Origin of the sequence: Tenacibaculum bernardetii (assembly GCF_029125915.1) — a bacterium.
Classification (GTDB): Bacteria; Bacteroidota; Bacteroidia; order Flavobacteriales; family Flavobacteriaceae; genus Polaribacter; species Polaribacter bernardetii.
The window spans coordinates 57,672-115,342 of record NZ_JAQJCU010000009.1 but is presented as its reverse complement, the minus strand read 5'-3'; the positions used below and the strand labels follow the sequence as shown (position 1 = coordinate 115,342).

At 30.8% G+C, this 57,671-nt stretch carries 57 protein-coding genes (2 of these 57 cut by a window edge); 33 read left to right on the top strand and 24 right to left on the bottom strand.

Features of this window, described 5'->3' with window-relative positions; translation table 11 throughout:
* The 3 genes from P2G10_RS09345 to P2G10_RS09335 all read left to right on the top strand — a co-directional run.
* On the top strand, nucleotides 1–246 hold the final stretch of the coding sequence (locus P2G10_RS09345) for an AMP-dependent synthetase/ligase (RefSeq protein WP_275316262.1). 1,527 nt of this gene lie to the left of the window's left edge; the window shows 246 of its 1,773 coding nt (coding positions 1,528–1,773); its start codon lies beyond the left edge, outside the window; its stop codon occupies nucleotides 244–246.
* Nucleotides 247–319: 73 nt separating this feature from the next.
* Complete coding sequence (locus tag P2G10_RS09340; RefSeq protein WP_275316261.1) at nucleotides 320–2,092, top strand: AMP-dependent synthetase/ligase; 1,773 nt, start codon at nucleotides 320–322, stop codon at nucleotides 2,090–2,092.
* A gap of 42 nt (nucleotides 2,093–2,134) precedes the next feature.
* Nucleotides 2,135–3,757: an RluA family pseudouridine synthase gene (locus P2G10_RS09335; protein WP_275316260.1), complete on the top strand. Its 1,623-nt coding sequence runs from the start codon at nucleotides 2,135–2,137 to the stop codon at nucleotides 3,755–3,757.
* A gap of 2 nt (nucleotides 3,758–3,759) precedes the next feature.
* Here P2G10_RS09335 and P2G10_RS09330 read toward each other — a convergent pair whose 3' ends face one another.
* Together P2G10_RS09330 and P2G10_RS09325 are read right to left on the bottom strand one after the other, a co-directional pair.
* Nucleotides 3,760–5,055, bottom strand: coding sequence for an MFS transporter (locus P2G10_RS09330; RefSeq protein WP_275316259.1), 1,296 nt, complete (start codon nucleotides 5,053–5,055; stop codon nucleotides 3,760–3,762).
* 79 nt (nucleotides 5,056–5,134) lie between these two features.
* Entirely contained in the window at nucleotides 5,135–5,944 is an 810-nt protein-coding gene (locus P2G10_RS09325) for a M48 family metallopeptidase (protein ID WP_275316258.1), read from the bottom strand.
* A 127-nt stretch (nucleotides 5,945–6,071) separates the two neighbouring features.
* Between P2G10_RS09325 and P2G10_RS09320 the strand changes: the two genes are divergently transcribed.
* From P2G10_RS09320 to folD, 6 genes are all read left to right on the top strand, one after another.
* Nucleotides 6,072–6,938 (top strand): alpha/beta hydrolase, encoded by an 867-nt coding sequence (locus P2G10_RS09320; RefSeq protein WP_275316257.1) that lies wholly within the window; start codon nucleotides 6,072–6,074, stop codon nucleotides 6,936–6,938.
* A gap of 2 nt (nucleotides 6,939–6,940) precedes the next feature.
* Nucleotides 6,941–7,408 carry a peptide-methionine (R)-S-oxide reductase MsrB gene (gene msrB, locus P2G10_RS09315; RefSeq protein ID WP_275316256.1) on the top strand — a complete coding sequence of 156 codons (468 nt, stop codon included), beginning with the start codon at nucleotides 6,941–6,943 and terminating at the stop codon, nucleotides 7,406–7,408.
* A gap of 48 nt (nucleotides 7,409–7,456) precedes the next feature.
* Nucleotides 7,457–8,011, top strand: a complete 555-nt coding sequence (locus P2G10_RS09310; RefSeq protein ID WP_275316255.1) for a DUF1572 family protein — start codon at nucleotides 7,457–7,459, stop codon at nucleotides 8,009–8,011.
* Nucleotides 8,012–8,066: 55 nt separating this feature from the next.
* Nucleotides 8,067–8,591: a DinB family protein gene (locus tag P2G10_RS09305; RefSeq protein ID WP_218772369.1), complete on the top strand. Its 525-nt coding sequence runs from the start codon at nucleotides 8,067–8,069 to the stop codon at nucleotides 8,589–8,591.
* 144 nt (nucleotides 8,592–8,735) lie between these two features.
* Nucleotides 8,736–10,064, top strand: coding sequence for a signal recognition particle protein (gene ffh / locus P2G10_RS09300; protein ID WP_275316254.1), 1,329 nt, complete (start codon nucleotides 8,736–8,738; stop codon nucleotides 10,062–10,064).
* A gap of 75 nt (nucleotides 10,065–10,139) precedes the next feature.
* On the top strand, nucleotides 10,140–11,018 hold the full coding sequence (gene folD, locus P2G10_RS09295; protein WP_218772367.1) for a bifunctional methylenetetrahydrofolate dehydrogenase/methenyltetrahydrofolate cyclohydrolase FolD: 879 nt from the start codon (nucleotides 10,140–10,142) through the stop codon (nucleotides 11,016–11,018).
* Nucleotides 11,019–11,060: 42 nt separating this feature from the next.
* Here the strand turns inward: folD and pepE are convergent, their stop codons facing one another.
* On the bottom strand, nucleotides 11,061–11,762 hold the full coding sequence (gene pepE, locus P2G10_RS09290) for a dipeptidase PepE (protein WP_275316253.1): 702 nt from the start codon (nucleotides 11,760–11,762) through the stop codon (nucleotides 11,061–11,063).
* Nucleotides 11,763–11,832: 70 nt separating this feature from the next.
* Between pepE and P2G10_RS09285 the strand changes: the two genes are divergently transcribed.
* The 6 genes from P2G10_RS09285 to P2G10_RS09260 all read left to right on the top strand — a co-directional run bounded on the left by P2G10_RS09285 (nucleotide 11,833) and on the right by P2G10_RS09260 (nucleotide 19,323).
* Entirely contained in the window at nucleotides 11,833–12,612 is a 780-nt protein-coding gene (locus P2G10_RS09285) for a carboxypeptidase-like regulatory domain-containing protein (RefSeq protein ID WP_275316252.1), read from the top strand.
* A gap of 4 nt (nucleotides 12,613–12,616) precedes the next feature.
* The gene (locus P2G10_RS09280; protein WP_275316251.1) at nucleotides 12,617–13,438 is read left to right on the top strand and encodes a carboxypeptidase-like regulatory domain-containing protein; all 822 of its coding nucleotides are present in this window, start codon (nucleotides 12,617–12,619) and stop codon (nucleotides 13,436–13,438) included.
* Complete coding sequence (locus P2G10_RS09275) at nucleotides 13,435–14,226, top strand: carboxypeptidase-like regulatory domain-containing protein (protein ID WP_275316250.1); 792 nt, start codon at nucleotides 13,435–13,437, stop codon at nucleotides 14,224–14,226. The genes P2G10_RS09280 and P2G10_RS09275 overlap by 4 nt, the downstream gene beginning before the upstream one ends.
* 33 nt (nucleotides 14,227–14,259) lie before the next feature.
* Nucleotides 14,260–14,751: a DUF6702 family protein gene (locus P2G10_RS09270; RefSeq protein WP_275316249.1), complete on the top strand. Its 492-nt coding sequence runs from the start codon at nucleotides 14,260–14,262 to the stop codon at nucleotides 14,749–14,751.
* A gap of 65 nt (nucleotides 14,752–14,816) precedes the next feature.
* Nucleotides 14,817–16,937, top strand: a complete 2,121-nt coding sequence (locus tag P2G10_RS09265; RefSeq protein WP_275316247.1) for a M1 family metallopeptidase — start codon at nucleotides 14,817–14,819, stop codon at nucleotides 16,935–16,937.
* A 157-nt stretch (nucleotides 16,938–17,094) separates the two neighbouring features.
* Entirely contained in the window at nucleotides 17,095–19,323 is a 2,229-nt protein-coding gene (locus tag P2G10_RS09260) for a M1 family metallopeptidase (protein WP_275316245.1), read from the top strand.
* A 70-nt stretch (nucleotides 19,324–19,393) separates the two neighbouring features.
* Here P2G10_RS09260 and P2G10_RS09255 read toward each other — a convergent pair whose 3' ends face one another.
* Nucleotides 19,394–19,828: a protein kinase family protein gene (locus P2G10_RS09255; protein ID WP_275316244.1), complete on the bottom strand. Its 435-nt coding sequence runs from the start codon at nucleotides 19,826–19,828 to the stop codon at nucleotides 19,394–19,396.
* 150 nt (nucleotides 19,829–19,978) lie between these two features.
* On the opposite strand from P2G10_RS09255, the gene P2G10_RS09250 reads away from it, so the two are divergent.
* Together P2G10_RS09250 and P2G10_RS09245 are read left to right on the top strand one after the other, a co-directional pair.
* Nucleotides 19,979–21,190 carry a peroxiredoxin family protein gene (locus tag P2G10_RS09250; protein WP_275316243.1) on the top strand — a complete coding sequence of 404 codons (1,212 nt, stop codon included), beginning with the start codon at nucleotides 19,979–19,981 and terminating at the stop codon, nucleotides 21,188–21,190.
* Between the two features lie 71 nt (nucleotides 21,191–21,261).
* On the top strand, nucleotides 21,262–21,879 hold the full coding sequence (locus P2G10_RS09245) for an HPP family protein (protein ID WP_275316241.1): 618 nt from the start codon (nucleotides 21,262–21,264) through the stop codon (nucleotides 21,877–21,879).
* A gap of 22 nt (nucleotides 21,880–21,901) precedes the next feature.
* On the opposite strand, the gene P2G10_RS09240 is transcribed toward P2G10_RS09245, so the two are convergent.
* Nucleotides 21,902–24,430: a DEAD/DEAH box helicase gene (locus P2G10_RS09240; RefSeq protein ID WP_275316240.1), complete on the bottom strand. Its 2,529-nt coding sequence runs from the start codon at nucleotides 24,428–24,430 to the stop codon at nucleotides 21,902–21,904.
* 61 nt (nucleotides 24,431–24,491) lie between these two features.
* Here P2G10_RS09240 and P2G10_RS09235 point away from each other — a divergent pair, with 61 nt between their 5' ends.
* Nucleotides 24,492–25,703 carry an RsmB/NOP family class I SAM-dependent RNA methyltransferase gene (locus P2G10_RS09235; protein WP_218772356.1) on the top strand — a complete coding sequence of 404 codons (1,212 nt, stop codon included), beginning with the start codon at nucleotides 24,492–24,494 and terminating at the stop codon, nucleotides 25,701–25,703.
* A 303-nt stretch (nucleotides 25,704–26,006) separates the two neighbouring features.
* On the top strand, nucleotides 26,007–26,441 hold the full coding sequence (locus tag P2G10_RS09230; RefSeq protein ID WP_275316239.1) for a hypothetical protein: 435 nt from the start codon (nucleotides 26,007–26,009) through the stop codon (nucleotides 26,439–26,441).
* Nucleotides 26,442–26,481: 40 nt separating this feature from the next.
* Here P2G10_RS09230 and P2G10_RS09225 read toward each other — a convergent pair whose 3' ends face one another.
* From P2G10_RS09225 to P2G10_RS09210, 4 genes are read right to left on the bottom strand one after another with little or no spacing between them, the layout of a single operon-like run.
* Entirely contained in the window at nucleotides 26,482–26,943 is a 462-nt protein-coding gene (locus P2G10_RS09225) for a MaoC family dehydratase (protein ID WP_275316238.1), read from the bottom strand.
* A 14-nt stretch (nucleotides 26,944–26,957) separates the two neighbouring features.
* Nucleotides 26,958–27,578 carry a trimeric intracellular cation channel family protein gene (locus P2G10_RS09220; protein ID WP_275316236.1) on the bottom strand — a complete coding sequence of 207 codons (621 nt, stop codon included), beginning with the start codon at nucleotides 27,576–27,578 and terminating at the stop codon, nucleotides 26,958–26,960.
* Nucleotides 27,579–28,697 (bottom strand): DEAD/DEAH box helicase, encoded by a 1,119-nt coding sequence (locus P2G10_RS09215; RefSeq protein WP_218772352.1) that lies wholly within the window; start codon nucleotides 28,695–28,697, stop codon nucleotides 27,579–27,581.
* 34 nt (nucleotides 28,698–28,731) lie between these two features.
* The gene (locus tag P2G10_RS09210) at nucleotides 28,732–29,121 is read right to left on the bottom strand and encodes an acyl-CoA thioesterase (RefSeq protein ID WP_275316235.1); all 390 of its coding nucleotides are present in this window, start codon (nucleotides 29,119–29,121) and stop codon (nucleotides 28,732–28,734) included.
* Nucleotides 29,122–29,222: 101 nt separating this feature from the next.
* Between P2G10_RS09210 and P2G10_RS09205 the strand changes: the two genes are divergently transcribed.
* Nucleotides 29,223–30,560 carry an MATE family efflux transporter gene (locus P2G10_RS09205; protein WP_275316234.1) on the top strand — a complete coding sequence of 446 codons (1,338 nt, stop codon included), beginning with the start codon at nucleotides 29,223–29,225 and terminating at the stop codon, nucleotides 30,558–30,560.
* On the opposite strand, the gene P2G10_RS09200 is transcribed toward P2G10_RS09205, so the two are convergent.
* Together P2G10_RS09200 and ychF are read right to left on the bottom strand one after the other, a co-directional pair.
* A complete protein-coding gene (locus P2G10_RS09200) occupies nucleotides 30,552–31,223 on the bottom strand; it encodes a DUF2461 domain-containing protein (protein ID WP_275316233.1) in 672 nt (223 codons plus the stop codon). The two genes, P2G10_RS09205 and P2G10_RS09200, sit on opposite strands and share 9 nt — an antisense overlap.
* A gap of 218 nt (nucleotides 31,224–31,441) precedes the next feature.
* Complete coding sequence (ychF, locus tag P2G10_RS09195; protein WP_275316231.1) at nucleotides 31,442–32,533, bottom strand: redox-regulated ATPase YchF; 1,092 nt, start codon at nucleotides 32,531–32,533, stop codon at nucleotides 31,442–31,444.
* Nucleotides 32,534–32,772: 239 nt separating this feature from the next.
* On the opposite strand from ychF, the gene P2G10_RS09190 reads away from it, so the two are divergent.
* Complete coding sequence (locus P2G10_RS09190) at nucleotides 32,773–35,406, top strand: TonB-dependent receptor (protein WP_275316230.1); 2,634 nt, start codon at nucleotides 32,773–32,775, stop codon at nucleotides 35,404–35,406.
* A 74-nt stretch (nucleotides 35,407–35,480) separates the two neighbouring features.
* Here P2G10_RS09190 and P2G10_RS09185 read toward each other — a convergent pair whose 3' ends face one another.
* Nucleotides 35,481–35,831, bottom strand: a complete 351-nt coding sequence (locus tag P2G10_RS09185; protein WP_218772346.1) for a 4Fe-4S dicluster domain-containing protein — start codon at nucleotides 35,829–35,831, stop codon at nucleotides 35,481–35,483.
* A 72-nt stretch (nucleotides 35,832–35,903) separates the two neighbouring features.
* Between P2G10_RS09185 and P2G10_RS09180 the strand changes: the two genes are divergently transcribed.
* From P2G10_RS09180 to P2G10_RS09125, 12 genes are all read left to right on the top strand, one after another.
* On the top strand, nucleotides 35,904–36,965 hold the full coding sequence (locus tag P2G10_RS09180) for an acyl-CoA reductase (protein WP_275316228.1): 1,062 nt from the start codon (nucleotides 35,904–35,906) through the stop codon (nucleotides 36,963–36,965).
* 54 nt (nucleotides 36,966–37,019) lie between these two features.
* On the top strand, nucleotides 37,020–38,084 hold the full coding sequence (gene serC / locus P2G10_RS09175; protein ID WP_275316227.1) for a 3-phosphoserine/phosphohydroxythreonine transaminase: 1,065 nt from the start codon (nucleotides 37,020–37,022) through the stop codon (nucleotides 38,082–38,084).
* Between the two features lie 90 nt (nucleotides 38,085–38,174).
* On the top strand, nucleotides 38,175–39,128 hold the full coding sequence (locus P2G10_RS09170; protein ID WP_275316225.1) for an NAD(P)-dependent oxidoreductase: 954 nt from the start codon (nucleotides 38,175–38,177) through the stop codon (nucleotides 39,126–39,128).
* A 15-nt stretch (nucleotides 39,129–39,143) separates the two neighbouring features.
* Entirely contained in the window at nucleotides 39,144–40,382 is a 1,239-nt protein-coding gene (locus tag P2G10_RS09165; protein WP_275316224.1) for a DUF1015 domain-containing protein, read from the top strand.
* A gap of 4 nt (nucleotides 40,383–40,386) precedes the next feature.
* Nucleotides 40,387–41,052, top strand: a complete 666-nt coding sequence (locus P2G10_RS09160) for a YggS family pyridoxal phosphate-dependent enzyme (RefSeq protein WP_218773442.1) — start codon at nucleotides 40,387–40,389, stop codon at nucleotides 41,050–41,052.
* A 31-nt stretch (nucleotides 41,053–41,083) separates the two neighbouring features.
* Nucleotides 41,084–42,181: an exonuclease domain-containing protein gene (locus P2G10_RS09155; protein WP_275316223.1), complete on the top strand. Its 1,098-nt coding sequence runs from the start codon at nucleotides 41,084–41,086 to the stop codon at nucleotides 42,179–42,181.
* A gap of 31 nt (nucleotides 42,182–42,212) precedes the next feature.
* Nucleotides 42,213–43,025 carry an ion transporter gene (locus tag P2G10_RS09150; RefSeq protein WP_218772340.1) on the top strand — a complete coding sequence of 271 codons (813 nt, stop codon included), beginning with the start codon at nucleotides 42,213–42,215 and terminating at the stop codon, nucleotides 43,023–43,025.
* Nucleotides 43,026–43,934 (top strand): tRNA (adenosine(37)-N6)-dimethylallyltransferase MiaA, encoded by a 909-nt coding sequence (miaA, locus tag P2G10_RS09145; protein ID WP_275316221.1) that lies wholly within the window; start codon nucleotides 43,026–43,028, stop codon nucleotides 43,932–43,934. It abuts the gene before it with no gap.
* A 60-nt stretch (nucleotides 43,935–43,994) separates the two neighbouring features.
* Complete coding sequence (locus P2G10_RS09140) at nucleotides 43,995–44,498, top strand: OmpH/Skp family outer membrane protein (protein ID WP_218772338.1); 504 nt, start codon at nucleotides 43,995–43,997, stop codon at nucleotides 44,496–44,498.
* 21 nt (nucleotides 44,499–44,519) lie between these two features.
* On the top strand, nucleotides 44,520–44,684 hold the full coding sequence (locus P2G10_RS09135; protein WP_275316220.1) for a hypothetical protein: 165 nt from the start codon (nucleotides 44,520–44,522) through the stop codon (nucleotides 44,682–44,684).
* On the top strand, nucleotides 44,684–45,511 hold the full coding sequence (locus P2G10_RS09130; RefSeq protein ID WP_275316218.1) for a DUF1853 family protein: 828 nt from the start codon (nucleotides 44,684–44,686) through the stop codon (nucleotides 45,509–45,511). The genes P2G10_RS09135 and P2G10_RS09130 overlap by 1 nt, the downstream gene beginning before the upstream one ends.
* Before the next feature lie 21 nt (nucleotides 45,512–45,532).
* Nucleotides 45,533–45,937, top strand: coding sequence for a hypothetical protein (locus P2G10_RS09125; protein ID WP_275316217.1), 405 nt, complete (start codon nucleotides 45,533–45,535; stop codon nucleotides 45,935–45,937).
* On the opposite strand, the gene P2G10_RS09120 is transcribed toward P2G10_RS09125, so the two are convergent.
* From P2G10_RS09120 to typA, 12 genes are all read right to left on the bottom strand, one after another.
* A complete protein-coding gene (locus P2G10_RS09120) occupies nucleotides 45,938–46,852 on the bottom strand; it encodes an EamA family transporter (protein ID WP_275316215.1) in 915 nt (304 codons plus the stop codon).
* Nucleotides 46,853–47,241: 389 nt separating this feature from the next.
* Nucleotides 47,242–48,393: a class I SAM-dependent methyltransferase gene (locus tag P2G10_RS09115; protein WP_275316214.1), complete on the bottom strand. Its 1,152-nt coding sequence runs from the start codon at nucleotides 48,391–48,393 to the stop codon at nucleotides 47,242–47,244.
* 135 nt (nucleotides 48,394–48,528) lie between these two features.
* The gene (locus P2G10_RS09110) at nucleotides 48,529–49,494 is read right to left on the bottom strand and encodes a fasciclin domain-containing protein (RefSeq protein WP_275316212.1); all 966 of its coding nucleotides are present in this window, start codon (nucleotides 49,492–49,494) and stop codon (nucleotides 48,529–48,531) included.
* A 287-nt stretch (nucleotides 49,495–49,781) separates the two neighbouring features.
* A complete protein-coding gene (gene hisIE, locus P2G10_RS09105; protein ID WP_275316211.1) occupies nucleotides 49,782–50,366 on the bottom strand; it encodes a bifunctional phosphoribosyl-AMP cyclohydrolase/phosphoribosyl-ATP diphosphatase HisIE in 585 nt (194 codons plus the stop codon).
* Nucleotides 50,363–51,115 carry an imidazole glycerol phosphate synthase subunit HisF gene (gene hisF, locus P2G10_RS09100; RefSeq protein ID WP_275316210.1) on the bottom strand — a complete coding sequence of 251 codons (753 nt, stop codon included), beginning with the start codon at nucleotides 51,113–51,115 and terminating at the stop codon, nucleotides 50,363–50,365. Before hisF ends, hisIE begins: the two co-directional genes overlap by 4 nt.
* Before the next feature lie 80 nt (nucleotides 51,116–51,195).
* The gene (hisA, locus tag P2G10_RS09095; RefSeq protein ID WP_218772329.1) at nucleotides 51,196–51,915 is read right to left on the bottom strand and encodes a 1-(5-phosphoribosyl)-5-[(5-phosphoribosylamino)methylideneamino]imidazole-4-carboxamide isomerase; all 720 of its coding nucleotides are present in this window, start codon (nucleotides 51,913–51,915) and stop codon (nucleotides 51,196–51,198) included.
* Between the two features lie 10 nt (nucleotides 51,916–51,925).
* On the bottom strand, nucleotides 51,926–52,507 hold the full coding sequence (hisH, locus tag P2G10_RS09090) for an imidazole glycerol phosphate synthase subunit HisH (RefSeq protein WP_218772328.1): 582 nt from the start codon (nucleotides 52,505–52,507) through the stop codon (nucleotides 51,926–51,928).
* Between the two features lie 4 nt (nucleotides 52,508–52,511).
* Nucleotides 52,512–53,645 (bottom strand): bifunctional histidinol-phosphatase/imidazoleglycerol-phosphate dehydratase HisB, encoded by a 1,134-nt coding sequence (hisB, locus tag P2G10_RS09085; RefSeq protein WP_275316207.1) that lies wholly within the window; start codon nucleotides 53,643–53,645, stop codon nucleotides 52,512–52,514.
* 68 nt (nucleotides 53,646–53,713) lie between these two features.
* Nucleotides 53,714–54,742, bottom strand: a complete 1,029-nt coding sequence (gene hisC, locus P2G10_RS09080; RefSeq protein ID WP_275316205.1) for a histidinol-phosphate transaminase — start codon at nucleotides 54,740–54,742, stop codon at nucleotides 53,714–53,716.
* Nucleotides 54,735–56,021, bottom strand: coding sequence for a histidinol dehydrogenase (hisD, locus tag P2G10_RS09075; RefSeq protein WP_275316204.1), 1,287 nt, complete (start codon nucleotides 56,019–56,021; stop codon nucleotides 54,735–54,737). Before hisD ends, hisC begins: the two co-directional genes overlap by 8 nt.
* 12 nt (nucleotides 56,022–56,033) lie before the next feature.
* Nucleotides 56,034–56,891: an ATP phosphoribosyltransferase gene (hisG, locus tag P2G10_RS09070; RefSeq protein ID WP_218772324.1), complete on the bottom strand. Its 858-nt coding sequence runs from the start codon at nucleotides 56,889–56,891 to the stop codon at nucleotides 56,034–56,036.
* Between the two features lie 300 nt (nucleotides 56,892–57,191).
* Nucleotides 57,192–57,671, bottom strand: partial view of a translational GTPase TypA gene (gene typA / locus P2G10_RS09065; protein ID WP_218772323.1) — the 3' end only. The gene runs 1,293 nt beyond the window's last position; 480 of the gene's 1,773 nt are visible here — the last part of the coding sequence; its start codon lies off the right edge, out of view; it ends in the stop codon at nucleotides 57,192–57,194.

The window sequence follows — 57,671 nt, the reverse complement described above, 5'->3', positions numbered from 1 at the left end:
GCAAAAAGACACAGTTATATACTTAATGATGTAGCTATCAATCAAAAATTAATTGACCGAATTCAAAGAGAAATTGATTACTACAATAAAAAATTTGGAAAATGGGAACAAATAAAACGCTTCGAAATAACTAGTGATGAATGGACTGTTAATGCTGGTCATTTAACGCCTACATTGAAAATGAGACGGAAAATTATCTTAGAAAAATATAAAAATTTATACAAAAAAATATATAATTCTCAATAAATCAACCACTAAGCTAAAACTTGTACAATCGGGGTATTTTACCTATTTTGCAAGGCGCAAAAACATTAACTTTATGTCAATTAAAATTACCCGTCTTTTTGATTTCCCTTATTATCAACAAGAAACTTATAATTTAGAAAAAGCCCTTACCACCAAATACAACGGTAAATGGGAATCAATATCTACCAATGAATATATAGATAAAGCGAACACCATTAGTAGAGGTTTATTGCGTTTAGGTATACAACCTAATGATAAGATTGCTGTAATATCAACAAACAACCGTACGGAATGGAACATATGTGATATAGGTATTTTACAAACAGGTGCACAAAATGTACCTATCTATCCTACTATTTCGAAAGAAGATTACGAATATGTTTTAAATCACTCTGAGTCTATTTATTGCTTTGTTTCTGATGAAGTTGTCTTAGAAAAATTAAATCAAATTAAAGGGAACACTAAATTAAAAGGGATTTTTACTTTTGATGACATTGCTAATGAAAAAAGTTGGAAAGAAATTTTAGAATTAGGTAAAGATACAAGTAATCAGAACGAAGTTGAAGCACGTAAAAATGCAGTTACTTCTGATAGTTTAGCAACCTTAATCTACACCTCTGGTACTACTGGAAGACCAAAAGGAGTTATGCTTTCTCACGGAAACATTGTTTCTAATGTTTTAGCTAGCGAAAAGAGAGTTCCTCTATTATATGGAAAAGAACGCGGATTAAGTTTTTTACCTATCTGTCATATTTTTGAACGCATGATATTGTATTTATATCAATACTGTGGTGTTTCTATCTATTTTGCAGAAGGAATTGATAAACTAAGTGAAAATGCGCAAGAAATTAAACCACATGTAATGACTGCAGTTCCTAGACTGTATGAAAAAATTTATGATAAGATTTATGCTAAAGGAGCTGATTTATCAGGAATTAAAAAAGCATTATTCTTTTGGGCTATCGATTTAGGTTTAAAATACGAACCATACGGAGCTAACGGATGGTGGTATGAGAAACAATTAAGTGTTGCGCGTAAATTAATTTTCTCTAAATGGCAAGCAGCCTTAGGTGGTGAGTTAAAATTAATGGTTTCTGGTTCTGCCGCTTTACAACCGCGTTTAACAAGAATATTTGCTGCTGCAGGAATGCCGGTTATGGAAGGTTATGGTCTTACCGAAACCTCTCCTGTTATCTCTGTAAATGACGTTAGAAATGGCGGATTTAGAGCAGGTACTGTTGGTAAATTAATTGATGGACTAGAGTTAAAACTTGCTGAAACTGGTGAAATTTTAGTAAAAGGACCTAATGTAATGTTAGGGTATTATAAAGATGCTGAAAAAACAGCAGAAGTATTAAAAGATGGTTATTTCTATACAGGTGATAAAGGAGAACTAGATAAAGATGGGTTCTTAACAATTACTGGTCGTACTAAAGAAATGTTTAAAACTTCTGGTGGAAAATATGTTGTTCCGCCATTATTAGAAGGTGAATTAAAACAATCTCGTTTCATAGAACAGGTTATGGTTATTGGTGAAGGAGAAAAAATGCCGGCAGCTTTAATTCAGCCTAATTTTATTTTTGTAAAAGAATGGGCAAAAAGACATAATCTTAAATTCGAAAATAATACCGATTTAATAAATAATCCAAAAGTAATTGATCGTATTCAAGAAGAAGTTACGCTTTGTAATTCTAAATTTGGAAAATGGGAAGCTATTAAGCGATTTGAATTAACCGCTGAAGAATGGTCTATAGATGGAGGACACCTTACTCCTACTATGAAAATGAAACGTAAAATTATCAAAGAAATTTATAAAGATTTATACGATAAAATATATAGATCTTAACTTTATAAAGTGTTGTGAAAGCAACACTTTATTCTTTTTATCATGAATAAATTCACCTCTTTTATTACTGGAGTAAGCAAAGTATCACTACCTAAAAACTTTGATTACCCGCACAACTACACACCACATTCTTTAGCTAAAACAGCGGCTAAAGAACTGCAAGAATATTTAGAAAATCAAACAGATTTTAATCATAATTTTGGATTAAAAAACCCGAATAGCAAAGATGCTTTGGGTAAAATGTTTGGCGTATTGGTCGTTAAAAAAAATGATGGAGAAATAGGTTATTTAGCTGCTTTTTCAGGTAAAATTGCAGAAACTACTCATCATAAAAAATTCGTACCACCGGTATACGATGTTTTAGTTGAAAACGGAGTGTTCTTAAAAACAGAAGAGAAAAACAATCAAATTAATCTTCAACTTTCTGAACTAGAAAGTAATATTGATTATTTAACAATTAAAAAATCATATTTAAAAAGGGTTTCTAGAAATGAAACTCTTTTAAGTGAAGAAAAAAAAGTAATTAAAGCACGCCGAAAATTAAGAAAAGAGCTGTCTAAACAAGACAATCAACTTAATATTAATGAGGAGTTTTATTTACGTGAATATGAAGTTTATTTAAACACTCAAATAGCTTCTCTGCAAGAAGAATACAATAATTACTTATTACAAATACAGCAACTAAAACAACAACGAAAAGAACTTTCTGCAGCTGGTCAACAAGAAATATTTAAACAATATCAGTTTTTAAACGCTAAAAATGAAAAAGAGAATTTATTAAACATCTTTAAAGATTCTACTCAAAATATTCCTGCCGGTGCTGGTGATTGTTGTGCTCCGAAATTACTACAATACGCTTTTTTAAACAACCTCACTCCTATTTGCATGGCAGAATTTTGGTGGGGAAAACCATCGGCTACTGCTGTTCGAAAACACCAACATTATTATTCGGCATGTACCGGTAAATGTAAACCTATCTTACACCATATGTTACAAGGATTAACTGTTGATGACAATCCGCTAATAGCGCAGTTTCAAGTAAAAAAAGAAATAGAGGTTATATTTGAAGATGAGTATCTGCTTGTAATCAACAAACCACACGAATTATTATCTGTAGCAGGAAAAGAAGTTAAAGACTCGGTGTATAGTCGAATTAAAAAGAAATATCCAAATGCTACCGGCCCATTGATTGTTCATCGCTTAGACATGTCTACTTCCGGCATTTTATTGATCGCTAAAAACGAAATTATTCATAAAAATCTACAAGCGCAGTTCATCAACAGAACTATAAAAAAACGCTATGTTGCTTTATTACATGGCTCTTTATATAAAAAAAACGGTGAAATAAACTTACCGCTAAGAGTTGATTTAGATGATAGACCTAAACAATTAGTATGCTACGAACAAGGTAAAAAAGCTCTTACTAAATGGGAGGTTATTGAAGTTGTAGATAGTAAAACAAAAGTATATTTTTATCCTATTACAGGTCGTACACATCAGTTACGAGTACATGCAGCACATCAGTTAGGCTTGAACATACCTATTGTAGGTGATGATTTATATGGAACAAAAGCTAACAGGTTATATTTACACGCAGAAAACTTAAGCTTTAGGCATCCTATCAGTAAAAAAGAAGTACAATTTACTTCTCCTGCTCCATTTTAAATTTAGGCTACGTATTTAGTTCTCTTTAGCGTGCTTAAAATAATGAATGATATTAAAAAGAAAATAGCTAAACATAAAACTGACCATTGCATAGAATCGGTAATTGCATATAACGCTCCGTAAACAGAAGTTCCTAAAACAATTGCTATTTTTTCTGTTACATCATAAAAACTAAAATACGTTGCGTGGTCTTCTGTTTCTGGTAATAATTTAGAATACGTAGATCGTGTTAGCGACTGTATAGCTCCTTGTACCAAACCCAACATACCTCCTAATCCGTAAAAATATAACGCCACATTTTCTTGAGATTTATCTAATGAAAATGCAAAAAAACAAACAAGCATCCATATCGCAATCGTCAATTTTAAAGCTTTAAAATTTCCGTACTTATCTGAAAACCTAGAAAAAATTAAGGCTCCGAAAATAGCTACAACTTGTACCAGTAATATGGTAGCAATCATATTGGTAGATTCTAAGCCTAACTCTGAAGAACCAAAAATAGCCGCCATTAAAATGATGGTTTGTACACCAATACTCAAAAAGAAAAAGGCTAATAAAAATCGTTTTAATGTAGGGTAATTTAACACCTCTTTAAATACAACTTGTAGTTCTTTATACCCTTTCCATATATAATCATTATCAGGTTGTTTGTTATAAATATCTCCTGGTAAACGGCGAAAGGTTATTTGAGCAAAACCAATCCACCAAATACCAACCATCACAAAAGAAAGCCGAGATGCCATACCAGATGTGATTCCTAATGTTTCAGGAAACATAATCATTCCTAGATTTATTATCAATAAAACAACTGAACCAATATATCCATAGATAAAACCTTTTGCACTCGCTCTATCTTGTTGTTCTGGCAAAGCTATTTCTGGTAAATATGCATTATAAAAAACCCAACTTGCCCAAAAACCGATACTTGCTAAAATGGTAAACCAGATACCGATCCAAACCGTATCTACGCCTTCAAAGAAATACAATGCAATTACAGATAAACCTCCCATCCAACAGAAAAATTTCATGAATTTTTTCTTACTTCCTGTATAATCAGCGATTCCTGATAAAATTGGAGAAATAAATGCTACTACTAAAAAAGAAAATGACAATGCATAACTGTACAAGCTATCTGGGTGCTCCCAATCCATTCCTAAAAAACGAACTGTTTTACCTTTTGTTATAGCACTATAGTACAAAGGAAAAACAGCAGTACTAATTACTAAAGAGTATACTGAGTTTGCCCAATCGTAAAATGCCCATGCATTAATTAATTTCTTATCTCCTCTTTTATACATATATCTAATATCTTATAATAAAAAAACCGCTCATAAAATGAACGGTTTGCAATATAATATAAAATAATTTACTCTCTAATTATTTTCCAGGTACATTAAATTTTGCTGCTAATTTTTTTGCTTCTGGTAAATATGACCTAAGTGTATTAATACGTGTTTGATTAGAAGGGTGCGTGCTCATAAATTCTGCCGGAGCTTTTTGTCCCTTTGTTTGTTGACTCATTCTTACCCAAACCTCGGCAGCTTCCGAACCATTATAACCCGCCATTAACATAAACACTAAACCTAATTTATCTGCTTCTGTTTCGTGACTTCTACTAAAAGGCAACATTACACCTACTTGAGTTCCCAAACCATAAGCTGTATTAAAAATAGCTGAATTTTTACTATTTCTAGTACCTAAAGCTACTGCTGCACCACCTAATTGTTGTAATTGCCCAGTAGACATACGTTCTTGACCATGCTTTGCAAAAGCATGTGCTACTTCGTGCCCCATAACCGCAGCAATACCGTCTTCGTTAGCACAAATTGGTAAGATACCTGTATAAAAAACAACTTTACCTCCTGGTAAACACCAAGCATTTACAGTTTTATCTTCTACTAAATTAAACTCCCATTTATAGGAATCTGCTTCAGATTTCATTCCGTTTGCTCTCATGAAACGATCTACAGCTTCCGAAATATTTTTACCTACTCTTTTAATTTGATTAGATTTAGAAACGTCTTTAGATAATTTATTTTCTTCTAAAAACCCTTTATATTGTGCAAAACTAGCAGGTAACACTTCTGCGTCACTTACAAAGTTAAGTCGTTTTCTTCCTGTAATAGGCACTGTACTACACTCTATTAAAAATATTGCAACAATTCCTATGGCTATAATTCTTTTCATTTATTATTGTTTTTATTTATTTTTGATTGTTTTAGTTAAGACACACTAAAAAATAGTGTCACAAAAGTAGTAAACAATTTGTACGTTTAAACTTACAAATTCTATCTTTATCTTAAAAATTATTTACATGAATTTTAAAAATTCAATATTATTTCCTCCAAGTTTAAGCATTCCTAAACCAATTATATTAGTAGCGAAAACTACTCAGTTTTTCTCAACCAGTTTAACAGCTAAGCTTGGCATAAAATTATTTAGCACTCCTATAAAATTTACTATCCTGAAAAGAGAAAAAGTAATGCTAAAAAGCGCACAGAAGAAAACAATAACCATACCTAATATTTCTAAAAAAGTAGAAATACTATCTTATGGATATTCTAAAAAGAAAGTTTTACTAGTACACGGTTGGGCTGGAAGAAGCACACAATTATTTATGATTGCTGATAAACTTTTAGAAAAAGGATATATGGTTATCTCTTTTGATGGTCCTGCTCACGGTAACTCTGAAGGAAAAACAACGATGATGCCCGATTTTTTAGACACCATTACCGAAATAGACAATCACTTTGGACCTTTTGATGCTGCCGTAGGGCATTCTTTTGGTGGTATGTGTTTATACAACAGTGTGGCTGATAATTTTAAAATTAATAAGTTGGTAACTGTTGGTGCTGCTGATAAAATTTCTGACGTTATTTTAAACTTTACTAAAAACTTAAAAGTAAAGTCGGTTGTTGCTTCTAAAATGAAAAGCATTTTTGATAAACAATGGAATACAGACATAGACCTTCATTCATCGAGTATTGTTGCTAAAAATATAAACATTCCTGTTTTAATAGTTCATGATTCTAATGATGGCGATGTTCCTGTAAGTTGCGCAATAAATATTCGTCAAAATACAAAAGAAGGAAAACTTTTAATCACCAAAGGCTTAGGTCACACTAAAATACTTCGTAACAAAAAGGTAACTTCTAATATTGTTGATTTTATTATTCAGTAATTATGAAAAATAGTATAATAGCTTTATTTTTAATAACATTTGTTAATTGTTCGGGGATTGCTCAAGACAAAAAAACATATAAAGTTTCAAAAACAGCTAAAGAATGGAAAAGTATTTTAACACCAATACAATATTATGTTCTTAGAGAGGCTGGTACCGAACGTCAAAACTCTAGCTCTTTAAATAATAATTATAAAAAAGGGTTATATGTTTGCGCCGCTTGCAATACACCTCTGTATAAATCTAAAAACAAGTATGATTCTCGTTCTGGTTGGCCTGCTTTTGATAGGGCGATAGAAAAAAATGTTGAATTAGATGTTGATTATAAAATAGGTCATGCACGTACCGAGTTAAAATGCAATACTTGTGGCGGTCATTTAGGACATGCATTTAATGATGGCCCAACAAAAACAACAGGCATTCGTCATTGTATTAATGGCGCTGCACTAAATTTTATCCCTAAAAAATAATTCAATTAAAAATAGTACATTAGAGCTGATATAATCAGCTCTTTTTTTATGGATGCATCTTACTTACCAAGTGCAATAAAACAGTTTGAATATTATAAACTTTTAGGAGATAAAACATTTGCGCAATTAAATCGTGATCAGTTTTTCTGGAAACAAAATAAAGAAGACAGTTCTATAGCTATTATTGTAAAACATATATCAGGCAATATGCGTTCTCGTTGGACCTGTTTTTTAACAGAAGATGGAGAAAAAGAATGGCGTAACCGAGATGATGAATTTATAAATTCTTTTACCTCACAAGAAGAAGTAATCGCTTGTTGGGAAATGGGTTGGCAATGTTTATTTAACGCACTAAATACTATAACTAAAGAAAATTCTGATACTATAGTTTATATCAGAAACCAAGGTCATAGTATAACAGAAGCCATAAATAGACAATTATGTCATTACTCGTACCACATTGGTCAAATCGTTTTTTTAGGTAAATTATCAACTGGAGATGATTGGAAATCTTTATCTGTAGCAAAAGGAAACTCTAAAGAATATAATGCTGAAAAGTTTAGTAAAGAAAAATCTCGTAAACGTTTTACAGACGATTTATGAAAAACAAATCCGTTTACTTGAATAAATTTCAGGTTTGCAAAAAAACTATTTTATAATGGAAAAAGAAACTATAATTTCTTTATTAGAGGATAAACATCAAGAGTTATTTAATTGGATACATAAACAACCTGAAGATTCTTATGAAAAGGGTCCTGAAGGAAAATGGACTACCGGACAACACATTGTTCATTTAGTAGCTTCAATAAAGCAAGTAAATAATGCATTGAGTTATCCTAAATTTTTATTAAAATATAAATTCGGAAGTTCAAACAGAGAAGTTCGTTCTTATGATGAAGTTGCAAAACGCTATCAAGAGAAGCTTTCTAAAAATCAAGAAAGAGCCAGGAAATTTAATATTGAAATAAAAACACCTTCAAAAATTAAATTTAACCAATTATTAGCAACTCTTCAAGTACAAAATAAAAAACTACAACACAAAACGAAGCGTTGGAAAAACAAAGATTTAAATTCCCTAATTCTTCCTCATCCATTAATGGGTAAAATGCCAATTAGAGAAATTATTATGTGGACTGGTTATCATACCGAGCATCACACTACTATTTTAAAAGAGAAGCATTAGTTTTTAATTTTTAACCTTCTTGAAAAATTACTTAATTTTATTTATCATCTATTTTTCTTAAAAAAAGACTAAAAATCTAGCATCTAAAGTCTAACATCTAAAGTCTAATTACTATATTTGTGCCTCTAAAAATGAAGCCGATACATGTTTAATAATTTAAGTGAAAAGTTAGATAAAGCGTTACACACGCTTAAAGGACACGGAAAAATTACTGAAGTTAATGTTGCAGAAACGCTAAAGGAAGTTCGTAGAGCTTTATTGGATGCCGATGTTAACTTTAAGATAGCTAAAGATTTTACAAAAAGAGTTCAGAAAAAAGCGATAGGTCAAGACGTATTAACTACGTTAAACCCTGGCCAATTAATGGTAAAGTTAGTTAAAGACGAACTTACTGAATTAATGGGAGGTGATACTGTTGGTGTTAACTTAGGTGGCTCTCTTATTGTAATTTTAATGTCTGGTTTACAAGGATCTGGTAAAACTACCTTTTCTGGTAAATTGGCTAACTTCTTAAAAACTAAAAAATCTAAAGAGGTATTATTAGTAGGTTGTGATGTGTATCGTCCTGCCGCTATTAATCAGTTACAAGTTGTTGGAGAACAAATTGGTGTTGATGTATATGCTGAAGTAGAAAATAAAAATCCTGTTGAAATTTCTTTAAATGCTATTAAGCATGCAAAAGCAAACGGTAAGAATGTAGTTATTATTGATACTGCCGGTCGTTTAGCTGTTGATGAAGAAATGATGAATGAAATTTCTAACATTCACAAAGCTGTTAATCCGCAAGAAACATTATTTGTTGTAGATGCTATGACAGGGCAAGATGCTGTAAATACTGCAAAAGCCTTTAATGATATTTTAAACTTCGATGGTGTTGTATTAACCAAATTAGATGGTGATACACGTGGTGGAGCTGCTTTATCGATAAAATCGGTCGTAAATAAACCAATTAAGTTTATTGGTACTGGTGAAAAGATGGATGCAATTGATGTATTCTATCCAGATCGTATGGCAGATCGTATTTTGGGTATGGGAGACGTTATCTCTTTAGTAGAACGTGCTCAAGAACAATACGATGAAGATGAAGCTAGAAAATTACAAAAGAAGATTGCTAAAGATCAGTTTGGTTTTGATGACTTTTTAAGTCAAATACAACAAATCAAAAAAATGGGTAGCATGAAAGATCTTGTAGGTATGATTCCTGGTGCAGGAAAAGCCCTAAAAGATGTTGAAATAGAAGACGATGCTTTTACAGGTATCGAAGCAATTATACAATCTATGACTCCGCTAGAAAGAAGTACACCTTCTTCCATAAACGCAAGTCGTAAGAAAAGAATAGCAAAAGGTTCTGGTACCTCTGTTCAAGAAATAAACCAGTTAATGAAGCAGTTCAATCAGATGAGCAAAATGATGAAAATGATGCAAGGTGGTGGCGGAAGAAAAATGATGCAAATGATGAAAGGAATGAAATAATATAAAAGAGAAGCTGCTGTGGCTTCTCTTTTTTTTTACATATAAGTTTAACAATCACTACAACACAACAACACAATGATTTTACTAGACGGTAAAAAAACATCCGCAGATATTAAAGAAGAAATTGCTCTTGATGTATTAGATTTAAAAAATCAAGATAAAAAAACACCTCATTTAGCAGCCATTATTGTTGGTAACGATGGCGCTAGTTTAACCTACGTTAACGCAAAGGTAAAAGCATGTGACCGTGTAGGTTTTGAATCTTCTTTAATTAGACTTTCTGAAGAAACAACCGAAGAAGAATTACTTAATGAAATTGCCATTTTAAATATCGATAATGATATTGATGGTTTTATTGTACAGTTACCACTACCCGATCATATTGATGAACAAAAAGTATTAATGGCCGTAAATCCGGATAAAGATGTAGACGGATTTCACCCAACAAATGTTGGTAAAATGGCCTTAAACTTACCTACGTTTATTTCTGCTACGCCTTTTGGAATTTTAGAATTGTTAGATCGCTATAATGTTGAAACTAGCGGGAAGAATGTTGTCGTTATTGGTCGTAGTCATATTGTAGGTAGCCCAATGAGTATTTTATTGGCTCAGAAAAGAAAAATAGGTAACGCAACTGTTACTTTAACACATAGTAGAACCAAAAACTTAAAAGAAATTACTTTACAAGCTGATATTATTATTGCTGCTTTAGGTATTCCTGAATTTTTAAAAGCCGATATGGTTAAGGATAATGTTACTGTTATTGATGTTGGAATTACCCGTGTTGCCGACTCTTCTAAAAAACGAGGTTTTCGTTTAGTTGGTGATGTTGCTTTTAATGAAGTATCTGAAAAATCAGCATTTATAACACCAGTTCCTGGTGGCGTAGGTCCAATGACTATTGCCATGTTACTAAAAAACACATTACTCGCTTGTAAACGAAATGATTTATAACAAGTAAAAAAACTCCAAACATTTGTTTGGAGTTTTTTTGGGCTAAATTTTTATTTCTTTATTTGTTGCCAATTCAACAGGCATCTTATCTTTTTGAAATAATCGAGCAGATAAACTCCCTTTTAAAACAATCGAATCTCCATTTACTTCTAACCAACTTCCTTCTCGCAAACCTAAAACTGAAGTCATATTAAATACATGATACTCCTTTATTCTTGTTTCACGGGTTTCTCCCATATGCGTAGAATTTTCAATAGGATCTAAATAATGTGCATTTATATTAAACGGAATAAATTCTAACGTTTTAAAACTTGGCGGATATACAATTGGCATATCGTTGGTATTCATCATCGTTACTCCGCAAATATTACTTCCGGCACTGGTTCCTAAATAGGGTGTTCCGTTCTCTACAACTTCTTTTAAAGCGCTTATTACATCGTTTTTATATAATTGATTTACCAGTTCAAAAGTATTTCCTCCACCTGTAAAAATCCCGTCCGCTTGTTTTAATGCTTCCTTCGGATTCTCGAACTCATGAATACCTTTTACTTTTTTAGCAATCGTAGCAAAAGCTTTTTTAGCAGTAGCTGTATACTCGTCGTAACTTATTCCGCCAGGCCTTGCATAAGGAATAAATAAAATAGTATTCGCTTCTTTAAAGAAAGTAGTTAGCGTTGGTAATATATATTCTAAATATCCGCTTCCGTGAATCGTTGATGTACTAGCTATAATAAGTTTTTTCATACCTCAAATTAACAAAAATTTACCATCCTTTTAAAACATTTTTAAGACAAGTAGGTAGTTTCTTTGTAAAATGAGAAAGTTTTTATTTTTTATATGCTACTTAACTTCATTAATTATCGTTGCTCAAAACAATGCTAAAATTGTTTCCGGAACTATTTATTTAGATAGTTTAGCTTTGGAAGACGTACATATTATCAATCCTAAATTAGATATCGGTTCGGTTTCTGATAAACAAGGTCGTTTTGAAATTCTTGCTGCAAAAGGTGATGTTTTAATAATTTCTCACGTAAACTACGAATATAAAGAACACCTTATTACAGAGGATGATTTAAGATTACAACAGATTAACATTCATTTAGATAGTAAAACTTATATGTTAGATGAAATTGTTCTTAAAAAAAAGAAAGGTATTTTTGAAGTTGACAAAGACATACTAATATACAAAGGCCCAATTGTTAATGCCCAAACATTAAAGTTACCGTACGCTAAAAACCAACAGATTAAAGGTAAAAAAACGGTAGCTATTAACTCAGGTTTGTCTGTTAATTTAGGTGGACTCGTGAATGCTTTGAACGGTAATACAAAACAAAAAAAGGTTTTTAAAAAATTAAAGATCGAAGATGAAAATATCCTTAAAATAAGAAAGCATTTTACAGATAGCTTCTTTATTTATCAGCTGAAAATAACAAAAGAAAACATCAATCCGTTTTTAGAATTTTGCATCTCAAAAGGTATTATCAATTTATATAGAAAAGATAAATTTTTAGAACTTACTACAGTTTTATTGGATAATAGTAAAAACTCTCCGTATCTTTTACATAAAGAAAACACTCGGGTTACTCAAAAATAAATCTATGAAAAAACAACTACTCTTACTTTTATTTTTTTTAACTATTTCTTTTAAAATCTTTGCTCAAGAAAATCGAAAATTTATATATGCTACGATAAAAGATAAAATCGGAGCAGTATCTAACGCACATATAATTAATCTAAAAACAAACCAAGGAACTTATACTGATGAAGAAGGTGAGTTTAGGATCTTAGCAAAAGTTAATGATTCCTTACAAATATCGTTTGTTGGCTATAAAACAACCTTTTTTAAGGTGAAAATTAAGAATTTCGGCTTATTTAAGAATGAAATTATTTTAGAAAAAGAGGCTCTTGAGCTTGATGAAATTATATTAAAAAAACATGATTTAATAGGCTCATTAGGTGTTGATGCAAAAAAAACACCTAAAGATATTGGAAAAGACAAATCTAAAAGTGCTTTAGATTTTTCGATGATAGATTTTGAAAAAGTGGTTAGTACTACCGTTGATGCTATAGACCGTTCTAAAGCGCCAAACATGCAAAAACAAACGGATCCTACAGCTAAATTTGCTGGTGTAGGTGGTGGTTTTAATTCTGGTCCCGATAAATATGCTGCAGAAAAAAGAAGAGTTCGAAAAGAAATTAAATATAAAGAGAATTTTCCTAACATGTTAATTTCTCAGTTTGGTGAAAAATTCTTTTTTGGTGAATTAAAAATTCCAAAAGAAAAATATCACCACTTTTTAGCTTACTGTAATTCCTTAAATATAGAAGAACTATATAAAGATGGCAAAGTCTTAGAAATGTTAAAAATATTGCAACAAGAAAGTATAAGTTATTTAAAAATTATAAATTCACCCGAATGAATAAACGGTTAGTCTTTTTTATTATATTAATTTCTTTTTTAAAAACACAATCTCAGGAAAATCGAAAATTCTTGTATGCTGATGTAAAAGATAAGATTGGCGGTGTTTATAACGCGCATGTTGTTAACTTAAATTCTAAACAAGGTACTTTTACCAATGAAAATGGCGAATTTAGAGTTTTAGCAAAAGTAAACGATTCTTTGCAAATATCTTTTATGGGTTATAAAACAGCTGTTTTTATTGTGAAAATTAAGCATTTCGGAATACAAAAAAACAGCTTTGAGTTAGAGAAAACATTGTATGAATTAGATGAAGTTGCCTTAAAAAAAAATAATCTTTTAGGGTATTTAAGTTCAGACAGTAAAAATATTACCTCTACAAAAGAAATAAATGCAGAAACATTAAAAATTCCTTATGCTGGCTCTAGAATAATGACGCCTGCCGAAAGAAAATTACATACTGCAATGGGAGGAAGTCATCCGATAGGCTTAACCTCTGTTTCTTTAGATTATATCATTAATAGTATTTCCGGAAGGATAACTAAACTCCGAAAACTTAAATCTATTGAAACATTAGAGATAAAAGTAAAAAAATTAAAAAACACGTATTCTAAGCATATTGTAAAGGAGTATAACATCAAAGAATCAGACGTTTACAAGTTTATTTATTTTTGTACTTCTGATGAAAATTTTAATCAGATTTATAATTCAGGTGACATAAATATGATTCTATTTTTAAAAAAGAAATCCGAAGCCTTTAAAAAACTACATTCAAACAATTATAATTAGTAATTTGGCGCAATAATTGGTCTTTAAAAAGTTATGAAAAAAATATTTATACTATTATTTATCCTTCCACTATTCTCTTTTAGTGTTCACAAATACTATATTTCTTTAACAGAAATTGAATACAAAGAAAAAACACAATCTGTTCAAATGATTATGAATGTTTTTATTGATGATATAGAAAATGCCATTAATAAAGACTACAACGTAGATTTACAATTAACTACAAAAGATGAGTTTAAAAAAGTTGATGAACTTTTCTTTAATTATTTACAAAAACATTTTAGAGTTAAAATAAACGACACTAATGTAACCTATCGTTTTATCGGTAAAGAATACGATGGTGATATTGTTTATTTTTATTTAGAAATTGAAAACATTACCAATATAAAAGCCATCGAAATACAAAACGATGTATTAATAAATCATTTTCCTGAACAGCAAAACTTAATTAAAACTTCCATCAAAAAAGTTCGAAAAAGTTTATTTTTAGATAAAAAAAATGATAAAGGTTTGTTAAAATTTTAACATTCTTTAACAATACCAATTACTAATTATTACTTTTAAAAACTATTAAATAATTTACATATAGAATGAAAAAAAATATTTTATTCGTTTTCTCTATTTTTTTTGCCATAGCAACTGTTTTTGCTCAGCAAATTACTAAAGAAGGACATACGAATCAAAACAAATTCAGACAATTAAAACAAGAATTACCAACACCAAATAGTCAACGTACGGCTTCAGGAGCTCCTGGAATAAAATACACACAACAAAAAGTTGATTATACAATGAATATCGTATTGAATGACGATAAACAAAGTATTACAGGTAACGAAACAATTACCTACCATAATAATTCTACAGATGAATTAACTTATTTATGGGTGCAGTTAGATCAAAATATGCGTGCAGCAGATTCTAAAACTCCAGATATTGCTCCAACTAAAATTCGTAAAAAATTGCCTAAACGTTTTTATGACAGAGCTTTTCCTGAAAAGCCTTTTGATGGTGGATTCAAAATTACAAATGTTACCAACGTAGACGGAACAAAATTATCACACACCATTAACCAAACAATGATGCGTATTAATTTACCCCAACCATTAGCTTCTGGCGATACATTTAAGTTTAATATTAACTGGTGGTACAACATCAACAACCACAGAACTCAAGGTGGTAGATCTGGTTACGAACATTTTCCTGAAGACAATAATAACAATTATGTAATTGCACAATTTTATCCAAGATTATGTGTATATGATAATATTGAAGGTTGGCAAAATGATCAGTTTTGGGGAAGAAGTGAATTTGCTTTAGAATTTGGAGATTTTAATGTAAATATTACTGTTCCTGCAGATCATATGTTAGGTGCAACAGGAGTATTACAAAATAAAAAAGAAGTTTTTTCTAAAACGGAATTAAAGAGAATTGAAACAGCTAGAAAAACTTTCGACAAGCCTGTTATTATTAGAACTCAAGAAGAAGCTGAAAAAATTGAGCAAGGACGTTCTAAAAAAACAAAAACTTGGAAATTTAAAGCTACCAATGTAAGAGATTATGCTTTTGCAACTTCAAGAAAGTTTATTTACGATGCAATGGCTGTTGATATTAACGGTAAAACAGTAATGGCAGAATCTTTATACTCTAAAGAAGCAAATCCGTTATACGGAGATCATTCTACAAGAGCTGTAGCACAAACGTTAAAAACATATTCTAGGTATACATTTGATTATCCATATCACAAAGCAATTTCTGTTGACGGACAAATGGGAATGGAATATCCACAGATTTGTTTCAATCCAGGAAGACCAGATCTTGCTGATGGAGGATATTCTGACAGAATAAAATACAGAATGATAAAAGTAACGATTCATGAAGTTGGACATAACTTTTTTCCGATGATTGTAAACTCTGATGAACGCCAATGGACATGGATGGATGAAGGTTTAAATTCTTACATGGAAATGTTAGCAGAATTAGATTACGACAAAGACTTTCCTATCACAAGAGGTTATCCTAAGAATATTGTAAAATATATGAGCGGAGATCAAGCCAGAATTGCACCAATTATGTCTAAAGGAGATAATGTGTACAGCTTTGGTAACAATGCTTACGGTAAACCTGCAACTGCCTTATGGATTTTAAGAGAAACCATTATGGGTAAAGAATTATTTGATCATGCATTTGCAACCTATTCTAAAAGATGGAAATTTAAACACCCTACTCCTGCCGACTTCTTTAGATCTATGGAAGATGCTTCGGCAATGGATTTAGACTGGTTCTGGAGAGGATGGTTTTACTCTACAGATGTAACTGATATTGGCGTAAAAGATGTAAAGAAATTCTATACAACTACAAATGAAGATGATTCTGTTAATTTTACTGAAGACACTTCTAACGGTTTAAGTTTTTCTAAAAAACAAAGTAAATATCATTACGAAATTACTTATAACAAACCAGGTGGTTTAGTAATGCCTATTATTGTTGAGTTTACTTATAAAGATGGAACAAAAGAAAAGAAAACATATCCTGCACAAATTTGGAGATATAATGATAAAGAAGTAACAAAAGTATTTTCTTCATCAAAAGAAATACAAAATATTACAATCGATCCTGATTTAGAAACTGCAGATGTAGATACATCTAACAACAGTTGGCCTAAAAAAACAGCAACTAAATTCGATAAATTTAAGAATAAAGTTAAAGGTTAAAAAACCATATTTAAAGTTAAAAGCGGTACAATTATCTTGTACCGCTTTTTTTTGTACCTAAATTGTATAAAGGTTTGTTAAAATTTTAACAAACACCGTTTTCTACTTCTCAAAATTTAGTAACTTCCCGCATATTTTTAACTAAATCAAACAAAAAATGAGAAAATACGCTGGGCTATTACTTTCAGCTCTTTTTGTTTCTGCATCAATATTTGCACAAGAAACTCCTAAAAAAGAGCCTCAAAAAGGGCATACCGATCAAAACAAATTCCGTCAACTAAAAGACGTATTAGCAACTCCAAACGATCAGAGAACTGCTTCCGGAGCGCCTGGACACCAATACACACAACAAAAAGTTGATTATGTAATGGACATTCGTTTAGACGAACAAAATGATAGAATTTATGGTAACGAAACAATTACATACCATAACAACTCTAAAGATGCTTTAGAGTATTTATGGGTGCAGTTAGACCAAAATATGCGTGCACCAGATTCTAAAACTCCGTTGGCACAATCTAAAGGAGCTAGTGGTTTTCAAACACCAAAGCAGTTTGTAAGTACTAATATGGATGAAGCTAAAGATTTTGGTTACAAAATTGAAGCGGTTAAGTATGAAGACGGTAGAGATTTACCTCATACAATTAATCGTACGATGATGCGTATTAATTTACCAACGCCTTTGGCTTCTGGTGAAGTATTTAAATTTAAAATTAAGTGGAACTATTTAATCAACGATATTAATGCAGACGGAGGTCGTTCTGGATTAGAAACATTTCCTGATGGAAATAAAAACTATACAATTGCACAGTTTTTTCCACGTTTAGCAGTTTATGATAACGTAGAAGGATGGCAGAACATGCAGTTTTGGGGTCGTTCTGAATTTGCTTTAGAATTTGGAGATTACGATGTTAAAATTACAGTTCCTGCAGATCATATTATGGAAGCTACTGGTGAGTTACAAAACGAAAAAGATGTTTTAACTAAAGAACAACGTAACCGTTTAGAAAAAGCTAGAAAATCGTTTGCAAACCCTGTAATGATTGTTACACAAGCTGAAGCTGAAGAAACAGAAAAAGGTCGTGCTACAAAAACAAAAACTTGGCACTATAAAGCAAACAGTGTACGTGATTATGCTTTTGCTTCTTCAAGAAAATATATTTGGGACGCTATGGCAACCAATATTAATGGTAAAACAGTAATGGCTACTTCTTTATATCCTAAAGAAGGAAATCCTTTATGGGAAGAACACTCTACAAGAGCCGTTGCTACAACACTTATCGAATATTCTAAATTAACATTCGATTACCCTTATTCTAAAGCTGTTTCTGTACACTCAGAAAGACAAGGTATGGAATATCCTATGATTTGTTTCAACTTTGGTAGACCAAATCCTGATGGAACTTATTCTGACAGAACTAAAAAAGGAATGATTGGTGTTATTGTTCACGAAGTTGGACATAACTTTTTTCCAATGATTGTAAACTCAGACGAACGTCAGTGGACTTGGATGGATGAAGGTTTAAATTCTTTTGTTGAAATTTTAGCTGAAGACGTATATGACCCTGTATTATTTGCTTCAAACCCAGCAAAAGATATTACAAGATATATGGGCGGAGATCAAAGTAATATCTCTCCTATTATGTCTCAAGGAGATTATGTAAAACAATTCGGACCAAATGCATACTCTAAGCCAGCTGCTGGTTTATATATGTTACGTAAAACTATTATGGGACCAGAATTATTTGACTACGCTTTTAGAACTTACTCTAAAAGATGGATGTTTAAACACCCAACTCCTGCTGATTTCTTTAGAACAATGGAAGATGCATCTGGAATGGATTTAGACTGGTTCTGGAGAGGATGGTTTTATACAACTGACTATACTGATATAGGAATTAAAGAAGTTAAACCAATGTATTTAACTGATAAACCAAATGAAAGAACAGCTGGTTTAATTAAAAAATACCCACAGTATTTTAACAATTTAGGTGAATTAATGTTTTTAACAACTAATAAAGAAGATGCTAATTCTTCAGTTTTAGAAAAGCATTTAAATACTTTATCTAGCGATGAAAAAGCTAAGTTAAAAGAAGTTCCTAAGTTTATGTATCAAGTTGAATTTGAAAAGCCAGGAGGTTTAGCAATGCCAATTATAGTTGAATTAACATATGCTGATGGAACTAAAAAGCGTGAAACTTTTCCTGCACAAATTTGGATGAACGATGACGCAAAAGTATATAGAGTATTTTCTTCTGCTAAAGAAGTTACAAATATTACTGTAGATCCTGATTTTGAAACTGCAGATGTTGATACATCTAACAATAGCTGGCCAAAGAAAACAGCTAACAAGTTTGATAAATTTAAAAATAAAGTAAAAAAATAACATTTACTTTCGTTTATATATCAAAAAAACCCGCTATGATAGCGGGTTTTTTATATACATTCAATATTCGTTATTTTTTAAATAACTTGTTAATCTCATCTAATGTTAACAATCTAGATTCTGTTAAAACATCTGGCTCTCTACTAACATATTGTTCTATTTGAAGTTTAATTATACCCTCATGTCGTTCGTACTTTAAATAAACAACATCTCCATTTGCTTTTATTTGATATTTACTTCCTGCAGCCTCTTCAAAACCTCTAACCATTATTGCGTGTAATTTATCAGCATCATTATCTACATTTTTAAACGTAAATGAAACATACTCGTTTATAGGGTTATTTATATTTTTATAAAATAAATTATATGCTTCATCACCTAACTTCTCTAGGTAAACAAATTCAACCCTACCTACAATTTCTACTCTTGCGGTTTCTATAAATTCAATTTGAGAATACGATGCAACAGAAACAAAGAGTGTTGCTAAAAAAAATAGTTTTTTCATAAATATTAGAGTTTAAAGTTTGATATAAATATATTTGATTATAATTAAACAAAATAACGTTTTATTAAATAAAAAATTATATTCTTTTTTTGAAATATTCCCCTTCATTAAAAAAAAGAAAGTTAAATGCTTTTTTACATGACTATTAAAATGAAAATACTTGCCTTTGCTACTATACTTTTATGTCTTTCTTCTTGTAAAAAACAAGATAACTTATTAGAATTAACAACTTATAGAGCAAGCTTAAAAATACAAGATAATCAAGAAATTCCGTTTCAATTTAAAGTTAAATCTAATAATTTAATTGAAATATATAACGCAGATGAAGTTATTATTGTAGATGAAATCACCTATAAAAATGATTCTATTTATATACAAACTCCAGTTTTTGAAGGTTATATTGTTGCCAAAATTTCTGACGACAAGTCATTAAAAGGTTATTTTGTAAAACCCTCTTTAAATAGGTCTGTTTTATTTAATGCCACAACCAAAAACACATCAAGATTTAAAACAACTAAAAAAGCATTATATAATATTACAGGAAACTGGCAAACAGTTTTTAGTCCTAATAAAAAAGAAGACCGTTATATTGCAAAAGGTATATTTACTCAAGATAAAAATAAAGTCGTTGGTACTTTTAGAACAACTACTGGTGATTATCGTTATTTAGAAGGTATAATAAATGGTGATTCCTTAAAATTATCTACTTTTGATGGTGCGCATGCTTTCTTATTTACTGCCAAAGTAACTGACTCCACGCTAACTGGTTTTTTTTACTCTGGAAACCACTGGAAAGAACCATTTATAGCTAAATTAAATGAAAATTATGAATTACCAAATGAGAATACTCTTACTACTTTGAACAAAGATTACGATAGTTTCAATTTCTCTTTCCCTGATGAGTCTGGTAAATTGGTTTCTTATTCTGATGAACTTTTTAAAAACAAGGTTAGTGTAGTACAAATTATGGGTACTTGGTGTCCTAACTGTTTAGATGAAACGAAGTATTATGTAGATTATTTAAAAAAGAATTCAAACACAGCTATACAATTCGTAGCACTCGCCTTCGAAATAGATAAAACTCCTGAAAAAGCCTTTGAAAAGATTAATCGATTAAAAACCCGATTAAAAATAACCTACCCTATTTTATTAGCCCAATACAAAGATGTTAATAAAAAAGAGGCTGCTGAAAAATTGCCAATGTTAAACCATATACTTTCTTACCCAACAACTGTTTTTATTGATAAAAAAGGTAAAGTACGTAAAATACATACAGGTTTTAACGGACCAGCTACCGGACAAAAATACATTGATTTTAAAAATGAATTTAAGAGCTTTATAGACACTTTAGTAAAAGAATAAACCTTAGATAACAATGCTATTATTTAATATAAGTTCCAGTTGTTTAACGTATCAAAAATAATTTTAAAATAGTGACTAAAAAAAGTAAAATATTAGGTCAAAAAATAAAGAGAAATGCAAGGATTTCAAAATATATCATTTATAAAGAAACATTAATTGACTTTAAAGAGCAATTTTGGTCTTTTATCGGTGCTTTTTTTGGAATCGGATTAATAGCCTTTATTCAAGCTTCTTATTTACCTCGACTAGAAAATATTCTTTTAATAGGATCTTTTGGAGCTGCTAGTGTGCTTATTTTTGGCGCTATACAAAGTCCGCTTGCGCAACCACGTAATTTTATTGGTGGCCAAATAATTTCTGCTTTCATTGGTGTAACCGTATTTAAATTTTGCCCTGATATAATATGGATTACAGCTCCACTTGCCGTTGCGAGTTCTATTGTAATTATGCAGATTACAAAAACCTTACATCCGCCTGGCGGCGCAACAGCTCTTATTGCTGTTATTGGTACAGAAAAAATAAAGAGCTTGGGGTATTTTTATGTTTTTTCTCCAGTATTAACAGGTACTTTAATATTATTTATCACCGCACTTGTTTTTAATAACATGACAAAACACCGACAATACCCAACAAATAGTAGATTAACAAGAGTATTTAAAAGTAAAAAACTTTCTAAAAATCAGAAATAAAATATCTTGAACATGAAAACGGCTAACTAATATTACTCCAAAGTCCGTTTTTTTTCTGTATTTGACTATATACTTTTAATAAACTAGCATTTTTAGGCTTAGAGATAGTTGCATCTTCCTCTAAAACACGACTAGCTGTTTGTCGTGCTTTGTGCAAAATAGCGCCGTCTTTTACAACGTCTGCAATTTTAAGGTTTAAGACGCCACTTTGTTGCGTACCCATAATATTGCCAGGACCACGGAGTTTTAAATCTACCTCTGCAATTTTAAACCCATCAGTAGTTTCAACCATAGTTTGCAAACGAGTTTTACTATCAGAAGATAATTTAAAACTCGATAATAAAATACAATAACTTTGTTCTGCACCACGCCCTACTCTACCTCGTAACTGGTGTAACTGACTCAACCCAAAACGTTCGGCGCTTTCAATAACCATTACCGATGCATTCGGTACATTTACTCCAACTTCAATTACTGTAGTTGCTACCATTATTTGAGTTTCGCCTTTTACAAAACGATTCATTTCGTATTCTTTATCCGCAGGCTTCATTTGCCCATGCACAATACTAATTTGATATTTTGGAGACGGGAAATCACGAACAATACTCTCGTAACCATCCATTAAATCTTTATAATCCATCGCTTCAGACTCTTGAATTAACGGATACACTACATATGCTTGACGTCCTTTATTTATTTCGTCCTTTAAAAACTTAAAAACACTTAAACGGTTACTGTCATAACGATGTACTGTTTTAATTTCTTTACGACCAGGAGGCAATTCATCAATTACCGAAATATCTAAATCTCCATAAACCGACATTGCCAATGTTCTCGGAATTGGTGTTGCGGTCATTACCAAAACATGCGGTGGCACAGATTTATCAACTCTTACCGAAGGAAGATTTTTTAAACTAGTTTCTAGCTTTGATATAACACTTTCTAAATCTTCTGTAATTTCTTTTTCGCTTAATCGAATAATTTGATACCCAAATTCATTTAAAATTGTGGTTCTTAAGTTAGCAGCTTCTATCTGTTCGGGTGTAACATGGTATTTCCCATCAACCTCTACAATTAACTTCTTCTCTAAACAGATAAAATCGACCATAAACTCATCAATAATATAATATCTTCTGAATTTAAAAGTGTTTTTTTTAGTGCTTAAAACTTCCCATAAAGCTCTTTCTTCTTTGGTTGTTTTATTTTTACGCTTTAACGCAATCTCTTTTAATAATTTATATTCCGAAGGATGTGTTTCTAGATATTTTTCACGAACTGCTTTTCCTTTTTCTTCAGAAATTGCAGTTATCGGGTTTTTCTCCCATAATTTAGAACGTTGTGCTACTCCAAAACGATGTTGTTCATCAATAATTGAAATACCTAAATTCTTAAACTGTACTTTATCTTCTAAAATGGCATGCGTTCCTATTAAAATATGCACAGATCCGTTTTCTAAACCAGTGTGAATTTCACGACGTTTTTTTATTTTACTAGATCCTGTAAGTAATTCAACTTTTATCGTTGTTCCTTCTAATAGCTCTACGATTCCGTGATAATGTTGGGTTGCCAAAATTTCGGTCGGCGCCATTATTGTTGCTTGGTAACCGTTATCAATTGCAATTAACATGGTTAATAAAGCTACAATTGTTTTACCAGAACCAACATCACCTTGCAATAAACGATTCATGTGCGCACCAGAACCAATGTCTTTTCTTATTTCTTTTAAAACTCTTTTCTGAGCATTGGTTAATTCAAAAGGTAAATTATTTTTATAAAAATTAGTAAATTCCTCTCCTACTTTCTCAAAAACATAGCCTTTAATTTTTGATTTACGGATGAGTTTTTTTTGCAGTAACTGTAATTGAATAAAAAATAATTCTTCAAATTTTAAGCGATATTGAGCTTTTGCTAATAATTCTTGACTTTTAGGAAAGTGGATATTTAACAAAGAATCTTTTTTTCCTAACAACTGATTTTCATCAATTAAATAGGTTGGTAGCGATTCTTCTATTTGCCCGAATACTTGCTGAAATAAATTCTGAATAAAACCTCTTAAAACTTTATTACTAATTCCTTTATTACTTAATTTTTCTGTGGATGGATATACAGGCTGCATAGACGTTTGCAACTTACTTTTATACTCTTTTACCGTTTCCATTTCTGGATGCGGCATGTTTGCAACATTATTATACCAATTTAATTTTCCGTAAATTACATACGGAACATCCGTTTTTAAACTATCCTTTATCCATTTTGCGCCTTTAAACCAAACTAAATCTATCGAACCCGTAGCGTCAGAAAATGTTGCCACTAACCTACTTCCTCTTTTTTGCTTAACTTCTTTAACACTCGTAATCTTACCAACCACCTGAACCTCAGCAGTATTTTGCGACAATTCTTTTATAGTATAAAACTGAGTTTTATCAATATAGCGAAACGGAAAAAGGTACAGTAAGTCATTGCACGTTCTTACACCTAACTCGGTATACAACAATTCTGCTCGGGCTACACTAACGCCTTTTATGTATGTTACAGGATGATTTAAATTCATTAAATACGAAAATACAAAAAGACATTAAAATCAACTATCTTTGCACTCTTAAATTCACCAAATGAGATTACATAGAAATTTAGTTTACGCAGTGATTGATAGTTTACGTGACGTTTTTAACGACGACGTATATGCAGATAAAGCTGTTGAAAAGGCATTGAAAAGAGATAAAAGATGGGGAGCACGAGATAGAAAATTTGTTGCTGAAACTATTTATGATATTGTACGTTGGAAACGTTTATACGGTGAAATCGCCGATGTAAAAACTCCATATTCTAGACCCGACTTATGGCGTTTACTAGTGGTTTGGTGTGTATTAAGAGGTATTAAATTACCAGATTGGAACCAAATTGAAGAAACTCCAACTAGAAGAATTAAAGGTCGTTTTGATGAGCTTTCAAAAACTAGAAAATACAGAGAATCTATTCCTGATTGGATTGATGAATTAGGTGTTAAAGAATTAGGTGAAGATATTTGGACAAAAGAAATTGCAGCTTTAAATAAACGAGCTGATGTTATTTTACGTACAAATACTTTAAACGTAACTAAAGAACACTTACAAAACGATTTAAAACAAGAAGGTATTGAAACCGAATTTATTGATGGTTGTGATGATGCTTTACGTTTAGTAGAACGTGCTAATGTTTTTAAAACAGAAGCTTTTCATAAAGGTTTCTTTGAGGTACAAGATGCTTCTTCTCAATTAGTAGCTGCTTATTTAGATGTTGAACCAGGTATGAAAGTAATTGATACTTGTGCCGGTGCCGGTGGTAAAACATTACATTTAGCTGCTTTAATGAAAAACAAAGGTCAAATTGTTGCCATGGATATTTACGAAAGTAAATTGAAAAAATTAAAAGTTAGAGCGCGTAGAAATGGTATTAGTAATATCGATTTAAAAGTAATTGATTCTACCAAAGTAATTAAAAAACTATATGGTAAAGCTGATAGAGTTTTAATTGATGCTCCTTGTTCTGGTTTAGGTGTTTTGCGTAGAAATCCTGATAGTAAATGGAAATTACAACCTGAATTTATTGACAACATTAAAGAAATTCAGCAAGATGTTTTACAACGATATTCTCGAATGGTAAAACCTGGTGGTAAATTAGTGTACGCTACTTGTTCTGTATTACCTTCTGAAAATCAAGATCAAGTAAAAATATTTTTAGCTTCTGAAGATGGTAAAGATTTTTCACTTGTAAAAGATAATAAAGTACTGGCTCATAAATTTGGTTTCGACGGATTTTACATGGCGCAATTAGTTAGAAAATAATATTTCAACATCGTTTCTATTTTATTTTAGAATGATGTTTTTCATAAAATTCAAAAGGCTCATGATTTTTAAATCACGAGCCTTTTTCAATCAACTATTAAAAACTAACGTAATACAAAACGAATAGTTATGTAATTACACTTATATGACGGTACAGTTCTTATATCGTTACACCAAAACTTTACTTTAACACTTTTTTAAGATTACTTATTTTTGCTTAAAGCAACACTCGCCACTTTTATAAATTTTCATATACGTTCGTTTATACTTATTTTAGAGGCAACTAACTAAATTTTTAAACTTATGACAAATTCAAAAAAACCAAATACCTTATTTTGGGTTATTGGTGTAATTTCATTATTATGGAACGCAATGGGTGTCAATCAATACCTACAGCAAGCTTATAATACCGCTACTTTTAAAGCAATGTATCCTGATGAAAAAGTATTAGAAATGGCGCAAAACACTCCATCTTGGGTTATGGCTGCTTTTGCTCTTGCTGTTTTTGGTGGTTTTCTTGGAAGTGTATTTTTATTACTACGTAAAAAAATCGCAAAACCTATATTCTTAATTTCTCTAATAGCTATTGTTATACAAATGTCATACAACGTATTTATGAGTGGCGCTATAGAAGTATATGGTGTTGGTGTTTTAATAATGCCTTTTATGGTTATCGGATTTGCCTTTTTTATACTGTGGCACACTAAAAAATGTGAAACCAAAGGTTGGCTTTCTTAATGTTTATAAAAAATTAAAGCTGTCTTTAAAAACAGCTTTTTTATTCTATTAAGACAAAAATAAATTCAGCCACACAAGCTGGTTTCTCTTGTCCTTTTATTTCTATTAAGCAATTGAACGTTAATTTTTTTCCATTAGGAAAATCTTCAATTTGTTTTAAAGTACTTATCAATCGTAATTGACTATTTACTGGGACAGAATTCGGAAAACGGACTCTATTTAATCCGTAATTCAAGCCCATTTTAACGCTTTTTATTTCTATTAAATCTGATATTAACTCCGACAGCATGGCAACAGACATAAATCCGTGAGCCATCGTAGTTCCTGTAGGAGAATGTTTAGCTGCTTTTTCTTCATCAACATGAATCCATTGTTTATCTAAAGTAGCATTAGCAAAATCATTAATCATTTTTTGGGTAACCGTAAACCAAGTTCCTACTGGCAATTTTTTTCCTTCTAAACTATGTAATGCTGCTAAATTTTCAAAAACCAATTTACTCATATCAATATTATTATTTACTTACCATAAACATCGTCTTTTACTTTTGGCAACTCTAATTCATATTTTACAGCAATAGTTCTTATTACAAAAATTACAATTGCTGGTATTATAAAATGAAGATCTTCATTTATATTAAAATTGCCCAAAATAAGATATACCACACCGCCTGCTAAACAAGCGGAAGCATATATTTCTTTTTTAAAAATTAACGGTACTTTTCGGGTAAGCACATCTCTTATTACTCCTCCAAAAACGGCAGAAACCATTCCCATAACCAATGCTATAAAGGGGTGTAAATCGTATGCTAATCCTTTCTCTAATCCTAATAATGTAAACACACTTATACCAATAGTATCGAATAGAAACATGGTTTTTCTTAGCGGTGCAATTTTACTTCTAAATAAAAATGTAATAGCTACAGCTATTAAAATTGTCCAGATATAATTAATATCACCAATCCAATTTATTGGATGTGCATTAATTAAAACATCTCGCATCATACCACCTCCTACTGCGGTAACAAAAGCAATGATAATAACTCCGAATAAATCAAAGTTTTTTTTCATTGCAACTAGTGAACCACTTATGGCAAAAGCAAATGTCCCTGCAATATCAAGAGCGTAAATAATATCCACTTATATCTTTATTTCAGAAATTCGTATTTGTAAAGTTCTTTCTACCTCTTTTATATTATTTCTTTCATTGTTAAGAATTAAGACTAAAGAAACTCCTTTTTTACCTGCTCTTGCAGTTCTACCACTTCTGTGTGTGTAATATTCAATTTGTTCTGGTAATTGATGGTGCACAACAAATCCTAAATTATGTACATCAATCCCTCTTGCGGCAACATCTGTTGATACTAAAATTTGAAGATTCTCATTTTTAAAAGCACGCATTACTTTTTCACGATCTCTTTGTTGCATATCACCTTCTAAAGCTTCTACAGAAAAACCTTCTTCTTTTAACTCTTTCGTTAATTTTTGAGCTCCTGCTTTTGTTCTAGCAAAAATAATTCCCCTTTCAGCATTTCTTTTTTCTAAAAACTTAACAATTACATCTACTTTTTCTGGAATTGTAGTTTGCACAAACTGATGCGTTATGTTTGCGTTTACCAATGAGTTTTTATTCACTTCAACCTGTTTTGCTGAAGCATCCATATATTTTTTAATAATATTTCTTATTTCATCTGGCATTGTTGCCGAGAACAACCATGTTTTTCTTGTACCTGAAGTATATTTTAAAATACGGTTTATATCTAATTTAAACCCCATACTCAGCATTTCATCAGCTTCATCAAGCACTAAGGTGTTAATATCTTTTAAATCAACTTCACCTCTTTCTATCAAATCAATTAAACGACCTGGAGTTGCTACTACTACATGTGTCGTTCTTTTTAAATTATTAATCTGACGGTCAATTTTTTCTCCACCATAAACAGCTTCTATAAAAATCTTATCATCTACATATTTTGTAAACTTAAATAATTGTTTTTTTATTTGCTGAACCAACTCTCTTGTAGGCGATAATATTAACGCCTGAATTGTGTCTTTTGATGTATCTATCTTATGTAAAGCAGGCAAACCATAGGCAGCAGTTTTACCTGTACCTGTTTGAGCCAACCCAATAAAATCAGCATCGTTTTGTAATAAATAAGGTATTGCTTGTTCTTGTACTTCAGTAGGTGTTGTTATTCCTAACTCCTTTAATCCCTGAACATATTCTTTTCGTATTCCTAATGCTGTAAATGTTGTCATTCTCTTTATTTATAAATGCAAAGATATTGCTTTATTATTTCCCTAAAAGTAAGTTTGTTATTTCTTTAGTGACTCTTTTTGGCTTTTGTGTTTTTGCGTCTAACAGACAAAATGTAGTTTGCGACTTCACTAAAAGAGTTACTCCTCTTCGCATTTCGAAATGACGAACAGATTTTATTCCTGCTGTTTCACCAACCCACGTTTTAACGGTAATTTCATCTCCTAAAGCACCTTGTTGTTTGTAATCTATTTCATGGCGAATTACAAACCAAACATAATCTGGTTTTGGTATATCTTTTATTAACAGCGTCCAATGATCTGCAGATACTTCTTGCATCCACTTTACATACACCACATTATTAACATGATTATACTCATCTATTTCATTTGCAGTAGCAATGTATTTTTTTTCATGAAAATTCATTTCACAAAACTACGCCAATGATGTTAATTATTACTTAAATATACCCTCGATTTTATATCTATATCATTTTATTGCTGATCTTCGAAGATTGAAAACTAAGTATGAATAAAACTACAAGTAATTTTGGTACCGAAAAGATTAGTAAACTTCTTTTAAAGCAAGCAATACCTGCTTCTATAGGAATTTTAGTAATGTCATTAAACATGATTGTCGACACTATTTTCGTTGGTCGTTGGATTAGTGTTATGGCAATTGCAGCAATTACGGTTGTTTTACCAATCGCTTTTTTAATTTCATCTATCGGAATGGGAATTGGTATTGGTGGTAGTTCTATTATTTCAAGAGCTTTAGGTAAAGGTGACACCTCAAAAGCTTTTAAAGTATTCGGAAATCAAATTAGTTTAACTGTTTTCTTATCTGTATTATTTGTAGCCATAGGAATCTTTTTTGGCTTTCCTCTTTTACAGTTATTTGGGGCTAAAGGAGAAATATTAACTCCTGCTACCGATTATTTTAATGTTATTCTTTGGGGAGTACCTTTTTTAGCTTTTGCAATGATGGGAAATCCTGTGGTAAGAGCCGTTGGAAAACCTAATTATGCCATGCTTACTTTAATTTTCCCAGCTGTTATTAATATTCTTTTAGACGTTATTTTTATAAAGTTCATGAATTTAGGAATGTATGGTGCCGGGTTAGCAACTTCATTCTCATACGCTGTAAGTGGATTATTTATATTATGGTTCTTCTTATCTAAAAATACTGAGTTAAAAATTATTCCAAAATTTTTTATTATTGATTTCTCTATTTTAAAAGAAATTATTGCCCTGGGCGGAATTACCATTATTAGACAAGGAACCATTAGTCTTTTAATAATTATTTTAAATTATACCTTATTTAAATATGGTGGAGAAATATCAATTGCAGTATATGGAATAATCAACCGAGTAATGCTATTTTCTCTCTTTCCTGTATTAGGAGTAACGCAAGGTTTTTTGCCTATTGCAGGGTTTAATTATGGTGCAAACAATACTACAAGAGTTAAAGAGTCTATAAAAATTGCGATAACTTTTGGTTCGGCAATAGCTACACTAATTTTCATAGTAATAATGATTTTTCCTACCGAACTCGTAAGCCTTTTTACTGATGATGATAAATTGATTAACCTTACTTCTAATGCTTTAATTATAACATTTTTGGCTACCCCTGTAATTACAATTCAACTCATAGGTTCGGCTTATTTTCAAGCAGCAGGAAAAGCTTTACCTGCTTTATTGTTAACATTATTAAAACAAGGTTTTTTCTTAATTCCGTTAGTATATATTCTACCTAAATTTTTTGGTATAAATGGTGTTTGGATGTCTTTTCCAATTGCTGATATATTAGCTACATTGGTTACTTACTTATATTTAAACAGAGAAATTAAACGCAGTTTAAATTAAGCTTTCTCCGTTTAAATTTGTAGTTAACACATCGCTCATTAAGTTAAAAAACGGACGTAAAGCTTTAAAAGAAATATTTACTTCGGATAAAAAATCTTTAGATAATACCTCTTTATCTGTAAAATTACGAACTGCAATAAATCCTTTTTTTCGTAGTAAGTCGATATCAGGATGGTTTTTATCGAATCCTCTTGGTGCAGATTTTAGTTCAGCACCATCAAAACTAGCTCCAAAGTTCTTTACAAATTCTGGATCTTTTAAAATGTCTCTAAAATCAGCAGCATCCATTTCTATTTCTTTTCGTATACGTAATAAATCTTCTTTATTAGGTTCCCAAAATCCGCCAGCTAAAAAACTTTCTCCCGGACGAATACGTAAGTAATAACCTCCACGTAAATGTTTTCCTTTTCTAGAAAAAGAACCTGCAAAATGAGGTTTATAAGGTGTTTTATCTTTCGAAAAACGAACATCTCGATATATTCTGAAGAGCTTAAACTTGTCTATTTCGTCGTGTTTTTCTATATCTTCTCTTATGTGTGCGTAAAAATCTTTTGCATGATCTTGTATTTCTTTAAAAGCATCTTTTTGAGCTGCAAACCAATCGCGATTGTTATTTTCTTTTAAATCTTTTAAAAATTGAAGCGTTGATTTTTCTAATTGCATACATGTTATTTTTTTACAATTTGAAAGGTACAAAAAAACGCTGTAGAAAAAATCGACAGCGTTTATATATTTTGTTCTTTTGCGTTAGGGATTGAACGGTTTGTTTGAGCTCTTTTTTATTGTCAATTCGAGTGAATTTGCTTTTTCGCAAATTATTATCGAGAATACAATAAAAAAAGCGAGTAGTGAAAGCCCGCTCGAACGCCCTAATAATTATTTTAAACGTTAAATCTAAAATTCATAATATCACCATCTTGCACGATGTACTCTTTACCTTCGATACCTAATTTACCTGCTTCTTTTACTTTTTGCTCACCGCCTAAAGTTGTGTAATCTTCGTATTTGGTTACTTCGGCACGGATAAACCCTTTCTCGAAATCGGTGTGAATTACTCCGGCTGCTTGTGGTGCAGTATCACCAATATTAATCGTCCAAGCTCTTACTTCTTTTACACCAACGGTAAAATACGTTTGTAAGTTTAATAATTTGTATGCTGCTCTAATTAAAACAGAAGCTCCTGCTTCTTTTAAACCCATATCAGCTAAAAACATTTCACGCTCTTCGTAATCGTCTAACTCAGTAATATCTGCTTCTGTACCTACAGCTAAAACAATTACTTCGGCATTTTCGTCTTTTACAGCTTCTCTTACTTTAGTAACATAATCGTTACCATTCACAGCAGCACCTTCATCAACATTACATACATATAATACTGGCTTTGCAGTAATAAATTGTAATGATTGAACAATTTCTTGATCTTTTTCTGAAAACTCTATAGCTCTTACTGAAACTCCTCTCAATAAAGTTTCTTCAACTCTTAATAGAATTTCTAATTCTACTTGTGCTTCTTTATTACCAGTTTTAGCAGTTCTTTTTACACGCTCTAAACGCTTCTGAACAGTTTCTAAATCTTTTAATTGTAATTCTATATCAATCGTTTCCTTATCTCTAATAGGATCTACAGAAGCGTCAACATGAATAATATTTTCGTTATCGAAACAACGTAACACATGAATAATCGCATCTGTTTCACGAATGTTTGCTAAGAATTGGTTTCCTAATCCTTCTCCTTTACTTGCTCCTTTTACCAAACCGGCAATATCAACAATTTCTACTGTTGCAGGCATTACCCTTTCTGGATTTACCATACCTTCTAAAACCTGAATTCTAGGATCTGGTACATTTACAACACCTACATTAGGTTCGATAGTACAAAAAGGAAAGTTAGCACTTTGCGCTTTTGCATTAGATAAACAATTAAATAACGTTGATTTTCCTACGTTTGGTAACCCTACAATTCCTGCTTTCATTCTATTCTTTTATTGAAAATTTTCGTTTGCAAATATACTGCTTTGGTTTCAAAAAAAATCATTTTAAACATTTACTCATTATACATACTAAAAAAAACATAATATATATTTTTTTAACATTTTTAAAACACTTTGTGTTTGTTTTTACTACTTTTAAGAAATATTAACCAAAAAATAATTTAAATATGAAAAGACAGCATTTTTTTTTAATTTGTTTTTTATTCTTAGGAATACAACTAATGAATGCCCAAGTACAAATTAAAGGAACCATAAAAGATAGTAGTAATGAACCTCTACCTGGTGCTAATGTTTTGGAAAAAGGAACAAGTAATGGAATATCAACAGAGTTCGATGGAACTTTTTCTTTAACTGTAAATCCTAATAGCACTTTAATTATTAGTTTTTCTGGCTTTGAAACTCAGGAAATTCCTGTGAACGGACAAACTACTTTTAACATTACTTTAAACGAAGGCCTACAATTAGATGAAGTTGTTATTGTGGGTTCTAGAAACGCAAGAAGAACAGCTGTAGATACACCTGTACCTGTGGATGTTATTGATGTTGGTGATTTAGCTGCTAAAAATGGTAAAGTTGAAATAAATGACATTTTACAATACGCCGCGCCTTCCTTTAATGCAACCAAACAATCTGGTTCTGACGGAGCAGATCATGTGGTTCCTGCTTCTTTAAGGGGTTTAGGACCTGATCAAACATTGGTTTTAATCAATGGTAAAAGACGTCATCAATCATCATTAGTTAATATTTTTGGTACACGTGGTCGCGGTAATTCTGGTACCGACTTAAACGCAATTCCTACTGCTGCGATAAAAAGAATAGAAGTTTTACGTGATGGTGCATCTGCTCAATATGGTTCTGATGCAATTGCAGGAGTTATTAATATTGTTTTAAAAGATGCCACTGATGGTGTTTCTGGAAGTATAGGTTACGGTGTTTACAGTACTTCTGTAGGGAGTGGCTGGGCCGAAAAAACCGGAGAAACATTATATAATGTCAATGGAAAAAATAGACTAGACGGAAAAGACAAAAGTTTCGATGGTGGTACGTTTAAATTAGATTTAAACTATGGAGCTAAACTAAACGATAAAGGAGGGTTTATTAATTTCACGACAGAATTATTATCAAAAGAAAAAACACTACGTCCAGGTTTTTCTTGGCGTAAAGGATATGGTAGTGCTGGTGTTGATGGCTTTAACTTTATGATAAATGCTAGTTTACCAATTAACGATAACACCGAGGTATACGCTTTTGGTGGAAGGAATTATAGAGATACTGATGCTTACGCTTTTTCTAGAGATAGTTTTGATGATGGCGATAATAGAACTGTTCCTAGCTTATTCCCGAATGGATATACACCAAGAATAACTTCTAATATTGCAGATATTTCTGTTTCAACAGGTGTAAAACATAAATTAGAAAATGGTTGGGAAGTTGATTTTAACAACACCTATGGTGAAAATAAATTTCATTACTTAATAAAAGATACTAATAACGCTTCTTTAAAAGATGCTTCTCCTACAGAATTTGATGCAGGCGGGCATAGCTTATCTCAAAACACTACCGGTGTTGATTTCTCTAAATATTTTGAAGATTCAATGAGCGGAATAAATATTGCCTTTGGACTAGAATACCGAACAGAGAACTTTATTATTTTTGCGGGTGAAGAATCTTCTTATGGATTATATGATGAAGACGGACTTTTAATAACCAACCCTGGTACACAAGTTATTGCTACCGATTCTAATGGAGATGATTTACCGGGAGGTGCGCAAGGATTCCCTGGTTACAGCCCAGATAATGAAGTAGACAAATCAAGAAGTAATGTTGGTGTATATCTTGATTCTGAGTTTAATTTTACTGATAAATTTTTAGTAGGAGCAGCACTTAGATTTGAAGACTACAGTGATTTTGGTAGTACTTTTAACTTTAAATTAGCTTCACGATTTAAAGTAAATGATAATTTAAGTTTTAGAGGTTCTATTTCTTCAGGATTTAGAGCTCCTTCTTTAGCGCAATTATATTACAACTTAAAGTTTACTAACATTGTAAACGGAGTGTCATTACCTTCTTTATTATCAGCAAATAATAGTACCGTAACTAGAGCCTTTGGAATTGATCAATTAAAAGAAGAAACTGCTTTTAATACAAGTATTGGTTTTACATATAAAAATGGCGGATTTACAGCAACTGTTGATGCTTACTCTATAGCTGTAGATGACAGAGTTATTTTAACAGACAATTTTGATGCCTCTGCTTTAAATTTAGGTGTAGATGCAGCTCAGTTTTTTGCAAATGGAGTAGATACTAAAACTCAAGGTGTTGATATTGTTTTAAATTACAAAAAGAACTTTGACGAGCATAGAGTAAATGTAGGTTTAGTTGGTAACTTTAATGATACTAAAATTGAAAAAATTAAAAATGGAAACCTAAACAGGTTTACATTTTTTAGTCCGTTTTCAGAAGCTTATTTAAAAGCTGCTGCTCCTGATCATAAATTTGGATTAAACTTAGGTTACGGATATAAAAAGTTTGACTTAGCATTAGGTTTAACTAAATTTAGTGAAGTACAATTACAAGATTTTCAATGGGTAGATACCCCAGCAACAACACAGGCAGAAGCTGATGCTTTATATCCTGTAGCTACAGATATTTATAAAAGTAAAATCACAGCTGATTTAAGTTTAAGTTATGCTTTTACAAAGAAACTTACACTTACTGTTGGAGGGAATAATATTTTTAACACCTACCCTACTTCACAATTTGATGGATGGACAGATCAAGGTGGATTAGCCGATTCTGTACAAATGGGTTCTGATGGTGCATACTTCTTTACTCGATTAGGTTTTCAATTATAAATAACAAATAAATTAAGCAATAAAAAACCCCGAGATATTTCTCGGGGTTTTTCTTTATTTTAAAATGATGTGGACTATTCGTTATGCATAAACTTCTGCTTACCTAACAACGCTTCTTCAGTTTCAACGTTATCATCATCAGGAACACAACAATCTACAGGACATACTGCCGCACATTGAGGTTCTTCATGAAAACCTTTACATTCGGTACACTTGTCTGCAACAATATAGTATATTTCATCAGAAATAGGTTCTTGAGTTTCATCTGCATTTGCTTTTTTACCATTTGGTAAAACCACATTTCCAGTTAAATCTGTTCCGTCTGCATATTTCCAATCATCAGCTCCTTCATAAATTGCTGTATTCGGACATTCTGGTTCACATGCACCACAATTTATACATTCATCTGTTATAATAATTGCCATAATTAATCTGTTTCAGTTTTGTAACTTTGCAATCGCAAAAATAGTTCCAAATTAACTTAGAAACAAAATATAATGGATACAATCCAAAATAGAATTTCAGCTTTTGTAGAATTAGGGAAATTTTTAAGCCAGTTTACCCAAAAAGAAACTGCTCAAAAAAACGATATCCAATTCAATGATTTGTTTTTTGACGGATTTAAACATCAATTAAAAATAGCAGGAGAAAAAAACACTTGGTTTACCAAAGAAAACTTATTGTTTGCTACCGAAAGTTGGTCTAAAGCCTTAACAAACGAAAATATTCAACAATGGGTTGCTAACGAAAGTTTAGGTAAAAAAGACATCAAGCAAGTAGCCGTTATTATGGCCGGAAATATTCCGTTAGTAGGATTTCATGACTTTTTATCTGTTTTAATTTCTGGGCATTCGGTTTTAGTTAAACAATCTTCTAACGATAAAAACTTATTGCCTTTTTTAGCGAAGTATTTAGAATATGTTCAACCAGAATTAAAAGGTAAAATTACATTTACGGAACAAAAGTTAACTGGTTTTGATGCTGTAATAGCTACAGGAAGTAATAATACGGCGCGTTATTTCGAATATTATTTTAAAGATAAACCTAGTATTATTAGAAAAAGTAGAAATTCGGTTGCTGTTTTAACAGGAAACGAAACGGCACAAGATTTTGAAAATTTAAGTAACGATGTATTTTGTTACTTCGGATTAGGTTGTCGTTCGGTATCTAAACTATATGTCCCTAAAGATTATAATTTCGATCCTTTTTTTACGGGAATGTTTAACAAACAAGAAATTATCAACAATGCAAAATATGCCAATAATTACGACTATAACAAAGCGGTGTATTTAATGAGCGAGTTTGATATTTTAGAAAACGGATTTTTAATGATTAAGGAAGATGAAAGCTATGCCTCTCCTATCGCCTCTGTTTTTTATGAATATTACGACAATGCAGATGATTTAAAAACAAAACTAAAGCAAGACGAAGAAAAAACACAGTGTATCGTTGCTAATAATTTTATGGAAGGAGAAATTGCTTTTGGCGAAACACAAAATCCGCAGTTATGGGATTATGCTGATGGCGTAAATACCTTAGAATTTTTATCAAAAATTTAAAGATAAACTCCTTATAAATTTCGCACCTTTGTGCTAACAAAACACTACTGAATAATGAAAAAACATAACTTTAGTGCAGGTCCGTGTATTTTACCTGAAGAAGTGTTACTAAAAGCTTCTGAAGCTATTATAAACTTTAATGATGATAATTTATCGTTGTTAGAAATATCGCACAGAAGTAAACCTTTTGTTGCTGTTATTGAAAACGCACGAAGTTTAGCTTTAGAATTATTAGGCTTAGAAAACAAAGGTTACAAAGCGCTATTTTTACAAGGCGGTGCAAGCAATCAATTTTTAATGACTGCTTACAATTTACTAAACAAAAAAGCCGCGTATTTAAATACCGGTACTTGGAGTAGCAAAGCTATTAAAGAAGCAAAATTATTTGGCGAATTGGTTGAGGTAGCTTCATCCGAAGATAAAAACTTTAATTACATACCTAAAGGATATGAAATTCCTACAGATGTAGATTATTTTCATTGCACGAGTAACAATACAATTTACGGATCGCAAATGAAAAGTTTTCCGGAAACTAATGTTCCGTTAATTTGTGATATGAGTTCTGATATTTTTTCTCGTCAATTAGATTTTTCTAAGTTTGATTTGATCTATGCTGGTGCCCAAAAAAATATGGGTCCTGCAGGAACAACTTTGGTAATTATCAAAGAAGATATTTTAGGCAAAGTAACACGCGAGATTCCATCAATGTTAAATTATCAAACTTTTATTGATAAAGATAGCATGTTTAACACACCTCCTGTTTTTGCGGTGTATACATCAATGCTTACTTTAGAGTGGTTGAAAGATTTAGGCGGAATTGAGTTTATAGAAAAAGTAAACAATCAAAAATCAGCACTTTTATATAGTGAAATAGATAGAAACCCTTTATTTAAAGGAGCTGTTGTTAAAGAAGACAGAAGCCATATGAACGCTACTTTTTCTTTAACAGACAACAATTTAAAAGAAACATTTAACACCCTATGGAAAGAAGCCAATATTAATGGTTTAGACGGCCACAGAAGTGTTGGTGGTTACAGAGCAAGTATGTACAATGCATTGCCATTATATAGTGTGCAAGCATTGGTAGATGTAATGCATGAATTAGAACGAAAAGCATAATACAAACGTCATTCCGAACAAAGTGAAGGAATCTATTTATAAAGATTGCCACATCATTTTATTCCTCGCAATGACATTATAAAAGTAAGAATGAAAATATTAGCAAACGACGGAATCTCAGAAAGTGGAAAAGCTACTTTAGAAAATGCAGGATTTGAAGTAATAGTTACCAAAGTTGCCCAAGAGCAATTAGATAGTTTTATCAATGATGAAGAAATTAATACCATCATTATTAAAAACACTACAGAAATACATGCTGAACTTATAGATAATTGTCCGACCTTAAAGTTAATTGCAAACGCAAGTACAAATAACGACAACGTAGATGTTATATATGCTGAAGAAGCTGGTTTACAAGTTGTAAATATTTCTGATGCTAGTGCCAATGCTGTTGCCGAATTGGTTTTTGCACATTTATTAGGAATGGCTCGTTATTTACATCAAGCCAACAGAGAAATGCCTTTAGAAGGCGATGTAAGTTTTAATGCTTTAAAATCTCAATTTTCTAACGGAACTGAATTACGTGGTAAAACCCTTGGTATTATTGGTATGAGTGCTGCAGGACAACAAGTAGCTAAACTCGCTTTAGGACTAGGAATGAAAGTGGTTGCCTTTGATGTTAACTTCGATAATACAATAACAATTCCGGTGGAGTTTTTTAACGGTGAAATTATTGATATTCAAATTGATATGTTAAGTTCTGATGAGCTATTAAAAGAAGCACATTTTATCAGCTTACATTTATCTGCTCAAGAAAAGCATCTAATCGGAGTTAAAGAATTTGAAAAGATGAAAGACGGAGTTGGTTTTATTAATGTCGCTCAAGGCGGGTTGGTAGATGAGGTTGCCTTAATTAACGCTATAGAGAGCGGTAAAGTGAAGTATGCAGGTTTAGATACTTTCGAAAATCAACCAAATCCAGAGATTCAGTTATTAATGAATCCTGAACTTTCTTTAAGTCCTAATATTGCTTCATATACTATAGAAGCACAGCATAAAATAGGTACAGAGTTGGCAGATAAAATTATTAATTCTTTACACTAAAAACTAAAATTATTAATGGCAATTGTAAAACCATTTAAAGCAGTACGAGCAACTCGAGATAAAGTTGCCATGGTATCTTCTAAATCATATGAAGTTTATCCTCCAGACATGTTAAATGCTAAGTTAGCTTTTAATCCTTTTTCATTTTTACATGTTGTAAATCCTGGGTATAAATATCATAAACAAGATATTACTGGTGATCAACGCTTTAAATTGGTGCACAATCGTTATTTAGAATTTAAAGAAGATGGTATTTTTACAAAAGATAAGAACCCTGGTTTTTATATTTATCAAAAAATAACACCAACCAATTCTTTTTGCGGAATTATAGCTGCAACTTCTGTAGAAGATTACCACAACAATACCATTAAAAAACACGAAGGCACTTTAAGAGAAAGAGAATTATTATTTGAAAACTACCTAAAAAACACTGGGTTTAATGCAGAACCTGTGCTTTTAACGTATCCTGATAATGATACTATTAATAGTATTATTGAAAAGTATCGTAAAAACAGGGCTGAATACGAATTTTCTACAACAGATAAAGACTCACATTTATTATGGATTATAGATGATGAAAAAGATGTTGCACAAATTTCTAATGCTTTTTCACAAGTAAATACTTTATATATTGCCGATGGCCATCATCGCTCTACTTCTGCTTGCTTGCTTGCAAAAAACTTAGCAAAAGAAAATCCGGAACATACTGGTAACGAAAAATATAATTTCTTCATGAGCTACTTGTTACCCGAAAGCCAATTAAGTATTTATGAATTTAATCGATTTATAAAAGATTTAAACGGCTTAGCTGTTGATGAGTTTTTAATTGAATTAGACACCTTTTTTAGAATAGAAAACAGAGGTCAGGAATTATATAGGCCAAAAGAAAAGCATCAATTTAGCATGTATTTAAATGGGGAGTTTTATGCTTTACACTTGCGAAAATCTGTCTATAAATTTACAGATGCTTTAAGTAAATTAGATGCTCAAATTTTGTATCAAACCATTTTAAATCCGATTTTAGGAATTAAAGATATAAGAAACGCATCAAAAATAATGTATTCGCAAGATAAATCAGACAGTTTAGAGTTGAAAACAAAAGTTGATAGTGGCGATTTTAAAGTTTCTTTCGGTATGTTACCAACCACAATAAACGAACTAAAAGAAATTGTAGATGCGGATATGTTAATGCCACCTAAAACCACTTATATCGAACCTAAACTGAGAAGTGCTTTAACTATTTATGAATTTTGATATGATGACAGGAATTAAAGAAAATCTTCAAGAAATAAAAAATACTATTCCCGAAAATGTAACCTTAGTTGCGGTTTCTAAAACCAAACCTATTACCGACCTTCAAGAAGCATACGATGCAGGTCAGCGTGTATTTGGTGAAAACAAAATTCAGGAAATGGTAACAAAGTTTGATGCTTTACCAAAAGACATTAAATGGCATATGATTGGACATTTACAACGCAATAAGGTAAAATACATGGCGCATTTTGTTGATTTAATTCACGGTGTAGATAGTTTAAAAACCTTGACAGAAATTAACAAACAAGCTAAAAAACACAATCGTGTAATTAACTGCTTACTTCAGGCTCGTATTGCAAAAGAAGATACCAAGTTTGGTTTGTCCTTTTTAGAGATTGATGAAATTATTTCATCAGAAGAATTTTCAGAGTTACAAAATATAAAGGTTGTTGGCTTTATGGGAATGGCTACTTTTACAGATAATCAGGAGCAATTACAAGAAGAATTTTCATCGTTAGCTACATTTTTTACTGAAAGGCAAAATAAAAACTCAAAACTATCTACGTTATCAATGGGAATGAGCGGTGACTATCAATTAGCTATCGAAAATGGTAGTAATATGGTAAGAATTGGTAGTGCTATTTTTGGAGTTCGAAATTATATTGTTTAGATTTACATTAATCAGCTAAAAAGAAAAAGAATTGTACGCAATATTAGATATTGAAACAACAGGGGGTAAATTTAATGAAGAAGGAATGACTGAAATTGCTATTCATAAATTTGATGGACACCAAATAGTCGATCAGTTTATTAGTTTAGTAAATCCAGAAAGAGATATTCAAGAATTTGTTGTTAAATTAACAGGTATAAATAATAAAATGCTTCGAAATGCACCAAAGTTTTACGAGGTGGCAAAACGAATTATAGAGATAACTGAAGGGTGTACTATTATTGCTCACAACGCTAATTTTGATTATCGTATTTTACGTCTAGAATTTAAACGTTTAGGCTATGATTTTAAGAGAAATACACTTTGTACAGTAGCACTTAGTAAAAAATTAATTCCAGAATCTCCTTCCCACAGTTTAGGAAAATTATGTCGTTTTGTTGGCATTCCTATGTCTGATAGACACAGAGCTAACGGAGATGCTTTAGCAACGATACAATTATTTAAATTATTGTTAGAAAAAGATGTTCATAAAAGTATTATTCAACAATCAATAAAATATGCTGATAACAGGCAAGAAAAGCAACGTCTTATAAAGATATTAGATAAGCTACCTGAAAAACAAGGTGTGTTTTACGTGCATAATGAACAAGGTACTATTATATTTATTGGTAGAGGAAAAAACATCAAACAAGAAACAAATAAACTATTTTTAAAAGAAACTCCTAAAGCTAAGAAGATATTAAAAAGAGTTAACGATGTTAGCTATGAAGAAACCGGTAATGTACTTTTTACTCGTTTAAAATATCATTTAGAGCTTACAAGGTTAAAACCTAAGTTTAACGTTATTCGCAAACGAAAAAATGCTGATAAGAATTTTAATCACGATAATTTATTAATTGTAGATAAAGGAAGGGTCCCAGAAGAACATGCTGTCATTTTAATAGAAAACAACATCGTTTTAGGATATACGTATACCAACTTAGCTTTTCAAGAAAATAATTTAAGTATATTAAAATCAATGCTTACTCCTATAGAAAGTGCCGATTTAGCCAAAACAATTATTAAAAATTATTTACTAAAAAATAAAGTGTCTAAAATAGTAAGATTACAAATAGAAAATAATTTGTAATATTGTTAAAACATCATAAAAATATTTTTTTTTGGAAAACAAAACGAAAAACTGGAAAGACAAATTACATGATGTAATTTACGGAACAGATACTCCAGCTGGTAAGTTGTTTGACATCGTGTTACTATTTGCTATTTTAATTAGTATCTTATTAGTAATGCTTGAAAGTATTGAGAGCTTTGATAATAAATATCATGATTTTTTAAATACTGCTGAGTGGGTTATTACCTTTTTATTTACCATAGAATATTTTGCTAGAATAATATCCATTAAAAAACCATCAAAATATATTTTTAGTTTTTATGGCGTTGTTGATTTTTTATCTACCATACCTAAATATTTATCACTATTTTTAATAGGTTCACATAGTTTAGTCGCGCTAAGAGCGTTTAGATTGCTACGAATTTTTCGAATTCTTAAGGTTTCGAGATACGTAGGAGAATCTAATCAACTTATAAAATCTTTAAATGCAAGTAAAGCTAAAATAGGAGTATTCTTATATTTTGTTCTTATTGTTTGCATTATTTTAGGTGCTGTAATGTACTTTATAGAAGGTGCTGAAAATGGTTTTACTAGTATTCCTAGAAGCATATATTGGTCTATCGTAACATTAACGACTGTTGGTTACGGAGACATTGCTCCGCAAACTGCTTTAGGTCAATTAATCGCAAGTATTACTGTTATTATCGGATACGCTATTATTGCGATTCCTACAGGAATTGTAAGTTCAGAAATGGCAAGAAAACAAGCTTTGTCTGATTCAAAAAAATGCCCTGATTGTTCAACTACCGGACATAAAGATGATGCCGAATTTTGTTATAACTGCGGAACAAAACTTAATTAAATGTCTCAAAAAAATATATTAATAACCATTGTTGGCGCTACAGCTATTGGTAAAACTGCTCTTAGTATAAAATTAGCACAGCATTTTAATTGCGATATTATTTCGTGTGATTCACGTCAGTTTTTTAAAGAAATGACAATCGGTACTGCGGTACCTGACTCTGATGAATTGGCTGCTGCGCAACATCATTTTATTCAGAATAAAAGCATTTTCGAGGACTATTCTGTTGGTGAATTTGAGAAAGATACTTTAAGTAAGTTAAATGAATTATTCTTAAAAAATCCTATTCAAATAATGGTTGGCGGTAGTGGATTATATGTTGATACTGTTTTAAAAGGATTAGATTATTTCCCTGAAGTTGATCCATCAATAAGAATAAATCTTACTAAAGAATTAGAAGAAAACGGAATAGAACCACTTCAAAATAAATTGAAAGCACTAGATATTGAAACGTATAATTCGATAGCTATTGATAACCCACATCGTGTTATGCGTGCTTTAGAAATTTGTATCGGCACAGGTAAAACATACAGTTCTTTTAAAAACAAACCAAAAGCTCCTCGTAATTTTAAATCCATAAAAATTGGATTAAATGCCGATAGACAAATTATGTACGATCGTATTAATAAACGTGTTGATATGATGATGGATACTGGTTTATTAGAAGAAGCTAAAACAATGTATCCTCATAAAAAATTAAATGCTTTAAAAACGGTTGGATATAGAGAGTTATTTGAATATTTAGATGGCAATTTTACCAAAGAATTTGCTATTGAAGAAATTAAAAAAAATACTCGTCGTTTTGCAAAACGACAAGGAACTTGGTTTAGAAAAGATAAAGAAATCGTTTGGTTTGATTATCAATCTGACCTCGAAACAATTGTAACAGCTATTAAAAATCAATTTTAACAAATTTTAAAGCACTTAGCTCGTTCACTTTTTTATATTTGTCAAAAACATCAAAAAAAAATGAAATCAAATATTATATTTTTAGCTGCAATTCTTTTATCTACAGTAACATTTTCTCAAACTAAATTAGGTACTGTAAATAGTAACTTAATTATAGGTAAAATGCCACAAATGAAAAATGTTTTACGAAGAGTAGAAAATTCTGGTAAAAAATTAGATTCTTCTTTTAGCATAAAAGCTACTGAGTATCAAACGAAATCTCAAACCTTTAGTGAGACTCAAAAAACATTAAGTGAAGCTGATAAAAAAACAAAATATCAAGAACTAATTTCTTTAGAACAAGATTTACAAAAATTTCGTGTTAACGGTACAAAAATGATGCAATTACAAAGAGAAGAATATATGCGACCGTTATATAAAAAACTAAGTGAAGTTATTAGCGAAGTTGCTAAAGAAAATGGTTATACTCAAGTTTTAACTACTGATGGGAATGAATTTGGTTATGTTGATGAAAATTTTGACATCACTCAATTAGTTTTAGATAAATTAGGTATCAAAGAATAATTTTGACTTTTCAAAAGCATTATGAATAAAAAAGAAATTATAGGACTCGCATTAATATTTATTGGAATGATAATGCAATTGATGCTAAAAATTGAAATTATTAATTTTATTTCCGGAATCTTAATTGGTGCTGGGATAGGCTTTCTTATTGCTAATAAAATTAAGAATAATCCTATTTCTTTTTAATGGATAAAAAATCTAAAAACTTACAATTACAATACGAAGGATTTTTACAAACACCTTTTCTATGGCTATGGCATGGAAAAGGTGTTTTTGATTTTGACCAATTTGAAATAAACCCAAATAAAATAACTATTTTTAACGCTGTAATTACCCAAAATTTACGCTTAGGAAAATTAGTAGAACGTTTTGTTTCTTATGAGCTACAACAAGATACATCAATTAAAATTATTGTAGAAAACATTCAAATTCAACAAGAAAAATTAACTTTAGGCGAGTTAGATTGTATTTTATATAAAAATGAAAAACCAATACATGTAGAAATTGTTTACAAATTTTATTTATATGACAATACTGTTGGTAATACAGAAATTGAACATTGGATAGGACCTAATAGAAAAGATTCATTAATACAAAAACTAACCAAACTTAAAGAAAAACAATTACCACTACTCTACTCTAAACAATGCGAAACTTATTTAGATAAACTAAATTTAGTTACTAACGAAATTGATCAGCAACTCTATTTTAAAGCCCAGTTATTTGTTCCGTTAAAAGAATATGGAAACAAGTTTCCTCTAATAAATAATGACTGTATTATTGGGTTTTATGCAACGTTAAAAGAACTCGAACAATTTAAGGAATGTAAATTTCACATTCCGAATAAACACGATTGGTTGGTTAAACCACATACAAATATTGATTGGCTTAATTTTAATCTTTATACTGAAAAAGCTAACTCTTTTCTTGAAGAAAAAAGAGCACCTTTATGCTGGATAAAACACCCGAACGGTAAAATTATGAAGTTTTTTGTTGTTTGGTGGGATTTTTGATATCACCTAGAAAAATAAATTATGAAAATAATAAAAACCGTATCATTTACCCTTTCAGTACTTTTTATTTTCGCATTTTCTTCCTGTGTTGAAGATGAAGTTAAAAGCGCATCATGCATAGAATTCGATAAAATCTCACAAGGTTACAATATTTTAGAAACAGCTGTTTTTACAACTAAAATTATTGAATTCGAAATTTATAATACATGTCCTTATAAAATAAAAGTTACCGATATAAAAATCCGAGGAAAAAATGCTAGTGAATTTACAATTCAGGGAATTGCAGAAGGCACCTATCTAACAGAGAATAAAATAAAATTCAATATTCTTTTCTCTCCTAAAAGTTTAGGGAAAAAAGAAGCTGGCTTAACGATTTTTCATGAGTTTGGCTCTCTTGTTATTTTTGTGAATGGCGAAGGGGTTTAACTACGATCCTTTTCTTGCGACAGTTTTTACCAATCTTTTTCTAGATGTAATAAAATAAACACCTGTTAATAAAATTACAGATGCTATTACCGATTGTTCGGTAAGTTGTTCATCTAATAAACTCCAACCTAAAAACAAGGCTATTATCGGGTTTACATAAGCGGATGTTGCTACTTTTTCTGGTGATACCGATTTTAAAAGATAATTAAAAGCTGTAAAAGCAACGATACCTCCAAAAATAACCAAGAACAGCATCGCTCCTTGTGTTTTACTAGCCCAATTTAATGGCGAAACCCACGTTTCTTTAAAAATTAAACTTGATATTACTAATATAGTTCCTGCTATTAACATTTGATATCCCGTAGCAACCAAGTAATTTTTTGGTAAATCTGCTTTCGATACAAAAACACTTCCGTAGCTCCAACTTAACACACAGGTTAAGATCATAAAAATACCTAAAACACCACCTTCAGAAGTTGTAATTTCTTTCTGACTTACCAATAAATACATTCCCGCTAAACCAAATAACACTCCGATTACTGATTTTCGTTGCATTTTTTTACCATCTATTAAACGCAATAAGAAAAGCACAAACAATGGTTGTGTTGATGCTAATAATGCAGCAAAACCTGTATCAACATATTTTAAAGCCCATACAAAAACTCCGTTTCCATATACTAGAAACAAAAAACCTGCTATTGCTGAATTTAAAAGTTGTGTTTTGGTTATTTTTATTGATATTTTTAACAATGTAGCAATGATCATAATCAACACACCTGCCACTAAAAATCGAATAGAAGCCAAAAATAAAGGAGACAATTCGGTTACCGCAATTTTATTAAATAAATAAGTAGATCCCCATATAATATATATCGAAAAAAATGCTGCAATAATTAATAATTTGGAGTTTTTCATACTTACTTAGTTTATAAAGTAAAAATACTATAATTGTAATTTATAAAAGTGGATTAAAATATATTTTTTCAGAAGCTATTTCCCGCTTTTCGCACTCGCTCTCTGCGAGGAGCTCAAACAAATGCTACAATCGGGGCTAGACTGCTTATTAAATTATGGCTAAGTTCTATACTTCTAGTTATTTTATTAAAACATGTGAGATTTTTAAAAACAAAAAAATCACCAATAGTGGTGATCTTTTGTTTGAAATATATCAAAGTATATTCTATAAATATCAAATCGTCTTTCTGAATTTATTTCAGAATCAAATTCTCTTAATTCAAACTAAATTATGATGAGAACCTGAAATAAATTCAGGTTTGCATAAACATTAATCAATCAAAATACTTTTATATAAGTGTCTCTAAATAATGACTTTCTATAGCATATGTTTCTTTTAAGCCAGATATTTTATCATCTATTTTAGAAGTATCGTTCTTTTTAGATGATTTACTTGCCACCAACATTACATTTTTACGCGTATGTTCGTTACTTATAAATTCAAATACTTTCGTATTGTAATTACTTTTTTCTAAAATAAGCGCACGAATCGTATCAGTAACCATTTCGAATTGGCGCTCTTTAAAGATTCCGTATTTTAAAAGCGGACTCTCCTGCTCTTTTCCTTTTACTTGCTGACGGATTTGTTTATGACAACATGGTGCACAAATAATTAATTCAGCTTTAGCTGATAATCCTTTGTAAATGGCATCGTCTGTTGCGGTATCACAAGCATGTAAAGCTATTAAAATATCAATTTTATTATTATCATATTCCTGAATTGGCTGAGCTACAAACGATAATTTTTTAAACTCAGATTTTTCGGCTATATCATTACAATAATCCACCAATTCTTTACGCAATTCAATACCAGTAACTGTAGCACTGTATTTTTTTTGATTTACTAAATAATCATACAAAGCAAAAGTTAAATAGCCTTTACCCGATCCCATATCAACAATATTAATATGTTTTGGTAATTTGGTAGACTTTAATAAACCTTCAATAATCTCTAAATATTTATTAATTTGACGGTATTTATCGGCCATTTTATGAATCACCTTACCTTCTTTATCGGTAATTCCTAAATGATGTAAATAACTTCCAGCTTCGGCTAAACGTTCTTTTGGTTTATCATGGGTTACGGGCAATTTATTTTTAAAACTCGCCGCATTTTCACGATAAGAAACTTTTTTCTTTTTTGATATAAAAACCAATAAATCTTTAGATAATGTAAATAAAGTTGCCGCTCTAAAATTATCCATCAATAAGATTTCTAATTCAGATAATGCTTCGGTAATAGTATAATTTTTAACCTTATCATTTGTAGTATAATGATAGGTAAATTGCATCATTTCTGCTCCTTTAATAGTTACCAAACGAACATATACGTTTGGCAATCCATCACTTTTCTTGATAGGTTTACTTAAAGTTAGTTTTACAAATTCAGATTCTAAAACACTTTCGTTTAACGCATCTCTTAGTTGTTGAAATTCATTCATATTGCAAAAATAGTTAATAAGCATTAGTTTATTAGTAAAATAGACTAACTAAAACTTTTTTCTATGCAAAAAAAGAAGGATAATAAACATTGCTGTTTATTATCCTTCTTAAATTTAATAACTAAATATCTTTAATTACGGTAAAAGAACATTATTAACAGCATGAATTACCCCATTTGTTCCTTGTACATCTGTTACCGAAATAACTACTGATTGACCGCTTGATGTTTCTAACTTAGCTCCATCTGTTAAATCTACAGTTACCATTCCTCCTGATAACATTGTAATTTCTTGATTATCTGATAACTGACCAGCTTGTACATTTGCCCCGTTAACTACGTGGTATTTTAAAACTGCATCTAAAGTTTCAATTGGCACATCTCCTAAACCATTCCAGGCATTATTACTATCTAATAAAGCTTGAAAAGCCGCGTTTGTTGGTGCGAATACCGTAAATGGTCCGTCACTATTTAATACATCTACAAAAGCAGTTGTATGTCTACTATCTGTTAAGGCAGCTACTAAACTTGTAAAACCTGCATTATTTAACGCTAAAGTTACAAGACTTGGTGGTAACATTACTTTATCTATAATATGTACAACACCATTACTTGCTTCAACATCAACTGTTATAGGTTTAGAATCTCCATTAAACTCTACACCTCCAGTAGTTTCAACCTGTAATGATAAATTTTCATCGTTTGGTCCTGTTGCTAAAGTTTTTACATAAGTATCAGAAAGATCTGCTGATGTTACTTTAGATGTTAAAACATGAAACTTTAATACTGTTGCTAAAGTTTCAGTAGGAATGTCGTTTAAAGTACTCCAATCATCGTTTGAATCTAATAACGTAGCAAAAGCATCGTTATTTGGTGCAAACACAGTATAAGGTCCATTCATTTTTAAAGCATCTACTAAATCGGCTTTTACAACCGCATCAACTAATATACTTAATGACGGAGTAGCCGAAGCTAACTCTATAATGTCTTTAGGGTTGTCAATAACAACTACAGGATCGTCGTCATCACTACAAGATGTTAATAATGATAAACTTAGTAATAAGCCAAGTGCCGCAATACTTTTAAATTTTTTAATAACCATTTTTAATAATTTTTTAATTAATAATTAGTATTTGTTATTTGATAATTTTTATTGAAATAAAATTATTTTGTTTACCTTATTTTACAAATCAATAAACAAATTAAAATTAGATATAAAAATATCACTTAATACTTATAGTAATTAGTGATACACAAATATACAAATGTTTAACTAAATAACAAATAAGTTAAACGTTATTTTTATGTTAAAAAAAAACACCTCCTAGAATTAACTAAAAGGTATTGGTAAATTATTATTATGAAAAATGTTTTACAAAAGAAATTTAATTAATTTCTTTCTTTTAAAACAGCTTCTATTTCTGTTAATGTAAATCCTTTCGCCTTTAAAAGAATTACAATATGATAAAATAAATCGGCAGCTTCATTTTTAAATAAATCGGCATCATTATCTTTTGCTTCAATAACCAATTCTACCGCTTCTTCTCCTACTTTCTGTGCTACTTTATTAATTCCTCGTTTATATAGTTTATTTGTATATGACGTTGGATGATCAGTATCTATACGATCACTAACAATTCGCTCTAATTCATATAAAAACCCTTTTGGAGTTTCTTCCGCAAAACAAGAAGTAGTTCCTTTATGGCAGGTTGAACCTGCTGGCATTACTTTTATTAAAATAGTATCGTTATCACAATCTATCTTAATGTCTTTTACATCTAAAAAGTTACCAGACTCCTCACCTTTTGTCCATAACCTATTTTTACTTCTACTAAAAAAAGTTACTTTATTTTCTTTCTTTGTTTTTAAGAAAGCTTCTTCGTTCATATACCCTAACATTAATACTTGTAATGTGGTATTATTCTGAATTATTACAGGAACTAACCCGTCTCCTTTTGTAAAATCTATATTCATCGTACTGGTATATTTTGTTCTTTTAAATATTCTTTAAGCTTTGGCACTGGTATTTCAGCGAAATGAAAAATACTAGCTGCTAAACCTGCACTCGCTTCTGTTTTTGTAAATACATTTTTAAAGTGTATTTCTTTACCGGCTCCGCCTGATGCTATTACAGGTATATTTATTGCTTTACTAACATCATTTGTTATATCTAGCGCAAAACCTGCTTTTGTTCCGTCGTTATTCATTGATGTTAATAAAATTTCACCTGCACCTAATTTTTCAACTTCCTTAGCCCAAGCAACCGTTTCTAACTCAGTTTCATGAGTTCCTCCTTTTGTAAATACTTTCCAATTATTATTTACATTTTTGGTATCAATAGCAACTACTACAAACTGACTTCCAAAACGGTTTTTTAAATCGGTTATTAATTGCGGGTTTTTAACTGCCGATGAATTGATACTTACTTTATCTGCACCTGCTTTTATCAAAGCCAAAGCATCATCAACCGTACTTATTCCACCACCAACTGTAAAAGGTATATTTATTTCTTGCGCTATTTTCTCTACTAACTCAACTAACGTTTTTCTGTTTTCGAGCGTTGCAGTAATATCTAAAAACACCAACTCATCAGCACCATCTTTTACATATTGCTTAGCCAATTCAATCGGATCACCTGCGTCTTTAATATCAATAAAATTAACACCTTTTACTGTGCGACCGTTTTTGATATCTAAACAAGGTATTATTCTTTTTTTTAACATATTTAATAGTTATCATCATTTTTAAAATCCAAAGAAACCTTTTAAAAGATCACTTCATCATTCTTTCTTGCAATGATGTATTATTTTATTATAAAATTTTCTAATTGCTTTAACGAAATTCTATTTTCGTAAATCGCTTTACCCAAAATTGCGCCTTCACAACCTATTTCTTTAAGTCGTATTAAATCATCAATATTAGCAACACCACCACTTGCTATTAAGTTAACGCCACTTTTACTTAATATTTCTTGATACAACTCAACAGATGCTCCTTGTAACATTCCGTCTTTAGCAACATCTGTACAAATAGTATTTTTAATTCCTAATTTCTCATATTTTATGATAAAATCAATCACCTCTACTTCTGATGTTTCTAACCATCCGTGTGTAGCAATTTTACGATTGATACAATCGGCACCTAAAATAATTTTATCGCTACCATATTCTGTTAACCATCCTGTAAAAATATCAGGGTTTTTAACAGCGATACTTCCTCCTGTTATCTGACTTGCGCCGTTATCGAAAGCAATTCGTAAATCTTCATCTGATTTTAATCCACCACCGAAATCGATTTTTAAATTTGTTTTGGCAGCAATTTCTTGCAACACTTTGTAATTTACAATGTGTTGTGATTTGGCTCCATCTAAATCTACTAAATGTAAATATTCGATTCCGCTATCTTCAAATTCTTTTGCTACTTCAACAGGATTTTCGTTATATATTTTTTTGGTTGCATAATCGCCTTTTGTTAAGCGTACACATTTTCCGTCAATAATATCTATGGCAGGTATAATTCTCATTTTCTTAATTTTATAATTCTAAAAAGTTTTTTAATAATTTTTCACCGATGCTTGCTGATTTTTCTGGATGAAATTGCATGGCATAAAAATTATCTTTTTGCATAATCGAACTAAATGGTTTTATATAATCACAAGTTGCAATAGTATTTTCACAAACTTCAGCATAATAACCGTGCACATAATATACATCTTCATTAATAGCTAGATTCTCTACTATTTTTGATGGTTTTATTTCTGAAAAGTTATTCCATCCCATGTGTGGTACTTTCATTAAAGGAGGAAATTGTTTTGTTACGGTATCAAAAATACCTAAACATGTTGTATTGCCTTCTTCTGATGATGCGCACATTAATTGTAAACCTAAGCAAATACCCAATACTGGCTGGGTAAGAGATACTAAAAGTTCGTCTAATTTACGTTCTTTTAAATAAGCCATTGCCGAACTTGCTTCACCAACACCCGGAAATATTACTTTATCAGCTTGTTGTATTTCTATTGGATTATCAGTTATTATACTTTCATAACCTAAACGGTTAAGTGTATTTTGAACCGATCGTATATTACCGGCATTATATTTTATAATTGCAATCATAATACTATAGCGTTCCTTTGGTTGATGGTAAAATCATTTTACTAGTATCTCTCTTTACAGCTACTTTTATTGCTTTAGCAAAAGCTTTAAAAATTGCCTCTATTTTGTGATGCTCATTTGTTCCTTCTGCTTTAATATTTAAGTTACATTTTGCACCATCGGTAAATGATTTAAAAAAGTGAAAAAACATTTCAGTAGGCATTTTACCTACCATTTCTCTTTTAAAATCTGCTTCCCAAACTAACCAATTTCTACCTCCAAAATCAATAGTTACTTGCGCTAAACAATCATCCATTGGTAAACAAAATCCGTAACGCTCTATTCCTAACTTATTACCTAATGCTTTATTAAAAACCTCTCCTAATGCAATGGCTGTATCTTCAATAGTATGGTGCTCATCAACTTCTAAATCTCCTTTAACCTGAATATCTAAATCCATTTGCCCATGACGCGCAATTTGATCTAACATATGATCGAAGAAATCAATTCCTGTACTAATATTACTTTTCCCTGTTCCGTCTAGGTTTAATTGAATATCAATTTTGGTTTCGTTTGTATTTCTAACAATACCATCGGTTCTTTCTTCTAATTTTAAAAACTCATAAATAGCATTCCAATCACTACTTTCTAAAGCTATAAATTCGTCTAAATCACTTCTTTTTACCGTAATTTCATCGGTTCCTAAAAAAGTTTCATCATTGATGTAAATTCCTTTTGAACCTAAGTTTTTTGCCAGCTCAATATCCGTTAAGCGATCTCCGATTACAAATGAATTTGCTAAATCATATTCTTCAGAAAAAAACTTGGTTAATAAACCTGTATTTGGCTTTCTTGTTGGCTGATTATCTTTTGCAAAAGTGATATCAATAATTTCTTCAGAAAAAACAATTCCTTCGTCTTTTAAAGTTTTCATTACAAAATTGTGCACAGGCCAAAAACTATTTTCAGGATATACTTCGGTTCCCAAACCATCTTGATTGGTTACTAAAACCAACTCGAAATCTAACTCATTTGCAATTTTACTTAATCCTTGAAATACCTTCGGATAAAATTCTAATTTTTCGAATGAATCTGTTTGTTCATCTGCAGGTTCTTTAATTAAAGTTCCGTCTCTATCTATAAATAATACTTTTTTCATGTGTTTTCTTTTTATTAAAATCAATATTTTCTACTAAAATCTCTAGACTATGCTCAATGTGACAGTAATTATATGATTGATTTTAATGCTGTAATTAGTTGTGTGTTTTCTTCTTTACTACCAACGGTTATTCGTAAACAATTGTTTACTAAACTATTTCTGTTACGCGTAATTATTTTTTTAACTACCAATGTATCATAAACTGCATTTGCATCGGTAACCTCTATCAAAATAAAATTAGCTTCGGTTGGGTATATTTTTTTGATAAGTTTTATATTCTTAAACTCATTCATTAACCAATCTTTTTCGTTAATGATTGTGTTTTTATTCGCTTCGAACAAAGATATATTATCTAATGAAGCAATAATTGCTTCTTGATTTAAAGTACTTACATTATAAGGTGGCTTTACTTTATTATACAAATCTATAATATTAGAATTTGCATAGGCAACTCCTACCCTTGCGCCTGCCAATCCCCAAGCTTTACTAAAAGTCTGACTTACAATTAAGTTCGGATAATTAGCCAATTGTGTTGCATACGAATCTCTTGTACTAAAATCGATATAAGCTTCGTCTATAATTACCATTCCGTTAAAATTATCGAGAATATACTGAATAGTTTCATCCTCAAAACAATTTCCTGTTGGATTGTTTGGCGAACAAATAAATATAATTTTTACATCCTCCATATCTAAATATGGCTGTAGCTGATTTAAGCTTATTTGAAAATCATTTACCAAAGGTTGCTTAATTAACTCAACATCATTAATACTTGCTGATACATCGTACATACCATAAGTAGGCGAAAAAGTTAACGCTTTATCTTTACCTGGCTCACAGAAAATTCTGAATGCTAAATCGATTACTTCATCACTACCGTTTCCTATAAAAATCTGATTATCCTCAACGTTTTTTATAGTTGATAAACGTTCTTTAATTTTTGTTTGCTTCGGATCTGGATATCTGTTTAAAGTTCCAAACGGATTTTCATTAGCATCTAAATAAACCTCTGCTGTCCCTTTAAATTCATCTCTTGCTGATGAATATGCTTTTAACTTTTGAATGTTCTTGCGAACTATTTTTTCTAAACTAAACATTTTCAATATCTTTTAATCTTAATGTAACAGCATTTTTATGCGCCTGTAGTCCTTCAGCGGCTGCCATTATTTCAATCGTTTCACCAATGTTTTGTATTCCTTCTTTAGATATTTTTTGAAACGTAATACTTTTTGTAAAACTATCTAAATTAACACCTGAATATGCTTTTGCAAATCCGTTTGTTGGTAAGGTATGATTCGTTCCTGAAGCATAATCACCAGCACTTTCTGGCGTATAGTTTCCTATAAATACCGAACCTGCATTAGCTATTTTGTCTATAAAAAAGTCATCATTTTTAGTTGCTATAATTAAATGTTCTGGTGCATAATCATTTACAAAATTAATAGCCTCATACTCATCTTTAATTAAAACAACTTTTGTGTTTTTTAATGCTTTTTCTGTAATTTCTTTTCTTGATAAATTAAGAAGTTGTGCATCTATTTCTTTTGATACTTCGGCAATTAAATTTAATGAATCTGACACTAAAACAACCTGACTATCTGCTCCGTGTTCTGCCTGACTTAATAAATCGGATGCTACAAATGCGGCATTTGCCGAGTCATCCGCCATTACTAATAATTCACTAGGACCAGCTGGCATATCAATTGCAATTCCGTATTGTGTTGCCAATTGTTTTGCTACTGTTACATATTGGTTTCCAGGACCAAAAACTTTAGATACTTTTGGTATCGTTTCTGTACCAAATGTAAAACTAGCTATGGCTTGTATACCACCAACTTTATATATTTTAGTTACTCCACAAAGTGCTGCCGTGTATAAAATAGCAGGATTAATTTCTCCTTTTTTATCCGGAGGAGAACATAAAATGATTTCTTTACAACCTGCAATATTCGCAGGGGTTGCTAACATTAATACTGTAGAAAATAACGGAGCAGTTCCGCCAGGAATGTACAATCCTACTTTTTCTATAGGCCTTTTTTCTTGCCAACATTGCACTCCTTTTGTTGTTTCTATCGCAATTTTTTCGGTTTTTTGAGCAGCATGAAAAATTTCAATATTTGCCTTTGCTTGTTGAATAGCATTTTTTAATTCTTTAGAAACTAAGTTTTCGGCATTTTTAATTTCTTCTGAACTAACTTCTAATGTTTCTAAATTTACACCATCAAAAAGGGCTGTATACTTTTTTACTGCAATGTCGCCTGACTCTTTAACTTGTTTGAAAATATCATCTACAGTTTGTGCTATATCTTCAACAGATTTTGTGGGTCTTTTTAATAACGATTCCCAATTATCTTTATTTAATTCTACTGCTCTCATCTACCTTAATTTTTAAACAACCATTTTCTCTATAGGACACACTAAAATACCTTCTGCTCCATTAAGTTTTAGCTCATCTATAATATCCCAAAACTCATCTTTATCTAATACTGAGTGTACAGAGCTCCAACCTTCTTCTGCCAACGGTAAAACTGTTGGACTCCTCATTCCTGGTAAGATATCTATAATTTTTTCTAATTTATCATTTGGCGCATTTAACAAGACATATTTAGAACGTTTTCCTTTTAAAACCGATTGAATTCTGAATTGTAATTTATTTAAAATAGCTTTTCTTTCTTCTGTAATTAATGGTGAATTAGCTAAAACTGCTTCTGAAGTTAATAACACCTCTATTTCTTTTAAACCATTTTTAAATAAAGTAGAACCACTTGAAACAATATCACAAATTCCGTCTGCCAATCCTATATTTGGTGCAATTTCTACAGAACCATTAATGATGTGTAATTGTGCATCAATTTTATTTTTAGCTAAATATTTTTTAACCGTTTCTGGATACGAAGTTGCAATTCTTTTTCCGTTTAAATCTTTTAAAGAGTTTGCACTAGATTCTTTAGGAACCGCAATAGAAACCTTGCATTTAGAAAAACCTAAACGCTCTACAAATTCTAAATCATTTCCTTTTTCTATCAGTACATTTTCACCAATAATTGCAATATCAACGACACCGTCTCTTAAATACTGAGGAATATCTCCGTTACGTAAATAAAAAACTTCTAACGGAAAGTTACTTGCAGAAGCTTTTAGTTGGTCTTTACCATTATCTATAGAAATACCACAATCTTTTAAAAGTTGTAATGAATCTTGATTTAGTCTTCCTGATTTTTGAATGGCTATTCTTAATTTACTCATGTTGTTTTTGTTAATTTATTTGAGTAAATCTTAAGGTGTAGGTAATTTCCTTTGTTGAAATAAAAAACCCGTTTGATTTACTCAAACGGGTTTAAAATATATGTTGATTTTATTCAATACATCTTTAGTTCGCCTGAGTGCAAATATGGTGATGATGATGATGTGCTTGAATAAAGTTCATTGTTCTTTTTTTGATAGTGCAAATATTTCACTTTATTTTAAAATACACAAGCTTTTTATATAAAAATAAAAAACCACCTAAAATAGGTGGTTTTTTATTTTTATATAATTAAAGCTAGATTACGCTTTAAATACAATTTTACGCATACGTAAGCTTTCTGGAGTAACTTCCAAGTACTCATCTGCCTTAATGTATTCCATATTTTCTTCTAAAGAAAAATCGATTTTTGGAGCAATTTTCATAGCATCATCTGTACCAGATTTACGCATGTTTGTTAATTGTTTTCCTTTAATTAAGTTTACAGCCATATCATCAGATTTACTGTTTTCCCCAATTACTTGTCCAATATAAATTTCTTGGTTAACATCAATAAAGAATTTACCTCTATCTTGTAAACGGTTTAATGCATATGCTGTAGCTTTACCTGTTGCTGCAGAAATAATTGCTCCTTTTACTTCTTCAGTAAAGTCTCCTTTATAAGGTCCGTACTCACTAAATCTATGGTTAATAATTGCTTGACCAGCTGTTGCTGTTAAAATTTTATTTCTTAATCCTATTAATCCACGAGAAGGTATTGTAAATTCTAAGTGTTGTAAATC

Bases quoted from the DNA above. Each gene is read 5' to 3' on its own strand.
- P2G10_RS09340 (WP_275316261.1), top strand. From the start codon at position 320: ATGTCAATTAAAATTACCCGTCTTTTTGATTTCCCTTATTATCAACAA.
- P2G10_RS09335 (WP_275316260.1), top strand. From the start codon at position 2,135: ATGAATAAATTCACCTCTTTTATTACTGGAGTAAGCAAAGTATCACTA.
- P2G10_RS09330 (WP_275316259.1), bottom strand. From the start codon at position 5,055: ATGTATAAAAGAGGAGATAAGAAATTAATTAATGCATGGGCATTTTAC.
- P2G10_RS09325 (WP_275316258.1), bottom strand. From the start codon at position 5,944: ATGAAAAGAATTATAGCCATAGGAATTGTTGCAATATTTTTAATAGAG.
- P2G10_RS09320 (WP_275316257.1), top strand. From the start codon at position 6,072: ATGAATTTTAAAAATTCAATATTATTTCCTCCAAGTTTAAGCATTCCT.
- msrB (WP_275316256.1), top strand. From the start codon at position 6,941: ATGAAAAATAGTATAATAGCTTTATTTTTAATAACATTTGTTAATTGT.
- P2G10_RS09310 (WP_275316255.1), top strand. From the start codon at position 7,457: ATGGATGCATCTTACTTACCAAGTGCAATAAAACAGTTTGAATATTAT.
- P2G10_RS09305 (WP_218772369.1), top strand. From the start codon at position 8,067: ATGGAAAAAGAAACTATAATTTCTTTATTAGAGGATAAACATCAAGAG.
- ffh (WP_275316254.1), top strand. From the start codon at position 8,736: ATGTTTAATAATTTAAGTGAAAAGTTAGATAAAGCGTTACACACGCTT.
- folD (WP_218772367.1), top strand. From the start codon at position 10,140: ATGATTTTACTAGACGGTAAAAAAACATCCGCAGATATTAAAGAAGAA.
- pepE (WP_275316253.1), bottom strand. From the start codon at position 11,762: ATGAAAAAACTTATTATAGCTAGTACATCAACGATTCACGGAAGCGGA.
- P2G10_RS09285 (WP_275316252.1), top strand. From the start codon at position 11,833: ATGAGAAAGTTTTTATTTTTTATATGCTACTTAACTTCATTAATTATC.
- P2G10_RS09280 (WP_275316251.1), top strand. From the start codon at position 12,617: ATGAAAAAACAACTACTCTTACTTTTATTTTTTTTAACTATTTCTTTT.
- P2G10_RS09275 (WP_275316250.1), top strand. From the start codon at position 13,435: ATGAATAAACGGTTAGTCTTTTTTATTATATTAATTTCTTTTTTAAAA.
- P2G10_RS09270 (WP_275316249.1), top strand. From the start codon at position 14,260: ATGAAAAAAATATTTATACTATTATTTATCCTTCCACTATTCTCTTTT.
- P2G10_RS09265 (WP_275316247.1), top strand. From the start codon at position 14,817: ATGAAAAAAAATATTTTATTCGTTTTCTCTATTTTTTTTGCCATAGCA.
- P2G10_RS09260 (WP_275316245.1), top strand. From the start codon at position 17,095: ATGAGAAAATACGCTGGGCTATTACTTTCAGCTCTTTTTGTTTCTGCA.
- P2G10_RS09255 (WP_275316244.1), bottom strand. From the start codon at position 19,828: ATGAAAAAACTATTTTTTTTAGCAACACTCTTTGTTTCTGTTGCATCG.
- P2G10_RS09250 (WP_275316243.1), top strand. From the start codon at position 19,979: ATGAAAATACTTGCCTTTGCTACTATACTTTTATGTCTTTCTTCTTGT.
- P2G10_RS09240 (WP_275316240.1), bottom strand. From the start codon at position 24,430: ATGAATTTAAATCATCCTGTAACATACATAAAAGGCGTTAGTGTAGCC.
- P2G10_RS09235 (WP_218772356.1), top strand. From the start codon at position 24,492: ATGAGATTACATAGAAATTTAGTTTACGCAGTGATTGATAGTTTACGT.
- P2G10_RS09230 (WP_275316239.1), top strand. From the start codon at position 26,007: ATGACAAATTCAAAAAAACCAAATACCTTATTTTGGGTTATTGGTGTA.
- P2G10_RS09225 (WP_275316238.1), bottom strand. From the start codon at position 26,943: ATGAGTAAATTGGTTTTTGAAAATTTAGCAGCATTACATAGTTTAGAA.
- P2G10_RS09215 (WP_218772352.1), bottom strand. From the start codon at position 28,697: ATGACAACATTTACAGCATTAGGAATACGAAAAGAATATGTTCAGGGA.
- P2G10_RS09210 (WP_275316235.1), bottom strand. From the start codon at position 29,121: ATGAATTTTCATGAAAAAAAATACATTGCTACTGCAAATGAAATAGAT.
- P2G10_RS09205 (WP_275316234.1), top strand. From the start codon at position 29,223: ATGAATAAAACTACAAGTAATTTTGGTACCGAAAAGATTAGTAAACTT.
- P2G10_RS09200 (WP_275316233.1), bottom strand. From the start codon at position 31,223: ATGCAATTAGAAAAATCAACGCTTCAATTTTTAAAAGATTTAAAAGAA.
- ychF (WP_275316231.1), bottom strand. From the start codon at position 32,533: ATGAAAGCAGGAATTGTAGGGTTACCAAACGTAGGAAAATCAACGTTA.
- P2G10_RS09190 (WP_275316230.1), top strand. From the start codon at position 32,773: ATGAATGCCCAAGTACAAATTAAAGGAACCATAAAAGATAGTAGTAAT.
- P2G10_RS09185 (WP_218772346.1), bottom strand. From the start codon at position 35,831: ATGGCAATTATTATAACAGATGAATGTATAAATTGTGGTGCATGTGAA.
- P2G10_RS09180 (WP_275316228.1), top strand. From the start codon at position 35,904: ATGGATACAATCCAAAATAGAATTTCAGCTTTTGTAGAATTAGGGAAA.
- serC (WP_275316227.1), top strand. From the start codon at position 37,020: ATGAAAAAACATAACTTTAGTGCAGGTCCGTGTATTTTACCTGAAGAA.
- P2G10_RS09170 (WP_275316225.1), top strand. From the start codon at position 38,175: ATGAAAATATTAGCAAACGACGGAATCTCAGAAAGTGGAAAAGCTACT.
- P2G10_RS09165 (WP_275316224.1), top strand. From the start codon at position 39,144: ATGGCAATTGTAAAACCATTTAAAGCAGTACGAGCAACTCGAGATAAA.
- P2G10_RS09160 (WP_218773442.1), top strand. From the start codon at position 40,387: ATGACAGGAATTAAAGAAAATCTTCAAGAAATAAAAAATACTATTCCC.
- miaA (WP_275316221.1), top strand. From the start codon at position 43,026: ATGTCTCAAAAAAATATATTAATAACCATTGTTGGCGCTACAGCTATT.
- P2G10_RS09140 (WP_218772338.1), top strand. From the start codon at position 43,995: ATGAAATCAAATATTATATTTTTAGCTGCAATTCTTTTATCTACAGTA.
- P2G10_RS09135 (WP_275316220.1), top strand. From the start codon at position 44,520: ATGAATAAAAAAGAAATTATAGGACTCGCATTAATATTTATTGGAATG.
- P2G10_RS09130 (WP_275316218.1), top strand. From the start codon at position 44,684: ATGGATAAAAAATCTAAAAACTTACAATTACAATACGAAGGATTTTTA.
- P2G10_RS09125 (WP_275316217.1), top strand. From the start codon at position 45,533: ATGAAAATAATAAAAACCGTATCATTTACCCTTTCAGTACTTTTTATT.
- P2G10_RS09120 (WP_275316215.1), bottom strand. From the start codon at position 46,852: ATGAAAAACTCCAAATTATTAATTATTGCAGCATTTTTTTCGATATAT.
- P2G10_RS09115 (WP_275316214.1), bottom strand. From the start codon at position 48,393: ATGAATGAATTTCAACAACTAAGAGATGCGTTAAACGAAAGTGTTTTA.
- P2G10_RS09110 (WP_275316212.1), bottom strand. From the start codon at position 49,494: ATGGTTATTAAAAAATTTAAAAGTATTGCGGCACTTGGCTTATTACTA.
- hisIE (WP_275316211.1), bottom strand. From the start codon at position 50,366: ATGAATATAGATTTTACAAAAGGAGACGGGTTAGTTCCTGTAATAATT.
- hisF (WP_275316210.1), bottom strand. From the start codon at position 51,115: ATGTTAAAAAAAAGAATAATACCTTGTTTAGATATCAAAAACGGTCGC.
- hisA (WP_218772329.1), bottom strand. From the start codon at position 51,915: ATGAGAATTATACCTGCCATAGATATTATTGACGGAAAATGTGTACGC.
- hisH (WP_218772328.1), bottom strand. From the start codon at position 52,507: ATGATTGCAATTATAAAATATAATGCCGGTAATATACGATCGGTTCAA.
- hisB (WP_275316207.1), bottom strand. From the start codon at position 53,645: ATGAAAAAAGTATTATTTATAGATAGAGACGGAACTTTAATTAAAGAA.
- hisC (WP_275316205.1), bottom strand. From the start codon at position 54,742: ATGTTTAGTTTAGAAAAAATAGTTCGCAAGAACATTCAAAAGTTAAAA.
- hisD (WP_275316204.1), bottom strand. From the start codon at position 56,021: ATGAGAGCAGTAGAATTAAATAAAGATAATTGGGAATCGTTATTAAAA.
- hisG (WP_218772324.1), bottom strand. From the start codon at position 56,891: ATGAGTAAATTAAGAATAGCCATTCAAAAATCAGGAAGACTAAATCAA.